At 38.7% G+C, this 57,671-nt stretch carries 43 protein-coding genes and 2 pseudogenes (1 of these 45 only partly in view); 38 read left to right on the top strand and 7 right to left on the bottom strand.

Translation table 11 applies throughout. The features are described 5' to 3' along the window. Positions 1-468 precede the first annotated feature (468 nt). A pseudogene (locus LGO15_RS24385) lies at positions 469-642 on the top strand (DapH/DapD/GlmU-related protein); the annotation flags it as partial. A gap of 104 nt (positions 643-746) precedes the next feature. Here LGO15_RS24385 and LGO15_RS22815 read toward each other — a convergent pair. Beyond that, on the bottom strand, positions 747-1,034 hold the full coding sequence (locus tag LGO15_RS22815) for a hypothetical protein (protein ID WP_226086152.1): 288 nt from the start codon (positions 1,032-1,034) through the stop codon (positions 747-749). 279 nt (positions 1,035-1,313) lie between these two features. Here LGO15_RS22815 and LGO15_RS22810 point away from each other — a divergent pair, with 279 nt between their 5' ends. From LGO15_RS22810 to LGO15_RS22710, 21 genes are all read left to right on the top strand, one after another. After that, on the top strand, positions 1,314-3,266 hold the full coding sequence (locus LGO15_RS22810; RefSeq protein ID WP_226086151.1) for a SpoIID/LytB domain-containing protein: 1,953 nt from the start codon (positions 1,314-1,316) through the stop codon (positions 3,264-3,266). Between the two features lie 224 nt (positions 3,267-3,490). Continuing rightward, positions 3,491-5,965: a SpoIID/LytB domain-containing protein gene (locus tag LGO15_RS22805; RefSeq protein WP_226086150.1), complete on the top strand. Its 2,475-nt coding sequence runs from the start codon at positions 3,491-3,493 to the stop codon at positions 5,963-5,965. 351 nt (positions 5,966-6,316) lie between these two features. Further along, positions 6,317-6,472: a YwzD family small protein gene (locus tag LGO15_RS22800; protein WP_226086149.1), complete on the top strand. Its 156-nt coding sequence runs from the start codon at positions 6,317-6,319 to the stop codon at positions 6,470-6,472. 247 nt (positions 6,473-6,719) lie between these two features. Further along, entirely contained in the window at positions 6,720-7,463 is a 744-nt protein-coding gene (locus tag LGO15_RS22795; RefSeq protein ID WP_226086148.1) for a YveK family protein, read from the top strand. Next, positions 7,456-8,154, top strand: a complete 699-nt coding sequence (locus tag LGO15_RS22790) for a CpsD/CapB family tyrosine-protein kinase (RefSeq protein WP_226086147.1) — start codon at positions 7,456-7,458, stop codon at positions 8,152-8,154. Before LGO15_RS22795 ends, LGO15_RS22790 begins: the two co-directional genes overlap by 8 nt. A 113-nt stretch (positions 8,155-8,267) precedes the next feature. Beyond that, positions 8,268-9,032, top strand: coding sequence for a tyrosine-protein phosphatase (locus LGO15_RS22785; protein ID WP_226086146.1), 765 nt, complete (start codon positions 8,268-8,270; stop codon positions 9,030-9,032). A gap of 298 nt (positions 9,033-9,330) precedes the next feature. Beyond that, positions 9,331-11,151, top strand: a complete 1,821-nt coding sequence (locus tag LGO15_RS22780; RefSeq protein ID WP_226086145.1) for a polysaccharide biosynthesis protein — start codon at positions 9,331-9,333, stop codon at positions 11,149-11,151. Between the two features lie 177 nt (positions 11,152-11,328). After that, positions 11,329-12,210, top strand: coding sequence for a UTP--glucose-1-phosphate uridylyltransferase GalU (galU, locus tag LGO15_RS22775; protein WP_226086144.1), 882 nt, complete (start codon positions 11,329-11,331; stop codon positions 12,208-12,210). 123 nt (positions 12,211-12,333) lie between these two features. Next, positions 12,334-12,690 (top strand): type IV pilin protein, encoded by a 357-nt coding sequence (locus LGO15_RS22770; protein WP_226086143.1) that lies wholly within the window; start codon positions 12,334-12,336, stop codon positions 12,688-12,690. 514 nt (positions 12,691-13,204) lie between these two features. After that, positions 13,205-13,741, top strand: coding sequence for a PglD-related sugar-binding protein (locus tag LGO15_RS22765; RefSeq protein ID WP_226086142.1), 537 nt, complete (start codon positions 13,205-13,207; stop codon positions 13,739-13,741). Positions 13,742-13,744: 3 nt separating this feature from the next. Then, positions 13,745-14,380, top strand: a complete 636-nt coding sequence (locus LGO15_RS22760; protein WP_226086141.1) for a sugar transferase — start codon at positions 13,745-13,747, stop codon at positions 14,378-14,380. A gap of 30 nt (positions 14,381-14,410) precedes the next feature. Continuing rightward, entirely contained in the window at positions 14,411-15,295 is an 885-nt protein-coding gene (locus tag LGO15_RS22755) for an NAD-dependent epimerase/dehydratase family protein (protein ID WP_226086140.1), read from the top strand. Positions 15,296-15,310: 15 nt separating this feature from the next. Further along, on the top strand, positions 15,311-16,414 hold the full coding sequence (locus LGO15_RS22750) for a glycosyltransferase family 4 protein (protein ID WP_226086139.1): 1,104 nt from the start codon (positions 15,311-15,313) through the stop codon (positions 16,412-16,414). 1 nt (position 16,415) lies between these two features. Continuing rightward, a complete protein-coding gene (locus LGO15_RS22745; protein ID WP_226086138.1) occupies positions 16,416-17,315 on the top strand; it encodes an ATP-grasp fold amidoligase family protein in 900 nt (299 codons plus the stop codon). Between the two features lie 306 nt (positions 17,316-17,621). Beyond that, complete coding sequence (locus tag LGO15_RS22740) at positions 17,622-18,707, top strand: EpsG family protein (RefSeq protein ID WP_226086137.1); 1,086 nt, start codon at positions 17,622-17,624, stop codon at positions 18,705-18,707. 141 nt (positions 18,708-18,848) lie between these two features. Then, complete coding sequence (locus LGO15_RS22735) at positions 18,849-19,871, top strand: glycosyltransferase family 2 protein (protein ID WP_226086136.1); 1,023 nt, start codon at positions 18,849-18,851, stop codon at positions 19,869-19,871. Between the two features lie 105 nt (positions 19,872-19,976). Then, positions 19,977-21,080 (top strand): polysaccharide pyruvyl transferase family protein, encoded by a 1,104-nt coding sequence (locus tag LGO15_RS22730; protein WP_226086135.1) that lies wholly within the window; start codon positions 19,977-19,979, stop codon positions 21,078-21,080. A 439-nt stretch (positions 21,081-21,519) separates the two neighbouring features. Next, positions 21,520-22,779 (top strand): flippase, encoded by a 1,260-nt coding sequence (locus tag LGO15_RS22725; RefSeq protein WP_226086134.1) that lies wholly within the window; start codon positions 21,520-21,522, stop codon positions 22,777-22,779. Between the two features lie 126 nt (positions 22,780-22,905). Further along, positions 22,906-24,276 (top strand): UDP-glucose dehydrogenase family protein, encoded by a 1,371-nt coding sequence (locus tag LGO15_RS22720; protein WP_226086133.1) that lies wholly within the window; start codon positions 22,906-22,908, stop codon positions 24,274-24,276. After that, positions 24,257-25,282 (top strand): SDR family NAD(P)-dependent oxidoreductase, encoded by a 1,026-nt coding sequence (locus LGO15_RS22715; RefSeq protein WP_226086132.1) that lies wholly within the window; start codon positions 24,257-24,259, stop codon positions 25,280-25,282. Before LGO15_RS22720 ends, LGO15_RS22715 begins: the two co-directional genes overlap by 20 nt. A 129-nt stretch (positions 25,283-25,411) precedes the next feature. Further along, positions 25,412-26,599 (top strand): hypothetical protein, encoded by a 1,188-nt coding sequence (locus tag LGO15_RS22710; RefSeq protein WP_226086131.1) that lies wholly within the window; start codon positions 25,412-25,414, stop codon positions 26,597-26,599. Between the two features lie 359 nt (positions 26,600-26,958). Here the strand turns inward: LGO15_RS22710 and LGO15_RS24305 are convergent, their stop codons facing one another. Both LGO15_RS24305 and LGO15_RS22700 read right to left on the bottom strand, forming a co-directional pair. Next, complete coding sequence (locus LGO15_RS24305) at positions 26,959-27,108, bottom strand: LbetaH domain-containing protein (protein ID WP_318999811.1); 150 nt, start codon at positions 27,106-27,108, stop codon at positions 26,959-26,961. Positions 27,109-27,184: 76 nt separating this feature from the next. Beyond that, positions 27,185-27,442 (bottom strand): PglD-related sugar-binding protein, encoded by a 258-nt coding sequence (locus LGO15_RS22700; protein ID WP_226086129.1) that lies wholly within the window; start codon positions 27,440-27,442, stop codon positions 27,185-27,187. A gap of 309 nt (positions 27,443-27,751) precedes the next feature. Here LGO15_RS22700 and LGO15_RS22695 point away from each other — a divergent pair, with 309 nt between their 5' ends. The 4 genes from LGO15_RS22695 to LGO15_RS22680 all read left to right on the top strand — a co-directional run bounded on the left by LGO15_RS22695 (position 27,752) and on the right by LGO15_RS22680 (position 30,162). After that, positions 27,752-28,105: a DUF4760 domain-containing protein gene (locus LGO15_RS22695; RefSeq protein ID WP_226086128.1), complete on the top strand. Its 354-nt coding sequence runs from the start codon at positions 27,752-27,754 to the stop codon at positions 28,103-28,105. 42 nt (positions 28,106-28,147) lie between these two features. Next, a complete protein-coding gene (locus LGO15_RS22690) occupies positions 28,148-29,017 on the top strand; it encodes a hypothetical protein (protein ID WP_226086127.1) in 870 nt (289 codons plus the stop codon). A 568-nt stretch (positions 29,018-29,585) separates the two neighbouring features. Beyond that, positions 29,586-29,750, top strand: coding sequence for a hypothetical protein (locus LGO15_RS22685; RefSeq protein ID WP_226086126.1), 165 nt, complete (start codon positions 29,586-29,588; stop codon positions 29,748-29,750). Positions 29,751-29,757: 7 nt separating this feature from the next. After that, positions 29,758-30,162 (top strand): type II toxin-antitoxin system PemK/MazF family toxin, encoded by a 405-nt coding sequence (locus tag LGO15_RS22680; RefSeq protein WP_226086125.1) that lies wholly within the window; start codon positions 29,758-29,760, stop codon positions 30,160-30,162. A 723-nt stretch (positions 30,163-30,885) separates the two neighbouring features. On the opposite strand, the gene LGO15_RS22675 is transcribed toward LGO15_RS22680, so the two are convergent. Continuing rightward, the gene (locus tag LGO15_RS22675) at positions 30,886-32,448 is read right to left on the bottom strand and encodes a DNA cytosine methyltransferase (protein ID WP_226086124.1); all 1,563 of its coding nucleotides are present in this window, start codon (positions 32,446-32,448) and stop codon (positions 30,886-30,888) included. A gap of 665 nt (positions 32,449-33,113) precedes the next feature. Here LGO15_RS22675 and LGO15_RS22670 point away from each other — a divergent pair. The 4 genes and pseudogenes from LGO15_RS22670 (at position 33,114) to LGO15_RS22650 (ending at position 41,764) form a co-directional block, all read left to right on the top strand. Then, positions 33,114-33,672: pseudogene (locus LGO15_RS22670) on the top strand (magnesium chelatase domain-containing protein). A 212-nt stretch (positions 33,673-33,884) separates the two neighbouring features. Next, the gene (locus LGO15_RS22665) at positions 33,885-38,123 is read left to right on the top strand and encodes a carbohydrate binding domain-containing protein (RefSeq protein ID WP_318999810.1); all 4,239 of its coding nucleotides are present in this window, start codon (positions 33,885-33,887) and stop codon (positions 38,121-38,123) included. Between the two features lie 316 nt (positions 38,124-38,439). After that, the gene (locus LGO15_RS22655; RefSeq protein WP_226086123.1) at positions 38,440-40,239 is read left to right on the top strand and encodes a sugar phosphate nucleotidyltransferase; all 1,800 of its coding nucleotides are present in this window, start codon (positions 38,440-38,442) and stop codon (positions 40,237-40,239) included. After that, positions 40,220-41,764, top strand: coding sequence for a BCCT family transporter (locus LGO15_RS22650; protein WP_226086122.1), 1,545 nt, complete (start codon positions 40,220-40,222; stop codon positions 41,762-41,764). Before LGO15_RS22655 ends, LGO15_RS22650 begins: the two co-directional genes overlap by 20 nt. 228 nt (positions 41,765-41,992) lie before the next feature. On the opposite strand, the gene LGO15_RS22645 is transcribed toward LGO15_RS22650, so the two are convergent. After that, positions 41,993-42,349 (bottom strand): hypothetical protein, encoded by a 357-nt coding sequence (locus LGO15_RS22645; RefSeq protein ID WP_167831210.1) that lies wholly within the window; start codon positions 42,347-42,349, stop codon positions 41,993-41,995. A gap of 20 nt (positions 42,350-42,369) precedes the next feature. Beyond that, positions 42,370-42,756, bottom strand: a complete 387-nt coding sequence (locus tag LGO15_RS22640) for a hypothetical protein (protein ID WP_226086121.1) — start codon at positions 42,754-42,756, stop codon at positions 42,370-42,372. Positions 42,757-42,886: 130 nt separating this feature from the next. Between LGO15_RS22640 and LGO15_RS22635 the strand changes: the two genes are divergently transcribed. The 5 genes from LGO15_RS22635 to LGO15_RS22610 all read left to right on the top strand — a co-directional run bounded on the left by LGO15_RS22635 (position 42,887) and on the right by LGO15_RS22610 (position 53,572). Further along, complete coding sequence (locus LGO15_RS22635) at positions 42,887-44,077, top strand: HIRAN domain-containing protein (RefSeq protein ID WP_226086120.1); 1,191 nt, start codon at positions 42,887-42,889, stop codon at positions 44,075-44,077. Between the two features lie 13 nt (positions 44,078-44,090). Next, on the top strand, positions 44,091-46,106 hold the full coding sequence (locus tag LGO15_RS22630) for an ATP-dependent helicase (RefSeq protein WP_226086119.1): 2,016 nt from the start codon (positions 44,091-44,093) through the stop codon (positions 46,104-46,106). A 229-nt stretch (positions 46,107-46,335) separates the two neighbouring features. Beyond that, positions 46,336-50,040 (top strand): immunoglobulin-like domain-containing protein, encoded by a 3,705-nt coding sequence (locus LGO15_RS22625; protein WP_318999809.1) that lies wholly within the window; start codon positions 46,336-46,338, stop codon positions 50,038-50,040. Positions 50,041-50,705: 665 nt separating this feature from the next. Further along, entirely contained in the window at positions 50,706-52,370 is a 1,665-nt protein-coding gene (locus LGO15_RS22615) for a hypothetical protein (RefSeq protein WP_226086118.1), read from the top strand. An 11-nt stretch (positions 52,371-52,381) separates the two neighbouring features. After that, positions 52,382-53,572, top strand: coding sequence for a hypothetical protein (locus LGO15_RS22610; RefSeq protein ID WP_167831215.1), 1,191 nt, complete (start codon positions 52,382-52,384; stop codon positions 53,570-53,572). A 221-nt stretch (positions 53,573-53,793) separates the two neighbouring features. Here LGO15_RS22610 and LGO15_RS22605 read toward each other — a convergent pair whose 3' ends face one another. Then, on the bottom strand, positions 53,794-54,456 hold the full coding sequence (locus LGO15_RS22605) for a sulfite oxidase-like oxidoreductase (RefSeq protein ID WP_226086117.1): 663 nt from the start codon (positions 54,454-54,456) through the stop codon (positions 53,794-53,796). A 432-nt stretch (positions 54,457-54,888) separates the two neighbouring features. Between LGO15_RS22605 and LGO15_RS22600 the strand changes: the two genes are divergently transcribed. The 3 genes from LGO15_RS22600 to LGO15_RS22590 form a co-directional block, all read left to right on the top strand. Next, entirely contained in the window at positions 54,889-56,004 is a 1,116-nt protein-coding gene (locus LGO15_RS22600) for a sugar ABC transporter substrate-binding protein (protein ID WP_226086116.1), read from the top strand. A 122-nt stretch (positions 56,005-56,126) separates the two neighbouring features. Beyond that, positions 56,127-57,611, top strand: a complete 1,485-nt coding sequence (locus LGO15_RS22595; RefSeq protein WP_226087965.1) for a sugar ABC transporter ATP-binding protein — start codon at positions 56,127-56,129, stop codon at positions 57,609-57,611. A 1-nt stretch (position 57,612) separates the two neighbouring features. Continuing rightward, positions 57,613-57,671 carry the beginning of an ABC transporter permease gene (locus tag LGO15_RS22590; RefSeq protein WP_226086115.1) on the top strand. The gene runs 943 nt beyond the window's last position, so only the first 59 of its 1,002 coding nucleotides appear in the window; it begins with the start codon at positions 57,613-57,615; its stop codon lies beyond the right edge, outside the window.

Here is a 57,671-nt window from a genome sequence, read left to right as displayed (position 1 = left end):
TGGATGTTAACGTACAAGAGTCATTATCTTCCGGATGTCATCAAGGGCATTCTGGTAAGTGCTAAATATTCTCTTAAAAATCCATTCAGTGTTCCGGTTTACTGTGGAAGGGGACATATATTCAAAAAAGATAAAACTGCCAAAGTCGTCATAAATGGCCGTCTTTCAATTGGCCGTCCGGTTTCGGAACTTAGCGAAGCAAAAGCGGTAATGAGGGTCAGAAAGAATGCGACTCTTGAGATCAACGGCAAAGTGAATCTTGGCCGTGGTGTCGTAGCCATTGTAAATGATGGTGCGAGACTGAAAATCGGCAACAATACCTATGTAGCAGCAGACAGCAAAATCTACGCCAGCCAAGAAATCGTGATTGGTGCAGACTGCGCTCTATCATGGGATTTAACCATCATAGACAGCGATTTCCATGAGCTTGAATATAACGATGTAACACCGCCAATGACCGCTCCGATCCATATAGGCAACCATGTCTGGATAGGATGCAAAGTAACCATCCTTAAAGGAGTAACCATCGGCGACGGAGCCATCATCGCAGCTGGCTCAGTCGTAACGAATGATATCCCCCCAGGTTGCCTGGCAGCAGGAAACCCCGCAAGAGTCATCAAAGAAAACGTCAGCTGGGATTAGACAGGTGCCTGTCACCACCCGAAATTTGTCGAAAATGAAAGGCCGGACGCTGTCCGGCCTTGTTTGCTTTTATTCGGTTTATAACAGATACATCCCTATTTCAGCTATCTGAATCCAAACACCATATACCCCATATACCCAACGAAAGAGATGGAGATAATCAGAATCGGGATGGAAATCATGATTTTCTTCCACATCTTTATAGAATCGAAGCGCTTATATAGCTTGGATTGAAGTAGTAAGATGAGGAAGACAACAGGTATACCAATAAGGATGGCAATCGTATCCACACTCGTAAATGGATCGCTGACATAATGATTAAAAATGATATTCAACATAAAAAACGAGCAAAACAGGATAAATTGGTAGAAAGAGTAACGGAAATATTCCATGATAGATTCCTCTCTTATAATTTCATACAGAAATTTTCGCCACTAACCAACAGATTTCCTCCTATTCTTCAGTACCCACCAAATAATCATTTTCTGGATATCCTTCCAATCATTCGGCCTATTTTCACTCTTCAACCCCCGACTTTCAAAAAGAGTACCCGAACGGTGTACATGGAATCTATCAGTCTGTATTTTTAGTAAAATTTACATGTAAACATTTTACAGACGAAACTGCTAATATAGTAGAATAAGAGGAAAAGAATGTAATAGGGGGAAATTATGAGGAAATTCGTCATATTGTTGGTAGCCTTAGTCATTGCATCGTCTTCCCTGGCTTTGCCAAACGCCAAAGCTTCGGGCACAGAGCCAATTCTAAACGTCAAGCTCAGCTATTATCTGGGTGAACATAAGGAGTTAACGCTGAAGGTCAAAGGGAAGTATTTACTGGATCAGGCAGCTGATACTGTCCTTTCCGAAGGCATAATCTATACATTGAAAGCATCAGGTACAACTGAGGTCCACCTTTATGAGGGATCCAAGAAGCTAGCTTCAGGCAGTGCGCTTGCGCTTGCACCTCTCAAAGCAGGCAGCTTCATCTATCTGAACAACATAGCCTATAACGGCAAATTCACGTTCAGCAATAATAATGGTGTGGTCAAGCCTGTTAACTCGATCTTCATGGAAGACTACATCAAAGGTGTTGTTCCTAAGGAAATGTATGCAAACTGGCATGTCGAAGCGTTGAAGTCACAGGCGGCAGCGGCACGTACATACGCAATCAGGAGGCAGAACTACGAGATTGTAGATGGAACCTCCAACCAGGCGTACGGCGGCTATTTTTGGGCTCAGGAACTTGATCCTACCGGCACAACCTATGCAAATGCAAGAACTGCAGGCCAAGCTACTGCAGGCGAATATATCACGTATAACGGCTCAGCGATCGATGCGGTGTACTCTTCTTCAAACGGAGGGCATACTGAATCAAACCTGGATTATTGGGGAACGTCCCAGTATCCTTACTTGATTGCGAAGCCTGACGAATTTGATGGTTTGGATGCAAAAATAAACCACACAATCCAGGTGCGAGATCAGCAAATCGATGCATCCAGATTGGACCTTTCGAACTCTGACACATGGTGGTCAAAAACAATAGAACTTGATAAAGAGTTCACGAACAAAGTGAAAAGCAAGTTCCTTTCTGCCACCAACCCGGAAAACTATAAAATCGTCGACATTGAAAAAATCGATTTCCACACACTCACTTCCGGCGGACGTGTGAAAGCAGGGGACCTGACATTCACTTACTTTGACAAAAATGCTGCAAAGGACGCTGAGGGTAAAATCGTCCTTAAGACTGCAGAAAAGAAAAACGTCACAGAAGCTGATTTCAGCTATCTATTTGGCTATAAAATGAAAAACATCTATATAAAAGAAGTTTCCAACCAAGATGGATTCTTCACGATCAAAGGTGCAGGCTTCGGTCACGGTGTTGGCATGAGCCAACATGGCGCACAGAACCGGGCAATGAATGGCCAAACATACAAAAATATTCTATCATTCTATTACCCTGGCACCGTGCTTTCAAAACGCTACACAACACTGGCAGACCGTAATTCGATGCTCGCATCCCTGAAAGGCTGGGTCATCGAAAATGGAGTCCGCTCCTATTACGATCCAGCAATAGGTACCAAGGTTCAATCCGGCTGGAAGCTGATCGACAGCAAATGGTACTACTTCAAGGAAGGCGCAGCCCAAACTGGCTGGGTTTACTATAAGTACAAGTGGTACTTCCTCGACAGCAACGGTAAAATGATGACTGGCTGGGCCTATGACGCTGGCAAATGGTACTACATGAACTCAGAAGGCATCATGCAGACAGGCTGGATCAAGGACAGCAACAAATGGTACTACATGCAAAAGAGCGGAGCCATGCACAAAGGCTGGCTGACTGATGGTGGAGTCAAGTACTTCATGAAGTCAGACGGCTCAATGGCAACGGGCTGGCTGAAAATCGGCACAAGCTGGTATTACTTCCACAGCTCAGGAGCAATGGACACAGGCTGGCTAAAATGGAACAACCAATGGTACTACATGAATACAGAAGGCATCATGCAGACCGGCTGGTTGAAAGTAGGAACCAAATGGTACTACATGTATTCCAGCGGCGTAATGGCAGCCAACACAACAATCGACGGCTACCGCCTCGGTAGTGATGGTGCGTGGATACAATAAAATAAAGCTTAAAATGAAGGACCGGCGAATTTACGTCGGTCCTTCTTCTTGTTCGACAAAATCCGGGTTGTGCCTGTCACCACCCGATTGCGCATTCTTTCATAAGATGCATTGATACAAAGCCATTCGACAAAATTCGGGTGGTGACAGGCACCTCAAAAAAGTCTGTAAGTTATTTACAATAATATAGTAGAATGATAGGTAGAGATTACTAGAGGAGGAAAATGATGAGGAAGTTAGTTGCGGTTGTTGTGTTGTTTATTGCGATATTTGCTCTTTCAGCACCCGGTGTGAAGGCTGAGGGGACAGAACCGATTGTTAAGGTTAAGTTATCGCATTTCATTGGCCAAAAAGATCAATTGCCTTTGAGTATTAAAGGAAAATATGTGATTGAGGGTATTGAAGTTAGAATTATTCTTTCCGAAGGAAGATCCTATACACTCTCTACCACTGCAGGGGGATCGGTTTGCGTGCATGAGGGAAGCGCGGAGCTGGCATGCGGGACATCATTAGACCTTAAGCCGGTCACATCGGGGAGTTTTATTTATCTGAACAAAAAAGCCTATAATGGCATTTTTAACTTCACTAGCGAAGCGGGGAAAATAAAGCCGGTCAATTCCATATACATGGAAGACTATGTAAAGGGTGTTGTACCAGAGGAAATGCTTTCATATTGGCACCCGGAAGCACTTAAAGCGCAGGCACTAGCCGCTAGAACATATGCAGTTGAGAAAAAGGAGAATATCTTAAGTGATACGACTTCCAAACAAGTATATGGCGGATATCTATGGGCAAAAGAAATCGATAGAGCCGGTTATTATGTGAATTCCAGCGCCGCCGTAGAGGCAACGGCTGGAGAGTATATTACTCACGGAGGAAAACCGATTGATGCAGTTTACTCTTCATCAAACGGCGGACTTACGGAATTGAATTCTAATTATTGGACTACATCAGATCCTTATCCGTATCTTACTGTAAAGCCAGACCCACACGACGGGCTGGCAAAGGATGAGTACGTGACGAACTGGAAAGTCCTGCTCCAGAAACAGCAAATAGCAAGCAGTGAATTGGAAGAACCACAGCCAGAAGAATGGTGGGAAACTGTCAAGGAAGCAGACGAGCAGTTTGCCAGCAGAGTGAAGGGAAATCTGCTTGCTCAGCAAGGTGAAAGCCCTGATAACTTTAAGGTAGTCAGCGTAGAACTATTCAACCTGCACACCTTCACATCAGGCGAACGCTTTACACAAGGCGACCTGCATGTAAAATTTATCCGTAAAAATTCGAAAGATACAGACGGAAGATACAATATTGATCTTTTCAAGGGAACAATCCCAGCGTGGGAAGTAGCCTATCTGCTTGGCGAGGATGCTGTCGGCATTCCTAAACTAAGAAGCCGCTATGTAAAAAATGTCATCGAAGCAGACGGCGTCTATACCATCACAGGATCAGGATTTGGCCACGGGGTCGGAATGAGTCAGTATGGTGCCCAGAACAGGGCGAGATATGATGGACAGACATACCGAGAGATTCTCTCATTCTATTATACTGGCACGGAAATAACCAAAAGCTACACAAAAATAGCAGACCGCAATTCATATCTTGCCAATGTCAATGGCTGGGTAATCGAAGACGGCATCCGCACTTACTACGACGGAGCCACAAGAGCAAAAGCAGCTGGCTGGAAGCAGATCGACAATAACTGGTACTACTTCGAGGAAGGACAGCAGTTCACTGGCTGGCTCTTATGGAACAATAAAAAGTACTATCTTAACAGTGAAGGAATCATGCAAATAGGCTGGCTGGAGCTCGACGGGAAGAAATATTACCTGAACCAGGATGGCTCAATGCATATCGGCTGGCTGACACTTGGCGATAAAAAATACTACTTCAACCAGGAAGGCATCATGCAAACCGGCGTGGTTACAATCGATGGCACCCAGTTTACTTTCGGTGAGGACGGTGCACTCGAAAAACTGGCAGGCTGGATTATTGAAAATGGCAAACGTTCATATTACGACCCTGCCACAGGCCAAAAAATCCAATCTGGCTGGAAGCTTATCGATAACGAATGGTATTACTTCGAAAACAGCGCAGCAAAAACGGGCTGGGTATATTGGAAATACAAATGGTATTACCTGGACGGTGACACAGGCGAAATGCTGACTGGCTGGATCAATGACGGGAGCAAACGCTATTACCTAAACAGCGATGGCATCATGCAGACAGGTTGGCTTAAATACAACAACAAATGGTACTTCCTTGCGAAGGGCGGAGCCATGCACAAGGGCTGGCTTACAGATGGCGGCAAGAAATATTACCTGAAAACAGACGGCATCATGGCAATAGGCTGGCTGAAAATCGGCACAAGCTGGTATTACTTCCACAGCTCTGGTGAGGTGGATACTGGCTGGCTGAAGTGGAATAACAAATGGTACTACATGAACAGTAATGGAGTCATGCAGACAGGGTGGGAAAAAGTCGGCACAAAGTGGTATTACCTTGCCTCTGGCGGCGAGATGAAAACAGGCTGGCTGAAAGACGGCACGAAATGGTACTACCTAGCTTCAAGCGGCATCATGCAGACAGGCTGGGTAAAGGTCGGTACGAAGTGGTATTACCTATACTCCAGCGGCGCCATGGCAGCCAATACAACAATCGGCGGCTACCGCCTCGGCAGTGACGGCGCGTGGATTCAATAACATAAACAAACGAAAGCTGGATCACAATTAATCGGTGATCCAGCTTTTTCTTTCGACAAAATTCGGGTGGTGCCTGTCACCACCCGAAAAAACGCCACCACACGAAAGGCACCACCGGACCAGCCCGAACTTTAATTGGGCGCAGTATTGTTTAACTCTAGAGATCATTTCGTCATAGGATATATAGAATTTCCAACCGGAGGATTAAAATTTGAGATTAGGGGTAAATAAAGATTCAAGTCATTAATAAACCTATAAAAACAATGAATATATATTTATATGGAAAAATATTTACAAATCTACCAATTTAGAATAAAATCGAAATTAGCGGAAAATATGGAGGTAACTAAGATGAACGTCGAATCACAAGGAAATCAGACAATTCAACAAGAGCAGATGTTCAATCTGATCAGAAAGACGTATGAAAATGGCAACATGGAGAAAATGACAATCAGCGAGCTGATGGAGCAGCTGAAAATAGATTTGCAGGGCGTCCTTGCAAAATAAAAATGGCGGCGGAACATCCGAAGCCATTTTTTATTTTGTCTTTCTCCAGTTGTCAAAATACAACTTCTAGTAATTTATGGTATATACAAAAAATACCTACAAAATTACATAAAATAGGTTTAAATTATAATAAGCAGGGAATATTGTAAAGTTTGTAAAAAAAATGACACATGGCCGCCAAAAATCGCCAATTTCTGTGCTATAATACTGTTTGGATTTTATTTTTCGAATATCGGAGGATTGTACGTTGGAAGAAACAATAAGTTTAAAAGAATTGCTGGATACACTAAAAAAACGTCTATGGCTAATCCTTTCAATCACGTTTGCGGCAGTGCTGGCTAGCGGGATTGTAAGCTACTTCTTTTTAACCCCGATCTATCAGGCTTCGACACAAATTCTAGTCAACCAAAAGCAGAGCGATCAAGCTGTCTATAATCCTAGTGTTGTTCAGACAAATCTGCAGTTGATCAATACATACAACGGAATTATTAAGAGCAATCGAATTCTCGACATTGTCATCAAGGATATGGATTTAAATATGACTGCTGAGCAGCTGAAAGGCAGCATCAATGTCGGAAGTGAATCAGAATCACAAATTGTCAATATTTCCGTCCAAAATGCCGACAAAGAGCTGGCAGTGGATATTGCCAACACGATTGCGAAAGTCTTCAAGAAAGAAGTTGTCGAAATCATGAATGTCGACAATGTCAGCGTCCTTGCTGAAGCAACCGATGTTCAGACACAATCACCAATCAAGCCGAAACCGCCGCTTAACATCGCAATCGCATTGGTTGTCGGATTGATGGCAGGAGTGGGACTGGCTTTCCTTCTGGAGTATATGGACAATACGGTAAAAAGCGCACAGGATATTGAAAAACAATTGGGGATGCCTGTTCTTGGCGTCATCTCTGTCATTGATGAAAACCAGATGGCAGCAAGGAAATTAAAACGGGATCAAAGGGAAATTGAAAGAGGTGAAAGCGGTGTTTAAGAAAAAAACAAAAGCTTTGGGCAACTCGCAGCGCAGCCTCGTCACACTGCATGATCCTAAATCACCGATTTCAGAACAATACCGGACAATCCGGACGAATATCCAGTTCTCTTCTGTCGATGAAGAAATCAAGACGCTGATGGTCACATCACCAGGACCAGCAGAAGGTAAATCAACAACTGTCGCAAACCTTGCTGTCGTGTTCGCGCAGCAGGAAAAAAAGGTGCTCCTCGTTGACACGGACTTAAGGAAGCCGACGGTGCACTATACATTCAATCTGAACAACACATACGGCCTGACTTCGATTCTATCAAAACAGCGGACACTGGCTGATGCTGTCAATAAAGCAGATCAAAATAATCTGTCCATCCTGACTAGTGGACCGATCCCGCCAAATCCGGCTGAGTTATTAGGTTCACATGCAATGGGACAATTCCTCGAGGATGCCAAACAGGAATACGATGTGATCCTGTTCGATACGCCACCAGTTCTTGCGGTAACAGATGCACAGATCCTTGCCAACAAATGTGACGGCGCCTTGCTAGTTGTCTACTCCGGTAAGACAGAGATGGAAGAAGCAGCTAAGTCAAAAGAGTTGCTGACAGCAGCAAAAGGTAAGCTACTGGGAACAGTGCTCAACCATAAAAAACTGCAAAGCTCAGACTATTATTATTACTATGGAAACAAATAACAGTCATTCGACAAGGATTCGACAAAATTCACCTGTTTACCCATATGGGGTATAAATGGTAATATTAGAAAAGAACTATAAATGTGGTAAAACTTTGGAAGTGAGGGTGCGCAATGATAGATTTACATTGTCATATACTAGCAGGAATAGACGATGGCGCACAAACGATGGCAGAAAGCATCGAAATGGCGCGGGCTGCGGTTAATGAAGGAATCGACACGATCATTGCGACCCCTCACCATAAAAATGGACGCTATGAAAATAGTAAACAAGACATCATCCAAAAGACGGATGAACTAAATAAAGTGTTGAAAGCGGAGAATATTCCTGTGACCATACTTCCTGGCCAGGAACCAGCGATACATGGAGAACTGCTGAAGGGAATCACTCTTGGTGAAGTCAGTACGCTGAACAACACACAATACATATTCATTGAGCTGCCGGCCGGCCATGTGCCGCGGTATACCGATAAGCTTCTGTATGATCTGCAGATGGAAGGCAAAATCCCGGTCATCGTTCATCCGGAACGAAACCAGGAAATCATCGAGCGTCCGGAGATTTTGTATCAACTGATCAAGAACGGCGCACTTTCGCAAGTAACTGCGTCAAGTGTTTGCGGAATATTCGGAAAAAAGATCAAGACTTTCTCAGAACAGCTGATTGAAGCCAATCTGACTCACTTTATCGCTTCAGATGCGCACAACACAAATAAGCGCACCTACCATATGGCGGACGCTTTTAACAAAATCGATACCCTTTATGGTGTGGACATGATCTATTTCTTCAAAGAAAATGCCGAGTTGCTGGTGCGGGATCAGAATGTATACAAAGAAGTGCCGCAACGCGTCAAAAAGAAAAAATTCCTTGGAATCTTCTAATCAACCAGAATCTAAATACATCATTAGTCAGGAAGACCTGACCGGCGATGCCTCCTACCCGTTACCCATGGAGGCACTCGATTATGCTGTGGGATGCTGGGATAGCAATCCTTAGACACGTGAGTTGTCGATAGTATGATGTGAGGGCGGGTTAGATGCCCATTTATTATTATTAATAAACCTTATATATATATCTAATGAAAATCCATGTCAAGACACGTGTGTTTTCATTAGATATTTATTTTGTGGTCAAAATTATTATTTAAAAATAGCAATCGAATTAAATAGGGGGATATGGATGAGCTACCACAAACGTTTATTATTACTAGCCGGCCTTGATTCACTGATTGTGTTTGCAGCAGTATACATCAGTTATATACCACTGCATCCATCAATTGAAACCTTAATTTTTGAAAATGTTTTTATGAGCGCACTCGTCCTCTTGCTTTGCCACCATGTATTTGCATCAATATTCTTGCTTTACAACAAAGCATGGGAGTACGCCAGTGTCGGTGAATTGATAGGAATCACAAAGTCAGTCACGCTTTCAATCCTGATGCTGACCTTATACCAATACATAATGGACTACCATGTGTACGGTCGTGTGCTATTCAGCGCATGGACACTGCTGATCCTGATGATCGGGGGCAGCCGCTTCTGGTGGCGCATTACCAGAGACCGGTTCCTGAAACCGGATAAAAACATGACACAGGTACTAATCGTCGGTGCCGGACAAGCAGGCACACTCGTAGCGCGACAATTAAAGAACAATCGCGAATTAGGATTGATGCCCGCAGCCTTCATTGATGACGATCCAAAAAAGTACAAGCTGCATATCCTTGGTATCCCGGTAGCAGGTACAAGCAAGGACATCTCAGCAGCCGTTGAAAAATACAAAATCGATAAAATTGTCATTGCGATCCCGTCATTGAAAAAAGAAGAACTGACGATGATATTTGAAGAGTGTACTAAGACAAAAATCAAGCCGCAGATCATGCCGAAGATCGAAGACGTCATGCTAGGCAAAGTAGCCGTCAACAGCTTCCGCGATGTAGAAGTAGAAGACCTGTTAGGACGTGAACCGATTAAGCTGGATATTGAGGGGATTTCGGAATATGTCACTGGTAAAACTGTTCTGGTAACCGGGGCTGGTGGATCGATTGGGTCGGAGATTTGCCGGCAGATTTGCTCATTTGAACCAGCCAAACTTGTGCTTGTTGGGCATGGTGAGAATAGCATTTATTTGATTGATATGGAACTAAGGAATAAATACGGACAGCAGATTGAGATTGTGCCTGTAATTGGGGATGTTCAGGACCGCGAGCGGATGTTCGAGGTTATGGAAGAGCATGTGCCGCATGTTGTGTATCATGCGGCGGCTCATAAGCACGTTCCACTTATGGAATATAATCCAAGGGAAGCTGTTAAGAATAATGTTTTTGGTACGAAGAATGTTGCTGAGGCGGCTGACACCTTCGGTGTTGGTACATTCGTTCTGGTTTCAACTGACAAAGCGGTAAATCCAACGAATGTTATGGGTTCTACTAAACGGATTGCGGAGATGATTATACAAAAACTAGATCAGGTGAGTCAGACCAAATTTGTTGCGGTTAGATTTGGGAATGTGCTTGGAAGCAGGGGTAGTGTTATTCCGCTCTTTAAAAAGCAGATCCAGGCTGGCGGGCCTGTTACCGTTACTCATCCTGATATGACGCGATATTTTATGACGATTCCGGAAGCCTCGAGGCTTGTGATTCAGGCTGGGTCTCTTGCTCGTGGTGGAGAGATTTTTGTATTGGATATGGGTGAGCCGGTTAAGATTGTTGATCTTGCTAGAAACTTAATTACTCTTTCGGGTTATTCTACTGATGATATTCCTATTCGTTTTTCGGGACTGCGTCCTGGGGAGAAGATGTTTGAGGAGCTGTTGAATGAGAAGGAGATTCATCCTGAGCCGATTTTCCCTAAGATTTTTATTGGGAAGGCTGTTTTGGAACAGGAGGAGGAGATTGAGTATCTTCTTGAACAGTTTGAACACTTTAATTCTGGACAGTTGAAGGAGTATGTGATCAACCTGGCAAATCGCAAAAAGAACAGAGTGTTTTTAGTGGCGAAGTAGGGATCCAATATAAATACTATATATAATAGTAGAAACTTGGTTTTCTTTTTGGATGAAGAGAGACTTTTTTGCGAAAACCTATCGGTTTTCAAAGGTGGATTATTATACTTTCAAGCTATACTTACTAGCAAAACCTTCGGTTTTGAGAGCTTTAAGTTCAAGAAAGGGGAGTTTTAATTGAAGAAGGTACGGAAGGCGATTATTCCTGCTGCTGGATTGGGTACTAGATTTTTGCCTGCTACTAAAGCGATGCCAAAGGAAATGCTGCCGATTGTTGATAAGCCGACTATCCAATACATAGTTGAAGAGGCGATTGCTTCTGGTATTGAAGATATTATCATTGTTACTGGTAAAGGTAAGCGTGCGATCGAGGATCATTTTGATTTTGCCCATGAGCTTGAGCAGAATCTGATGGAAAAGGGTAAGTTAGATATTCTTGAAAGGGTTCGGTATTCTACTAATCTTGCGGATATTCATTATATCAGGCAGAAGGAACCGAAGGGTTTGGGGCATGCGGTTTGGTGTGCGCGTAACTTTATTGGGGATGAGCCTTTTGCGGTGCTGCTTGGGGATGATATTGTTCAGAGTGAGACGCCTTGTCTGCGTCAGTTGATTGACCACTATGAGCAGACGCATTCTTCTGTGATTGGTGTGCAAACGGTGCCGGATGAAGAAACGCATCGTTATGGGATCGTTGAACCTTCGGTACAGAGTGGGAGAAGGTATCAGGTTGAGAATTTTGTAGAGAAGCCTGCTCCTGGGACTGCGCCCTCAAATCTTGCGATTATGGGGAGATATGTTCTTACTCCTGAGATCTTTATGTTCCTTGATCAGATGGAGACTGGTGCTGGTGGCGAGATTCAGTTGACGGATGCGATTCAGAAGTTGAATCAGATTCAGCGTGTGTTTGCTTATGACTTTGAGGGTAAGCGGTATGATGTTGGGGAGAAGATTGGATTTGTGAAGACCACTGTGGAGTTTGCGCTTCAGAATGATGAGTTGAGAGTTGACTTGCTTGCTTATCTTGATGAGGTTATGGCTAAGGAAAAAGTTAAATAACAAAACATTTTACCCGGGTTCATATTGAGTAAGTCATGGACCTGGGGTGTTTTTTTGAGGTTTGGGCTCCTGAGAATTTGCTTACAGAGGAAAAAGTGAAATTCAGTGTAGGAGTTGTTTAATTTGTGGGACTCAAAAGGCTACACATTGGTGGAGTTATTGGCTGTTATTGTAATTATGGGGATTTTGGCTGCGATTGCTGTTCCTGTTTATGTCCATTTTATTGACCGGTATAAAGAGGATTTGTGTGAGGTTAATCGGGTGGAGATGGCAAGGCTGTATGGGCAGTTTTTGAATATTGAGCAGATTGAGCATAGTTCGGCTGCTTTTACTCAGTTTTCTCACTCAATGCTTGATGGGGATGTTTGTGCGGTTGGTGGGGAGCTGACGTATGCGGATAGGACAGTTGAGTGTAGTGTGCATGGGAATCATGGAAGCGAGGATGAAGGTGATGATGGTGGTGGAGTTCCGTTTCTCTGAGAACAGATGGTAGTCTGGCTCAGTCTCTTGAGAAGATAGGAACTGGGCTAGAGCTGCTTTATAGACCTTGCGGCCTTCTTGGTAAGATTGAATGTTAGAGGGGAACTGAGTATCGTGGTTAGATTGAACGCTAGAAACTTTGCGGGATAAGGGTTTGAGACGTTTTTAGTGAGAATTATAGATTGATTGAATGGTTTATATAATAGGAAGAAACTCGGTTTAGGGTGACTCATAGGAGAATATCTATTTCGTATTTGCTTGGTAGATTGAATAGATATTACGAGGTGAGTATCGGAAATTGATAACAAAACACAATATGTAGTGTTAAAGTTGGTTTTTTAACAGTGAAACATACTATATGTTGATATTTTTATCTATTTCTCATATTGAATATTATTTACGAGGTGGCTATCGGTATTAGATAACATTTTAGTGGTTTAGTAGTTGGTTTGAACATTGTTTTATTCTAATTAAATACTAAGTTACTAAAGAAGTAAAGATGGAGCTGATTTTTTTGAGTGGAAACTTACTTATACTGGGTGCTGGTGGTCATGGAGGAGTAGCTAAAGAAACTGCCATTGCAATGGGAAAATTCCCAAAAATTGATTTCTTAGATGACAGATCTGATTTAGCGATAGGAAAGTGTAAAGATTATAAAAAGTTTGTTAACAGCTACAGATATGCTTTTGTTGCAATTGGGAGCAATGAAATAAGGATGAAGTGGTTAAAAGAGTTGATGGAGTCGGGATTTCAGATTCCAATTTTGGTGGATCCAACAGCTTATGTAAGTCCTTCCGCTAGTATTGCAATTGGCTCCATAGTATGTGCTAAAGCAGTTCTGAATACCAAAGTAATAATAGAGATGGGCTGTATCGTTAGTATAGGTGCAATGGTAGATCATGATAGCATTGTTGGAGAGTATTCTCACATTAATACAGGTGCAATAATTAAAGCGAACAGTAAGATAGAAAGACTAAAAAAGATAGATGCTGGAATGATTTATGCTGATGAAAAGCACAAAAAAGTAACTAGTTATGAAATTGAGGTGTAAGTAATGTATTTGAAAGTAAAAAGGTTGATAGATATTATTCTTTCCTTAATCGGACTTATTGTTTTATCCCCGATATTTGCAATTCTTATTATTGCTATAAAAATAGATTCAAGAGGCCCAGTACTTTTTAAACAAAAGCGTGTTGGAATCAATAAAACTTATTTTAATATCTTGAAGTTCCGTACTATGAGAATCGATACCCCTAAGGATACTCCAACTCATTTGTTAGAAAATCCAGAACAATATATTACTAAAATGGGTAGGTTTCTGAGAAAGACGTCACTTGATGAGCTACCGCAAATATGGAATATCTTTGTTGGACAGATGAGTATTATCGGACCTAGACCAGCACTGTGGAATCAGTATGACTTGATTGCTGAAAGAGAAAATTATGGCGCCAATGATGTTCCACCCGGGTTGACTGGTTGGGCTCAGATAAATGGTAGAGATGAACTGCCTATTGATGTTAAAGCTAAGTTGGATGGGGAGTATGTTGAGAGGATTAGTCTTTGGATGGATGTTAAATGTTTCTTTGGAACCATAATTAGTGTAATTAAGAGTGATGGTGTTGTTGAAGGTGGGACTGGAATCATTAGAAAAAAAGAGGTTGCTAGTAGTAAGGAAAAAGGTTCTTCATGAAATTTTATACAAAATAATAGAGGTGTAAAAATGTTATTAGTAACTGGGATTACAGGACATACAGGAAGATATTTTCTACATGAACTTATTAAAAATAACTATAGAGGTACTATTCGATGCATTGTTAGAGAAAATTCAGACACTTCACAATTAGATAATAGTGGTTTGAATATAGAAAAGGTAATTGGTGATATAAGAGATGAAGCATTTCTTGATAGATGTATGAAAGGTGTAGATACAATAGTCCATATTGTAAATATTAGACATACACTACGAATTATTAAGGCAGCTATTAACAATAAAGTTTCGAGAGCAATTTGTGTGCATACAACTGGAATTTATTCGAAATTTAAAATTGCATCAGAGGAATATAAGGTTATTGAAGCTGAACTACAAACTATACTTGCTGAATCTGAAATTAAAGTAACGATTTTACGTCCGACAATGATATATGGTGATTTATGTGACCTTAATATGAGTAAATTTATTAAAATGATAGATAGATTTAGAATCTTTCCAGTTATCGATCATGGTCAAGGTTTAATTCAACCTGTAAATGCACGTGATCTTGGTAAAGCATACTACGATGTGTTAATGCTACCTGTAGAGAGAACAAAATCAGAATATAATCTATCAGGTGAAAAACCAATAACAATGCTTAGAGCATTTAAGCTGATTAGTGAAAACCTTGGAAAGAAAAACACGTTTATAAGTTTTCCACTAGTCATTGGAGTGTTTTTAGCTAGATTTTTAAAGATGGGGTCGCTGGGAAGAGTAGATTATGTTGAAAAAGTCCAACGTATGAGTGAAGATAGATGTTTCTCGCATGAGGAAGCTAAAAAAGATTTTGGATATAACCCTGAACCATTTGAGCTAGGAATTGCTAGGGAAGTTAGGGAATATTTAAATAGATAGTAGGTGGAGTAATAGATGGGAAAGAGAATATTGATTTTATCAAATCATTTTATAACTCTATACAATTTCAGAAGAGAGCTTATTACAAAACTAATTAAGGAAAATCATGAAGTCTTTATATCAATGCCAAAATCTGAAGATAACCAATTCTTTAGTGATATTGGTTGCAAAATTATTGAGACCCCTGTAGATCGACGGGGAGTTAATCCAATAAGGGATTTTGAGCTTGTTAAAAATTATATCAAGATTATGAAAAAAGTAAAACCAGATATAGTTTTTTCATATACTATTAAACCAAATATTTATGGAGGTATAGCCTCTAATCTTTTGAAAATTAGACAAATAAGTAATATTACAGGAACTGGAGCAACTTTCTTGAAGAAAAATGTCATTAGTGAGATCGCAAAGATGTTATACAAAATCTCACTTAAAAGGTCATATAAAGTTTTTTTTCAAAATAGAGGAGATAAAGATTTCTTTATTAAAAATAATATGGTGAGAAATAACTTTTCTTTGCTTCCTGGTTCTGGAGTGAATTTAGAACAGTATTCATTATGTGATTTTCCATTAGATAATAATATCAATTTTATTTTTATAGGAAGAGTTATGGAACTAAAGGGTATTGATGAATATCTTGAAGCAGCCAGAAAAATTAAAAAAATTAACCCTAATACTAACTTCTATATTGCAGGTTTTATTGAGGAAGAGAGGTATAAGGGAATTATTGATAATTTCCACTCCAAAGGGATTGTAAAATACATCGGTTTTCAAAAAGATATAAAATCTTGGATACAAAAATGCCACTGTACAATACTTCCGTCTCATGGAGGAGAAGGAGTTCCAAATGTTCTTTTAGAATCTGCAGCAATGGGCAGAGTCTGCATCGCTTCTAAAATTAATGGTTCTATGGATGTTGTTGATGATGGTTTGTCTGGTTATTTATTTGAGGTAGGAGTTTCTGAAAGTTTAACTGAAAAGATTAAAAGTTTTTTAGAAAAGGACTATGAAGAAAAGAAACAAATGGGTCTAGCTGGAAGGATGAAAGTCGAAAGAGAATTTGATAGAACGATTGTCATAGATGAGTATTTAAAGGAAGTAAATAAGTTAGAGGTGACATAGAATGGATTATAAAAAATTAATTCCGAGCCGAAAATTCAGGCTGAAGCTTTTAAAAATTCTTGATTTTCTTCCGGATAAATTAATGATTAAACTTCAATATGGAATAAGCACTGGCAGATCATTAAACATCAAAAAGCCGGTAAGATTTACTGAAAAAATTCAATGGTATAAACTATATTATCGAAAGCAGTTAATGGTGAAATGTTCTGATAAATATGATGTAAGAGATTACGTAGCATCAAAAGGATATAGCGATATATTAGTTCCATTATACGGCGTTTATGATAGAGCAGAGGATATAGCATTTGATAAATTACCCGATCAATTTGTTTTAAAGACTACAAATGGAAGTCATACTAATATAATTTGTGAAGATAAATCAAAATTAGACATTGAAGCTACAAAGGAAAAATTGAATCAATGGTTGAATGCGTGGGAAGGTAAGGTTGGGAGAGAATGGGCGTATCATGAAATTAAACCAAAAATTATTTGCGAAAAGCTATTAGAGAAGGACCAAAATAATGATTTGGTCGATTATAAGTTTTTTTGCTTTAATGGAAAACCTTTTTCTTTATATGTAATTGTGGAAAGGTTCCTAAGTGGTGGGTTAAAGTTAGGTATATTCGATACTTCCTTTAGAAAACTCCCTTATAAAAGAGTAGACATTCCAGCATTAGAAAAAGATATAAAAAAACCTAAAAATTTTGATAGGATGTTAGAAATTGCAAAAGCCCTTTCATCTGATTTCCCACATGTCAGAGTTGACCTATATAATATAGACGGTGAAATTTACTTTGGAGAACTCACCTTTTATAACGGTAGTGGGTATAAAGGATATGTGCCTGATGATTTTGACTATATTTTAGGTAAGGAATTTCAGTTACCCAAGAAAATTAAGTAAGTATATGAAGTGATATCTAGTAATACTAACATTTAGTGTAGCTAAATATTTGGGAAGGACCATTACTATTAGTCAAAGAAAATATTCGCAAATAAGATATATATGCTTTGTCTGAAAAGTAACATGTGCCTTTAAATAAATTTTAGTTCTAATGAATTTGATTTTATAATGGCAGGACAAAAATCCTTATAATGGATATTTCTAAATATTACTGGAAATTACTTATAGATTTCAGAAACAGGAAAGTTAATACTTTGAGAATAATATTTGGTTTGTTAGCCAAAAACAAAATAAGGATTGATTAAATTGTTTTACTATTTTTTAATTGCTTTTTTAGTCATTATTAGTCAATTGAAGCTGAAAAATTCAAAAGCCAATAAATTTTTTTCCTGTTTTACGACATTTCTGATTGTTTGTCTCCTAGTAATAGTTGCTTTAGTTATGCCTTTAAGAATCGATATGGTTAGATATCTAGGTATATATGAAACAAATAAGCTATTATCATTGCCTGAAGCTTTTGCATACGTGAGATGGGAACCGGGATTTGTAACTTATCAATGGGTATTATCTCAAATCAGCACATCCAAATATTTTTTTATGACTATTACAGTTCTTATAATACTAGTAATTATTATTGTTGCTCTAAAGAAAATTATTTCACCTGAGTTTGTACCTTTGATCTTGTTTGGCTATTTAAGTTTATTTTACTTTTATAATTTTTTATCAAATGTACTGCGTCAGGGTTTTGCAATAACTTTGTTACTTCTTGTAATAGTTTACTTGGCGAAAAATCATTACAAAAAAGCTCTTGTATTTTTAGGCATTTCACTTTTGTTCCATGTATCAGCTATTATTGGTGTTCTTCTATTTGTCATTAAGAAGTTAAATATTTCATTGAAATTTTTATGCATTGTTTTTGGAATTAGTGCTTTATTAATGATTACAGGTATTAACCAGAAGATAATGACAAATGTAGCAGTTCTATTTGGTGGGGGATTGGAGGACGCAGTTGTAAAATATTCATCTGAATCTTTTATTTCTCTTTACGGTGCGGTTAATCGCATAGATTTTCTTATGTTCACAGCAGTATGGATTATTTGGGGATTATTGGTTTACAAACGTTACCTGAAAAATGATACTCTTTTTGAGTGGATATTAAAAGCTTATATATCATTTGCGACTATCTATGCACTATTTGGTTTTATTGGTTTTTCAGATAGATTGGCTGGATATGCCTGGTTTTTAATACCTATAATACTATTTTATCCTTCTATTAAAATGGACACCCGCTTTAAGTTCATATGGATAATGATTTGTATTGCTATAAGTATTATACTATTTTTAGTTTTTGGCACTTACTCGTTATACGAGCCTTTAAAATTATTATATTAAGTGTTACGAGAATCTTGCATTATGAGAATTAAAAATAATTATTTATTAACCTATTACCTCTATTTTAATGGGGTATTTAACTGTTTTTAATGCATAGATGTACTTTTTCTTACGTGTCAAAGAGTTTAGAGGAGTGATACAATGCTGTTTAGCATAGTGGTTCCGATGTATAATTCGGAGAGATATATTGGGGATTGTATTGAATCAGTTTTAAATCAAACTGAAAGAGATTTTCAGTTAATCATTGTAAATGATGGTTCAACAGATGCTTGTGGCAATATTGCTGATAGGTACGCTTCTATGGATCCTAGAATTAGGGTAATTCATCAAAAAAATGCAGGTTCTTTTCACGCCAGGATCAATGGAGTGGATAATGCACTAGGAGAATATATCCTGTTTTTAGATGCAGATGATAAATTGAAAGAATTCGCATTAGAGAAAATAAAAGAACACACATATCAATATGAAGCAGATATTTTTATTTTTAGAGCAGATTACTTTAATTCAAGCGGGGTTGTTTCCACAAGTGAAAAGGTATTTGAAGATGGGACTATCTTCGAAGGAAGAAAAAAGAAAATATTATATGAAAAATTCACTCAAGATGCTAGCCTTAATCATTTGTGGATAAAAGCAATAAAAAAAGAATGCTTTAATAATGATATAGTCCGCCACTATCCTTCTATTTTAATGGGTGACGATGTTTTATATACACTAGAACCTTTAACAAATGCTAAAAGAATTAAGTACATTGATGAAGTTTTATACAATTATAGAATTTCAAGTACAAGTATGACTAAAAAATTTCAGCCAAATGTTTATCAAGGTTTTAAAACGATAGACAAAATAAGGCGTGAATATTTGTCTAAATGGGAATTGGATACTGAAAATTATATGAAATTATTAAACAGAAGAGTTTTAAAAAATATAAGTGGAATTATTATGTATTCTCCAACAGATATTACAGGGAAAGAAAAAGAATTTTTAGATACTTTAAAGGAAATACAAACCGATTCCTATTTTTACGAAATATATAAAACATCATATAGAGAGCTTTCTTTATTAAGAAAAATCCCTTTATTTTTATTAAAGAAAGGAAAGATTAATGTATTGTTTTATATAAAGCCTATTGTTACAAAACTTAACAGGTTTAAACCTTCACATTAACACTTCTAAAAGTCATAAATCCGACTAGTTTAATTATGATAAAAGGTCATCCTTTTAAGTGCAAGAGGTCAGTATAAAAATAGTTATAAGTTAAAGGAGTAGGGCATGAAAAAAATATACTTTAAAGGGTATTATGGATTCAAAAACCTTGGTGATGATATTTTTACAGTAACTGCTGAATGGATATGTAATAATATATGGAAAAATAGAAAACCAGTTTTTATTGGACATAGTTTACCTGATGTTTCAAATAAGACTATAAAGGTAGAAATAAAAAACGGATTACTAAGAAGAATTATAGAATTAATAGTTTGTATTTTTTCTAGAAGGATCATTTATTTTGGTGGGTCATTATTTACTGGCGGAGGAACGAGTTTTAAAGATTTAAAGTATTATCTAAGAAAAATCCCTTATTTATCAAATAAGACTGGTACAATTGGCACTTCACTAGGCCCGTTTAAAAATAGTAATGAATTTAATCAAACAAGGGACTTACTTAATAAATTTAAATTTGTTTCCGTGCGAGATTATAGTTCGGAAAAAATTGGGGAAGAAATGCAAATTGACGAAAGATTAAGCTTCTGTTTTGATAACGCAATCTTAATTAAGGAAGTTTATCCTGATTTGACAAAACATAGGAAACGTTCCGATACCGATAAAATTAAATTAGCTATAAGTTTATGTCGGTATGAAAGCATCAAAGGCGGAGATATAAAAGACGAACATAAAAGAGAGGAGTCTATAAAATCTTTCTTGGATAATGTTTTAGATAAACACAGAAACATAGAAGAACTAGTTTTTATAGTTTTTAATGGTAACCCCAAATATGGAGATTTAGAAATAACAAAGCAATTTAATGATTATTTTTGTGAAAAAGTTAAAACAAGAATTGTTAATTACACAAATAACACTAAACACATGATAGAAGAAATGAATAATTGTGATTTGGTATTTGGTGTTAGATTACACTCTGGAATCCTAGCATATGCATTAGAAAAACCATTTATGCTAGTTGAATACCATGCTAAGTGTACTGAATTCCTAAATACTATAAATCATGATTATAGATATAATGTAAATGATATAGATTATAACATTGAAAATTTTGAGGCTATTCTTAATGTAAATAAAGTTCCAAATATAGTTAGACCCGATAAATTCAAGAATATTATGATTAAAGAACTAAAGAAATTAGAAAAAAGTATTTAAACTAATATGTTAGTGCCTTATAATAAATTATTACTTTGGCATTAACTAAAAACGGTGAATTAGTTATTATATGAAAAAACAGCTTTAATAATAAGGTTGATTACTATAGTATCAAAACATTCTGATTTTGGCAAAATTACATTATCTTACTTTTATGGTGCGTCGCATACAAGCGACGCCTATTTAATATTCTAGGAATTATCGGATCAGGTTTGCTAAGTTGGCTGCAAATAATTATTTCAATGGTTTTAAAAAAGGCTTTCTAAATCTGTCATAAGAGTTGAGCTTACTAATAAATAGTAGAAATGTATTCGTCTATAGAAAAGAAAGCATTGTATCTGAAACAAACCATAAACACGTAGGATATATATTTAGATTTGTATAAAAAAATGTAGTCTAATTAATTTTCCTTTTACACTAAGAAGGTAGTGAAAACAGAATGTTACTAAAGCATATTAAAACAGTATTTTATTTATTTTCATCAAAGGGTTTATCATCATTTTTTGCCTTTATAGCACAAGTATTACTTGCTAGATTACTAACTCAAGAAAATTATGGAACAATCTCCTTTTATATCATTCTAATTAATATTACCTCGTCAATTATTGGGTTTGGTTTGGGTAATTTTTGGTTGAGAAGGTTTGCAGTAGAGAAGCGTAATGCAAGTAGATGGATAAGACCTACATTGCTAAGTATTCTTTTATTGACGGGGATATCTTTACCATTCTATTTTCTGATACCCTACTTTTCTTTAGGAGCACATTCACTAAGTATATCAATTGCCCTTCTCCCACTTTTATTCTTTCAAGGGTTAGGGTCAATAGTAATTGCTAGTTTCCAACTTTCTAACAAATACAAAAAACTTTCATATTATATAATGATAAAGAATTCTATCCTTATGATTTCTACATTAACGCTACTTATTTTAGATTCTAGTTTTGATTTATTTGTAGTGTCATACGGAATGCTGGCATTCTTTGTACTATTGTATAGTTTAACTGCTATTAAAAAATTTAATGTAGATGTAAATGATGTATCTTATAAAGGTTCTGATCCAGAATTACCGAAAATAAAAACAGTCTTAAAGTTTGCATGGCCATATGGAATACAAGGTACTTTATATATGCTGTATTATCAGGTAGATATTATTATGATTACCATTTTCTTAGGTGCAATTTCTACAGGCATATATAATGCGGCATTTACAATAATTTCATTGATTTTTGTCTTTCCGAGCGTTTTATTCCAAATATATCTATTGCCAAAAGTAAACATATGGATAGCAAATAAAGATTTTAAAAAGATAAATTTTTTAAGAAATCGGCTAACGCTATATGTCTTGTTACTAGGTATAGTTATAATGGTAGCACTGTATTATATTAGTGAATTTTTGATAATTTTATTATATGGTATGGAATTTACTAACTCTATAATGTTGCTAAATGTACTTATACTATCTATCCCATTTAGGCTTGTTTCGAATTCATTAGGTGTAATATTTGCTAGTGAAAAAATGGTATCTTATAAAGTATATATACAAGGTGGAGGAGCACTTGTAAATATCGCTCTGAATATTATTTTACTAAATGTAATTGGAGTAGTAGGGGCTGCTGTGAGCACAGTTATTACAGAGATGATAGTATGTTTACTAATGTATTTACTGTCTTATAAAATCAAGAAAGAGATGAAAGAGGTTTAAAGATACAGGTGTCATACTTTCAGCGTTAATACGCTAAACCGAGCAAGTTTATGGCAGGCACATTTTGCTATTTATAACAGACTTTTAATGATATTAATATAAATACAAGGTAAAGGAAGTGTATCTATGTACAAAATAGTAGTAGCAGGAACTGGTTACGTCGGCTTAGTCGCAGGTGTGTGTTTTGCTGAAGTGGGTCATCAAGTAACCTGTGTCGATATAGATGAACAAAAAGTAGAATTAATGAAATCTGGAGTTTCTCCAATTTATGAAACAGGCTTAGAAGAGTTGATGAAAAAAAATTATTCTGCTGGAAGAATTGAATATACAACGGATTTCAAATCAGCATACAAAGATGCTGATGCAATTTTTATTGGTGTTGGGACCCCTGAGCAACCTGATGGTTCTGCAAATTTATCATACATTGCTACAGTTGCTAGACAAATTGCTGAATCTGTAGAAAAAGATTGTCTAGTAGTAGTTAAATCGACAGTTCCAGTTGGAACGAATGATAAAGTGGAACAGTTTATTCAGGACTTTTTAGTCAAAGATGTGAAAGTTGAAGTAGCATCAAACCCTGAATTCCTAGCGCAAGGATCTGCAGTTCATGATACTCTTCATGCTGAACGAATCATTATTGGGACAGAAAGTAAGTGGGCTGAGGAATTATTAACGAAAATCTATGAACCGTTTCATTTACCGATTGTTTCAGTAAATAGAAGATCGGCAGAAATGATAAAATATGCATCCAATGACTTCCTTGCATTAAAAATCTCGTATATGAACGACATAGCTAATCTTTGTGAATTGGTTGGAGCGGATATTCAGGATGTAGCTAAGGGAATGAGCTTTGATGAGCGTATTGGAAGTAAGTTCTTAAATGCCGGGATTGGCTTTGGTGGATCATGCTTCCCTAAGGATACAAAAGCACTTGAGTATATTGCTAAACAGAACGGTTATGAACTCAAAACGGTTAAAGCGGCTATAGATGTAAACAAAGAACAAAAAACAATTCTTTATAAGAAAGCTAGTAAAAGACTCATTACATTTAACGGTCTTAAGGTTGCGGTATTAGGATTAACTTTTAAGCCTGGAACGGATGATTTAAGAGAGGCAGCATCTCTTGAGAATGTGCCTTTATTATTAGAACAAGGTGCAGATATCTATGCTTATGATCCTGTGGGAGCAGAGAATTTTGCTAAAGTTCATCCAGAAGGTAAAAGCGGAAAAGGTAGTATCACGTATGTTGCAAATATTGAGCATGCATTAGAAGATGCGAATGTCTGCTTTATCTTTACTGAATGGGGAGAAGTGAAAGCATTAACACCTGAAACTTATAAGAAGTTAATGAGAACGCCATTAGTATATGATGGTAGAAACATTTATCGTGTAGAGGAAATGCAAGAAGCAGGAGTAGAGTATCACTCAATAGGAAGAAAACCTGCAATTAGAACAGCTGTCAAGGAGTCGAAGAATCTTGAATTACAAAACTCTTGATCCTAGTAAAACATATTTAATTACCGGAGCAGCAGGTTTTATTGGATACTACTTATCTAGAAAACTACTAGAACAGGGCTGCCAAGTGGTTGGTATTGATAACGTCAATGACTACTATGATGTAAACCTCAAACATACTCGTTTAGGGAATTTGGAACCTTATGAGAATTTTACTTTTATTAAAGGTGACATTTCTGACAAGGATATGATAATGAAGACCTTTGAAGAGTACAAGCCTAATGTTGTAGTAAACCTAGCTGCTCAAGCCGGAGTAAGGTATTCGATTGAAAATCCAGATGTGTATATCCAGAGTAATGTTATTGGTTTTTACAACATCCTTGAGGCATGCAGACACAATCCAGTTGATCATTTAGTCTATGCTTCCTCCAGCTCTGTATATGGTGCAAATAAGAAGGTTCCTTTTGAAGAGACTGACTTTGTGGACAATCCCGTTTCGCTTTATGCGTCAACTAAAAAGTCTAATGAATTGATGGCACATACTTATAGCCATCTATATAAGATCCCAGCAACGGGTTTGCGTTTCTTCACTGTATACGGACCAATGGGAAGACCTGATATGGCTTACTTTGGCTTTACAGATAAATACTTTGCTGGAGAGCCAATAAAGATTTTCAATAACGGTGATTTTGAAAACGACCTTTACCGTGACTTTACCTATATTGATGATATTGTGGTGGGAATTGAGAGGTTGATCACCAATCCTCCAACGGATACTGTGCCACATAAGGTTTATAACATCGGTAATAACAGTCCGGAGAAGTTGATGACCTTTATTGAAACATTGGAGAAGGCATTAAGCAATTCACTGGGAAGAGAAGTTCAGTTTGAGAAAGTCTTTGAACCAATCAAACTAGGAGATGTACCAGCAACTTATGCATCAACAGATCGACTGCAGCAGGCGGTTGGGTTTAAGCCTGAGACTTCAATTGAAGAAGGATTGCAGAAGTTTGCGGATTGGTATGTGGAGTATTATAAGAAGAAATAGTAATTTACAAAGGAGAACTTGCATTATGCAGTTCTCCTTTTTTGTTGTACATAAATATCAAGAGAGAGATGGAAGTATGCTAGGGGGAGAGCTATTAGTAACTTCCTCTTATTTATCAGGAGGCTTGTTTTGGGAGTTTTAACGTACATAAAAGATTATTTGGGGCCAATTTGGGATCTATTGTTAATCGGAGTTGGAGCAGTTTTTAACAAGTTATATATATACATAAAAGAGTTTAGAAGAAGAAAATTGGTTCAAAGAAGACTTAAGCAGACGACTGAATTAGAGGAACTTAATATCCTTACATTAAGTAGCGCAAACCCTTGTTTTGAAAAATCAGCAATTGAGACTAAACTAACGGATAAAGAATTATATATTAGTTTCCCTTCAGAACTTCTTTCAAAAGTGAAAGAAAATGATCCGGGTTTTGAAGTGTATACAAATCATTCTTTTAATGGCAAGGACGATTTTCAAGACTTGGCACAACGAACAGAAATTTCTGATTTAGTTGAGTTGATCGAGAAACACCGATATATAGTAGCCAGCCATTTCGTTACCATGTCTGAAGGATGTAAGTTTAATCGTTCCAAGCTAGGCGTCTATAACTTTGTTTCACGTAAAAGTTCAGATGAACACGAGAATCCATGCGTAAAATTAGATCTATTTAAAACCGATTATTTTACCCATAGAGTATTTCGTTCGATTTATAATGAATTGAAAGAGAGAAACCATCCTATTTCCAAGGTTAAGACCGTCGATGAATTGAGAAAGTATAATGCTTTCACTACTTCACTGGGAATCAATGCATTCATTTTCATGGAATCGGCACAAGGAGAAAGTATCATTTTCAGCAGAAGGTCAGTAAATGCAGCCTACTCTGAGAATTATCTCAAGTATAATTCTTCAATCATGGAAGGTGTATCCTTAACTGACTATGATCGTAATGATAATGTCGTTTCACTGCGACTTGGCCTGGAAAAAGGATTAATGGAAGAGTTAGGCGTATCAACAGCTTATTTGACTACGTTGAATATTCGTGACATAGAATTCTGTGATTTCTTCTTAGAAAGAAATTATTTTGAAATTGGCGTAACAGCATCGATTGAGATATCCGGAGTATTTGAAGAAACTATAAAAGATTTACCGGCAAAAGACAAAGAACTCGAAGTCGATAAACTCATAGCCGTTCAAAGAAGAAAGAAAATTATAGAAGAATTCATAAAAAATGAAAATGTTTATGGCCAAGCGATGTATACATTGAAAATGCTGCTTGCTAGAAAAATGATTTTTATTAATTTGCCTAAGAAAGATGATTGAATTGGTGTGTTATGTTAAATGGGGACGGTTCTCACGTCTTATTAGGATGTCGAAGTGAGATATGTGCCGATCTGTGTTTTTTCTTGATTTTGCATGGGGATTTATTCCGTGTTTCTAAGAAACAAAGGGAGGGCTCTGGTGTTTAAAATTATCAGTAATGATATTTTTAACGAGAGGAACCTCCCTAAATCTCAGTGGAAACTTATAAGTAAATTCAATTTAAATGTAAACTAGCAGTGTAACTCTTAATTATTAAAGATATTTATCCCCAGGCACTCTTTTCCTAATTTCCTTTGTTGGTGAATCATATGCTACAGTGTAGGCATCTATATTCTTAAGAACCGTAGACCCAGCGCCTACTACACTATGTTCACCGATTGAAAGGTAGTAGCTCCCGGAGAAACGGTTACATAGTCACCAATCCGGCAATCATGATCAACTGATGATTTGGTATTTATGATACAGTGGCTGCCAACTATAGTGTCAGGATTAATTACGGCATTTGCCATTACTAAGGTACCATCACCTATAGTTACATTTTTGCCAATAACAGCTGACGGATGAATTGCATTAGTGAAATTAAAACTATCCCTCATATTCTTGATACTTTGAACAGTTTGGTATCTCCTCCAATTCCCCTACGGCCACTATTCCTCCATAAATGTCTTCATCAAAATCTTTTAAAACATTTAAGTCACCTATAACTTTATAGCCTAAGACCTCTGCACCCACCTCTTTAGAACCATCAATTAAACCGACTATCTTGTAAATGCCCATCTCTTCTACTATATCTATGATGACTTTACTATGGCCGCCCGAACCAAAAATTACAATATTCTTCATTTTTCTCCTCCTTTTTACATAAATCTATTAACTTTAATTTACCAGAGTTATACAATAGTAATAACTATTTTTTTGAGGTGAAGCATGAGAAAGAAAATTATAAGTTACACATTATTATCGTTAAGCATCTTACTGAGCATTTATTACTTTAGAACTGACATAGCGGCCATCCCAAAAAAGGTAGAGTTAATGGTAGGGCTGGCCGCCATAGCTTCAGGAATCTCCGGTATATTGATGAGCATATCAGCCTCAAAAGTAGCCAATTTTGAAGCAATAAGATAATACTTCCAGCAAGTCGATACACCAGAAATGACAGCAACCCGACAGAAAATCTACGAAGCCGAAAGAAATGGCGAGCCAGTTGATCCAAAAGCAGCAGCAGAAGTCTGCTCCTTCTTCCACTTCTGGGGCATGATGGTCAAAAAGAAATACCTGCCACTCTGGATCTTCAAAAGCGCATCAGGCCCAACAGTAGTCCGACTCTATTATCTAGTACATCCATACATAGAAGAAAGAAGAACAACCAATAACCCGCACTATGGGGAAGGGTTTATGTATTTGGTTAAGAGAATTGAGAGGGAGTATGGGTATCGGTATGTGCCGGTGGTTAGGGGTGAGGAGGAAGAGGATCAAGGGAGTAATGTTGTTGGGAGAGGGAAGTAGAAGCAGGTTAATAGTATAACATTGTGATGGGGGAGAGCAGAAATGTCGATGAATAAAGAAAGTAATGAAAATATCAAGGACGAATTGAGAATAATGGGTAAGGTCACTTTAAATACACTACCCGGAATAATAAACTCGATGATGGCAATGACAGGACTAAGCACACCAATGCAAGCAGTATTAAATTTTGGTGTAGCAGCTTTTTCTGGTTCTATTATGACTATTTCTAATTTAAATAATGAAGAACTATTAAATGCTAGACTTGCAAGTATAGGAGAGTATGTAAAGGAAATTGAAATAGAGATGCAAAGACAAGGGGTTACTCAACTTTCAAGATATACAGATTTAACAAATATATCATCAGAAGAGTTAAATTTGTTAGAGGATTTGATAGAATCTGGTATAAAAGAAAAGACTGCTTTGTTAAAGAAAATCATACAACTTTTAACAGTATATTATGGGCAGGACAAGGATAAGTCCAAAACTGATAGAGTTGCAGATACACTAAGGATAGTAAAAGAGTTAAATGAACATGATTGTAGATTATTACTCTATTATACATATATACCGATGAGAGACCAGGTTGTACTGCCAACGGATGAAGCCGAAATAGTATGGGAAGAGATTAGAAACAAGAGGCAGTTAATACATGATGAAATTCTTAATGATCCCTATATACTATCTCAAGATATTCAAATCTCGTCAGTTAAGCTAGAGTCTCTAGGTTTAATTAAACAGTCGTGCAGCCTTTACCCATCAGATGAGTTAATAGAATTGGATGAAGGAGTAGTTAATAATTCAAATAAAAAAGCAATGTTAAGCGAATTTAATGCAAAAAATAATGAAGGAGCTACAGAGAAATATATGAGATTTATTCATTCTTTAGGAAATATTCCTTTTGAGGTGAACTAGGATGGACTTTTAATCCTATTCTGTAGTTGAAGAAGTTGAGTTTAATCTGGACACAGGTACGGTTCTAGTATCGCATTCGGGAGGCAAAAAAAGTTTTTATTTATAAATGTTCGGAAATTAATGGTTAATAATCCAGTTGAATCGAGAAATAAATTTTGGTGCAGATGATTTGAATTCGAAAAACTTAAAACAGGAAGTTGACAATACTATACAACGAGATGGCTAGCATTAGAATTGTGATATTATTGGGGGTTATTCCGTGTTCAAAGCTTATATTTTTTATTGAATAATAATCTTATATCCACAAAAATGTGGTTTTCAATTCAGTGAAGTGGGTAAATACTTTTCAACAGGTTTAGTGAATTATAAAAAAAAAAAATAGGATTAGCGATCTTTTAGTCGAATTATTATAGTAGTTCTTCTAAATATGACATTAAATAGAAAAATATACCTATTTTCCTTGATAAATTGTATTTTATTGTTATAATTTTTGTATATACTACACAACTTAAACCTGTTTAACTATATGTTAAGAGGTGATTGCATGTGTAATGAGGAGGAAAAAGATATGGCACTTGCTCCTGATAAAGCTAAATCTAGACTTGATGAGTTAAAAAAACGAGCAGCCAAAAGAAAGAAACCACAAGGTAGTAAACCTAGTAAAAGATACTTAGAAGAATTAAGTGAAAATGCTAATCTTTTATATGCTGATCAAATCTCAACAATGGAGTAAAATGTGAATGCCTAGAGAAGTTCGAGAATTACATCGTGGAGAAATTTATAGAATAATGTTTCCTTACACATTTGATGGGAGATACCCTAATGGAAAGTTAAAATATGTTGTAGTTCTACAAAGTGGTGAATATTTCGATGAATATTCGACAACTGTTGTATTACTTATAACCTCAAATGATGAAGGAAGCGAACTTGACCATGTCGTGGAAATTGAACAGGGAACTACCGATCTTCCAGAGACCTCATACATAGAATGCTCTCAGCCATATACTATAAAAAAAGAAATCTTCTTTGATAGTAGAGTTAAACATATGGGAAGTTTATCTGCAAGTAAAATGAATGAGATTGATGAAGCAATCTACTTGGGTTTATGTATGGGACAACAAGAACAAGATGTTCCAGTTAGTTAAAAGATGTTTGGAACTTATTTGAAAAGTAGACAACTAGAAGATTTGCACGAAAAGGTAAGAGGGTTGTGTAAACATAACATCGGGAGACATAGAGACAGTTCTTGCGTCTCTTCGGAAGTCAAATTGTTGGCAAATGATCGGGTTATTCGGTAATAAATGGGTGTATTTGACCTGATACTTGGTACATCATGGGTATTATATTTATAATTTAAAACCAGGTCAACTAGGGTTCTGATCTGGTTTTTTTTATGTTATTAGAATTCTATTCTGAATACCTACTAATTTTGTTTTCGTTTATGGATGTGTGATGCGAATATTTATGTTGCTGGAAGTCTTTTATTGAAACTATGATAGGGAAATAAACAGGCACGGCAAGAAACCAAACAACTGCTCGGCGGGGATTTGCATTGCCCAGGTGAAAAGCCTGGCCGGGTTGCAGAGGGACCATTATCTCATAAAAGTCAAAGAGATAGATGGCATTACCCTCCAACAGACTGCGAGAATTTTGGGCATATCCTAGGATATAGTGCATAGGGCAGGGTGGAGTATAGGGAAGGTTCTCTTTTTAACTGGAAAGTAAAGACTATCTTAACATTTGTACAACAAGAACGGTTCTATGTCTCTCATTCCTCTTTGAGACGTCAGCACCGTCCCTATGTCCTGAAGGGTACTTTTTGTGGTTTAAACAATTTAAAGTGCACTGTAACATTTGAAGAAGCTAAATTAAGACATGACTGCTTCTGTGTACCACCCTTTTATGAATTCCTCTATATTTTTACTGTCTATAGCTTCTTTAATTTGATTACCATCAATCGGAATAATGACTAAATTCTCTTTTGAACTTCTTAATCCTTCATTAGTAAAAGTAGTAGAAAAGCCATTCCAAGAAATAAAGAAACCTACACCAACCCTACCTCTTCGATTTTCAATTTTATTTTTAAATATCACTAGCTCATTTTTCCCTGCCTTTTTACTCCAGTTCTTACACTCACCAATAAATAGGATTGTCTCCTTACGCCAAAATTCACTATTTGATTCATTTCTAATCTGTATATCTATTTCTTCAGTTAGAGTTCTTTTATTTGTATTTACTTTAAAGCCTTCAACTTGTTCAAAAAATTTTTTTATTAGTACTTCTAACGCTTTTCCCTTATCAATATTATTTCGTGCATTTTCCACATTTTGCATAAGATCTTTCAAACCGTCATTAAGTTTTTTCTTTTTTTCCTTACCATTAATGTTTTGTGCTTGATTATCAACAAAATTATCAGTTGTATTTTCTTTTAAAAATACTTCGGATTCTCCGTGGGTGTGGGAGTGAATAGGAGTAATTTCATCAGATATGCCATCATGGCTAAGCGCAAAACATATGTGATTAGCTATTCTTCTTATTAATGGAGTAATACTTGCATTGCTTACTAATCTATAGCCTTTCTGCTTTCCGATATAATTGGGTAACTTGAATTTCTTTAACCCAGTGATATCAATATATTCTTGGATAGTTAAATTTCTAATTCCATAATCATCAAGGATAAAATTATCTCTAAACCTATAGGTGAGTGAGGGACAAATATTCTTGTATGATATATAATTTTTATTTCTTTTATCAAAACCTCTTATCTGATAAATTGAATCTTCTTCTGTAATTATTTCATGGAGAAAATCATATTTATTACTATCTTTCCAATAATAATAGGAATCTTCCTTTTTTTCCCTAACGTTAATTGTATCAAATAAAGATTGTTCTAATGGTATACCCTTTGGAAACGTAAACTTATCAAAAGACAATTTTTCCCTAAAACCAACAATGTATAACCTTTCTTTGTTATAAGGTAAGTTTGCATAATCTTTTGCATTCATTATCTTATAGGTTATATAATAACCTTGATTTTTTAGTTCTTCTATTATCCAAGTTAAATATTGACCATTATTAATCGTTAGTAAATTTTTTACAGTTTCAAATAATACAACTGCAGGTTGTTTAGCCGTTAATACCTTGGTAATGATATAGTTATCTATACTGTTAAAGGGACGTTCTGTATTTTTATTATTAGAAAACGGTTGTACAGGTAATCCAGAAGTTAAAATATCACAATCAGGGATTATTGTGATTTCAGTGTTTCTTATGTCACCTTGATTCATAATAATATTAGGGTGATTATACTTAAATACTTCACATGCATCTTTATCAATGTCTATTGCCCAATTCACTCTACATCCCGCTTCTATAAAGCCTCTGCTCATGCCACCTATCCCAGCGAGTAGATCAACTACTGTATATGTCACGTTATATTAGCCTCCAACTAAAATATATCAATTCTTTTCTTTACTTATTGTACGCTCTTATTAATTACCTTTTCCACTCTTTCTTATCGTATATAGTCATAGAGCCAACTAATTTTAAATAAACTGTTTATAATTTTGCCATCTTGGACTCCTCAATCATTTCCTCTTCCGGCAGCAAGGTTAGCCAGTCTGCCTTCTCTTTCGAAAGCCTCTATCAGCTGCTTGCTCCGCTTCTCAATGATTTTTCCTCCATACCATCCATCATGCATCGGCCGTCTCGGTAGACACAGGGACTGTTCTCGCGTCTCACTCGGAAGTGGGAATAGTGTTTGTTGGTCTGGAGTTTCTTGCTTATTTTATTGATATTGATTCCTAAGTCTTGTGCTTATTTTTATTGTTTGGCTTATGATAGATTTGATGAATGTTATTCTACTTTTGTGAGTTATTCTTCTGCCTTTCATCTCACCTTTTTCTATGACTCTTTCTCCATAAATAAACTATTTCTCCCGTTTCATATTTATTGATTTCTGCGAGTTTTCTTCTTTCATTTTGCTTTTATCCCTACAAATGATTTGATATATGAGACGTCTGGAGGTATCTCTATGTCTGTATAGGGTGCAAGTATCGGTTTGGAAGGTCTTGAGGGTTATCGTGTTGATGTAGAGGTGCAGGTGAAGGCAGGGTTAGAGTCAATTGTGATTGTCAGGTTACCTGATGCTTCAGTGAAGGAGTTGAAGGAGAGGGTGACGGCGGCGTTGCACACTCTCGGTTTTCCACTGATTGATAAGAAGGTGATCATCGCCAGCTGAGCAGAAGAAGAATGGGCATTTGTTTGATCTTGAGATTGCGATTGGCATTCTTAAGAGTGGTGGTTTTATACAGGATTCCATTCCGATGGATGCTGGTTTTATCGGTGCGTTATCTCTTGATGGGACGGTTCATCCTGTAAAGGGGATGATTGCTGCTATTTTGGTGGCCAGGAAGCTGATGTTAAAGTGGCTAATCCTGCCTTTTGATTCAACGATACCGAGAATTGAAATCGATGACTTGGAACTTGTCTATGTTGAAAGCCTTCAGGATGTGACGAATATTTTAGCTGGACAGCAGTTGTTGAGACGTCAGAACCGTCCCTGCGTCTCAGAACCGCCCTCCGCGTTTTTTCCCCAAAATAGTGAAACCGTTTACAAAAATCAGAACCTAAAGAATCATATCGAAAAAGGATAAAATTAAGAGTGGTACTGATAAATAATCCCATAATGAGAAAATAAATGCGCTGACATCCTTAGATTAATTAAAACAACTTTCAACTAATTCACTTGATTAGTAGATATTGTTTTAGAACTCTTTTATTTTCTTGCTTGGGAAAAGGAGGAAGTCAGCATAGGGCCAAAAGGCACCGTACTAGCAAAAGGGTTAATAACGAAGGAGGAAAAAGTTTGAATAGGCCATTTATTACTCTATTAACGATTCTTTTAGCATTTCAAAGTTTAGGTCTTGCAATTACCCCTACGATCAAACCGGAAGCAGCGACAAATTCAACAAATGATTCAGATTGGACACTTTTTTGGTCGGATGAGTTTGATGGTACTGAGATTGATAAATCAAAGTGGTCATATGATATCGGAAACTGGATTGTCGATGGTGATGGAAATGGAGTGGCTCGAGGATGGGGAAATAACGAACTAGAGTATTATACCGACTCCCCTGAAAATTCCTATATTCAAGATGGGAATCTAGTAATTGAAGCCAAGAAAGAAGAAACTACGGATGAGTATGGCTCATATGATTATACTTCTGCTAAGCTCAAAACAAAGGGATTGTTCAGCAAAAAGTACGGGAAGTTCGAAGCCAGAATGAAGCTTCCAAGTGGCCAAGGATACTGGCCGGCATTTTGGATGTTACCTGAGAATGATGTGTATGGCGGCTGGGCAGCTTCAGGTGAAATTGACATCATGGAAGCAGCAGGCAAAAATGCAAAAGAAGTTGGAGGAGCCCTTCACTTCGGTCAAGTAGCTCCTAACAATGTTCATACAGCAGAAGCATACCAGTTCCCTGAGGGAGAATCTAATACAGATTTCCATACATATTCAATAGAATGGGAACCAGGCGAGATTCGCTGGTATGTTGACGGAAATCTCTATCAGACTTCGAATAACTGGTATAGCAAAGATAAAGACAATGCCGAAAAGTACTCTTTCCCTGCCCCATTTGATCAAGAATTCTATCTAGTTTTGAACCTTGCAGTTGGCGGCTGGTATGGTGGCGATCCAGATGCGACAACTACTTTTCCTGGAAAAATGGAAGTAGATTATGTGCGTGTTTACGAATTGACAGGAAGAGACTATAAAACACCGGTTGAACCATCTGTTGAGAAAGTAGAATTGCCAGCAGATGCAAAGATGCCGCAAGCAGATGGCAATCTTATTTATGACAATGATTATATTGAGGGTTTTACAGATATTTCAGCTGAAACACAATCTATGAATCCCCTATACTGGAACTTTTTGCATCTGCCAAGCTTTGGTGGCGACGGAGGGATAACAACTGACACCATTAATGGAGAGGCATTTGCCAAGGTAGAGGTTAAAAATCCAGGAAATGCGCTATGGTCGCTGCAAAAGATTCAACTAATGTCAATTGCAAGTGGCGGCAAGTACAAAGTTAGCTTTGATGCCAAGTCCACTGGTAACCGGAATATGATGGTGAAAGTATCAGGTGGTGCTGACCGAGGCTGGGCAAAGTATTCAAATGAAGAAATCATTGATTTAACAAGTGAAGTCCAATCATATGAATTCTCCTTTGATATGATTCAAGACACGGACTTGGCGGCAAGATTAGAGTTCAATATGGGAGCCAACGGGAACAATCCAATTTGGATTGGGAATGTTAGAGTGGAAGATATTACAGGAGTCCAACAGGATTATTCTGCTAAGGAACCTCTGTTAAATGGCAACCATGTTTATAATGGTACGTTCGACCAAGGAACATTGGACCGCATGACTTTTTGGAATTTTAATCAAAATGACGGTTCAGCCACAGGGAATGTTAGTGAAGCAACCAGGGAATTCAAGGCCGCCATTGCTGATGGAGGAAGCAGCTCAACTGCTATCCAGTTAACGCAAAAGGGTATGAATTTACTCGAAGGTAAACAGTACGAATTGACCTTCAATGCAAGAGCAGATCAACCAAGAGATATTCAAGTAGATTTCTTAAGCAAGGATGGAACAGTCGTTTACTCAACAAATAGTGTCAACTTATCTGAAGAAATGAACAAGAATACGATTGAGTTCACAATGCCTGGTGGAGTGACAGACACCCAAGGTCAGTTAGTATTCAACTTAGGTGGAAATAGTGCAGATGTCTATATTGATGATGTTAAGCTGCTGAATCTATCAGGGAATATGGTGATACCATCGTTAGTCAATGGTGATTTCAGCAATGGACTAGAACCTTGGTCACAATACATCCACTTTGATGCACAGGCACAAATAACAGAAGCAAACGGTGAAGCGAAAGCAGCGATTACAAATCCTGGTGGAGAAGAGTGGGGCGTTCTTCTTGAGCAAAAAGGCTTGAAATTTGGCCAGGGACAAAAATATACTGTCTCTTTTGATGCAAGATCAACAACGGACCGACCAATCGTTGTCTCCTTGGAAAATGCAGAGTACAAGAGATATCTCTCTGAAGTTACTGAATTAACGAATGAAATGAAAAGCTTTACCTATGACGTTGAAATGACAGCAAATGACACACTAAGCTTGAAGTTCCAAATGGGTAAATACGGTTCAGGTGCACATGATATTTTTATTGATAATGTTAAAATTATCACAGCAGGTGCATCACAACCAGAAGAACCTACAACTCCAGAACCTACACCAGAGCTAGACAACGGCACGTTTGATACAGCAATGGATCATTGGACATCTTGGTGGGGTGACCAATGGAGCGGTGTAGCTGAAGGATCGGCTGCAGTAGAAAATGGAGAATTAAAGGTGGACATTACGAAGGTAGGCGGCGCTTCGTACTCACCACAAATTTTTCAGAAGGGAATTACTTTTGAAAAAGGAAAAACCTATAACGTAACCTTTGATGCACGAGCTAATGACGCTCGTAAAGTCAATGTGAACATCGGAAAAGAACTGACAGAAGATCCTTGGTTCATTCCATATGCACCAACGCAAACATTTGATTTAACAAACGAAATGCAAACCTTTACCTATTCATTTGAAATGACCGAAGAAACCTTTAACGATGGAAAAATAGTCTTTGAGCTAGGCAACATTCAAGACGGAAATGCTGCCACAACTGTTTTTCTGGATAATGTATCAATCACACCACAACAGCCTGCGCCAACGCCAGAGCTAGACAACGGTACTTTTGATACAGCCATGGATGGCTGGTTCTCATGGTGGGGTGACCAATGGAGCGGAGTGGCAGAAGGCTCAGCTGATGTAGAAAACGGAGAATTAAAGGTCGATATTACGAAGGTAGGCGGCGCTTCGTACTCACCACAAATTTTTCAGAAGGGAATTACTTTTGAAAAAGGAAAAACCTATAACGTAACGTTTGATGCACGAGCAAACGACGCTCGTAAAGTCAATGTGAACATCGGAAAAGAACTGACAGAAGATCCTTGGTTCATTCCATATGCGCCAACACAAACATTTGATTTAACAAACGAAATGCAAACCTTTACCTATTCATTTGAAATGACCGAAGATACCTTCAACGATGGAAAAATAGTCTTTGAGCTCGGTAACATCCAAGACGGAAATGCTGCAACAACTGTTTTCTTGGATAATGTATCGATAACAGTGGATGGTTCCGGAAGTATTATTGACCAGGAGGCACCCGTGATTTCTGGAGCTGCGGACCAAACGGTAAAATTAGGGGATGCTTTCGATCCTCTATATGGTGTTAAAGCAACAGACAACGCTGATGGGGATATAACAAGTTCAATGATCGTTAACGGCACTGTAAATACATCCGTGGCAGGAAGCTATACGCTGACCTATATCAGTACAGATTCATCAGGCAACACAGCTAAGGTTGAGCGGGAAATCACTGTCATAAAATCAGGCTGGTTGAAAGAGAATGGATACTGGTTCTACTATGATCCTGGTACGGGAATCAAGAAAACAGGCTGGCTGCAGGATGGATCCAAATGGTACTATCTCGATGGCAATGGTGTCATGAAGACCGGTTGGATTTTATCAGGAGGCAAGTGGTACTTCCTTGTAGAAAGTGGAGCAATGAAGACCGGCTGGGTCAAGTTTGGAACAAAGTGGTACTACCTTGAGAGCAGTGGAGCGATGAAAACTGGCTGGCTGAAAGACGGAGGGAAATGGTACTACCTTGAAAGCAGCGGAGCGATGAAAACAGGCTGGCTCAAGTCAGGAGGCAAGTGGTACTCCCTTGAGGGCAGTGGTGTCATGAAGACCGGCTGGCTCAAGTCAGGAGGCAAGTGGTACTACCTTGAGAATAGTGGAGCCATGAAAACCGGCTGGGTAAAGTCTGGAACAAAGTGGTATTACCTCGAGAACAGTGGAGCCATGAAAACTGGCTGGATCAAAAGCGGCAGCAAATGGTACTACCTCTACAGCAGCGGAGCCATGGCCTACAACACAACCATAGGCGGATACAAACTAGGAGCAGATGGAGCATGGATTCAGTAGATTGATGGGACGTGGGCCCGTCCCGGGTCCCCCAAGCAAAAGGCACGATGAGCATTTAATACAGCTCATCGTGCCTTTTTTCGTGTAAAACTACTGATTGTCCGATTTAAGAACTGTCCCTTTTTCCCATGTCTCAAAAATGTAGAGTAATGGACAAGAGAACCATCCCCAAGTCCCATGTCCCTCTCATGAGACGTCAAAAATCGGCAAGGTGTCTCATTTTTTTTCTTCATTTGTTCATTTCTTCGGAAAAAAAGTAGAAAATGAACATAATAAAATGTAAAATGATAGATGTTGAATAGGAGATGGTGCAGAAATGAACAAAGATGCCTTAAAAATATTAAGAGAATATAAAAAAAATAATAGATTAACCCAAAGGGACATTTCGGAAATATTTGATTTATCTTTAGGGAAAACAAATAAATTGCTGAACTTATTAATTCAGGAAGGTCTATTGCTTAAATCCCCTAGTGGTTATTCACTGACAGATCAAGCAGATCATGTAATGGAGCTGTATCGAGTAGATAATGCCATTATTCTGGCTGCAGGATTTGGCTCGCGTTTTGTTCCTCTTACTTATGAAACGCCAAAAGGTTTGTTGGAAGTACGCGGTGAGAGAATGATCGAGCGTCAGATTGAACAATTGATTGAAATGTCCATTACTGATATTACGATTGTCGTTGGTTATCTTAAAGAGAAGTTTGAATATCTCATTGATAAATATGGTGTAAAGCTGATCTATAACCAGGAATATGACACTAAAAATAATTTATCCACTCTCCATCATGTACGTCACTTACTGAGGAACACCTACATTTTGTCTAGTGATAATTATATGACTAAAAATATCTTCAATACGTATGAGTTTGAAAGCTGGTACAGTGCCGTAAAGGCAGAAGGTGAAACAGCAGAGTGGTGCCTGACTGTTGATCGTAAAGACCGAATAAAACGGGTGGAAGTTGGAGGAGTAAACTCGTGGCATATGTATGGTCCGGTATTTTTCTCGAAAGAGTTCTCTGATCAAATAGTGCCTTTATTAGAAAAGACATATAATCAGCCAGGGACAGAGGATTTTTATTGGGAAGATGTTTTTAAGCGAAATCTTGATGTATTAAAAATGTATGTGAATCGACAGCCCGAAAACACTGTTTTTGAATTTGAAAGTTTTGAAGAACTAAGGGTTTTTGATTCGACCTACAGAGAACAGTCCAATAACAAAGTGCTGTCATTAATTAGTTCGATTTTTAAAGTTAGCGAAGATGAAATTAAAGATATTCAACCATTGAAACTGGGTATGACGAATAAGTCATTCTTATTTACTATTAATGAAAAAAAATATATTTGCCGGATCCCTGGAGAAGGTACCGAGAAGCTGATTAATAGAGACGAAGAATATTCAAGTATAAAAGCCGTTATCCCTTTGAACATCACTGAACACATTGTCTATATTGATTCAAAGAGCGGCATTAAAATATCAGAATTCGAATCAGGAGCCAGAAGCTTGAACATAAATAGTGATATGGAGCTATTTCAAAGCATGAAGACTCTTAATAGGCTTCACGATAGTAATATAACCGTACCTCATAGTTTTAATGTGGAGAAGAATATCTTATTTTATGAAGAATTGTGCACGAAAAGTGGAGCTATTCTATTTGAAGATTATTCATCAGTAAGAACAAAGATGAGTGAACTTCTTTCAATCCTAAAGAAAATGGATCTCCCATCCGTATTTTGTCATATTGATGCTCACTTTGATAATTTTTTAGTCTTGCCGAATGGAGATCTGAAATTGATTGATTGGGAATATGCAGGCATGTGTGACCCTGTCATCGATCTTTCTATGTTTGCGCTATATGGTAACCTGAATACAGATCAAATTGAAAAGCTGATGGACTATTATTTCGATAGAAAACCAACGCAGGAAGAACGCCTTAGAGTCTATATTTATATGGCGCTTGGCGGGTTTCTATGGGCAATGTGGGCTCAATATAAACAAGCACTGGGAGTGAAATTCGGAGATTATACCCTCATCATGTACCGTTATGCAAAAGATTACTATAAAAAAAGTATGGGAATTTTAATGGAGGAAACAGAGCATGAACTTGCAAAAAAGTAAAACCAAACAGGAAATAGATTGGACTTTAACTCTCGGGCCACTCATTCTAATCCTATTTTTGTCGGTCATTTTATTAGTCTATCCAAGTGCCAGCAGTAATGCTATTGATTTTTTGAGAAGTATTTTTGTTGGTGACTTTGGTTCGTTCTACATGGTATTTGGTCTTGGCGTGTTTTTAGTATCGATTTGGCTGGCTTTTTCCCGTTACGGCCACGTGAAACTAGGTAATTTAGAAAAACCAAGGTTTAACACATTCGCATGGGGTGCCATGATCTTTACTTCTACCATGGCTGCGGATATCTTATATTGGTCGCTAATCGAATGGGCTTATTATTTTGGTGCAACTCCATTTGGTATGGAAAATATGAGCCTGGCGCAGAAACAGGATTTTGCATCAACCTATCCATTATTCCACTGGGGACCTATTCCATGGAGTTTTTATATCCTGCCTGCGGTTGCATACGGATATATGATGTATGTGAAGAAACGCAAAAGGCAGACTCTTTCAGAAGCATGTCGTTCAACAATCGGGCATCATGCTGATGGAGCGTTAGGCAAATTCATTGATATCTTCTCTATCGTTGGATTGCTTGCAGGAACAGCTACTACGTTCTCTCTGGCAACACCATTATTATCATTAGTCGTGTCGACGATCTTTGGGATTCCGCAAAGTACAGCGTTGACGATCATCATCTTAGGGGTCATCGCATTGGTTTATACAATCGCTGTTACGTTAGGGTTAAAAGGGATTTCAAAGCTCGCGAATCTCTGCGTAATTATCTTTTTAGCACTTATAGCAATCTTTTTATTCTTTGGACCTACGAGGTTCATGATCGAAAGTGGAATTACCGGTATCGGAAAATTAGCAAATGATTTCTTTAGTATGTCAACCTGGATGGATCCACTTCGAGTATCTGGAGAAGGTGGTTCTGGGTTCCCTCAAGACTGGACGGTATTCTATTGGGCATATTGGATTGCGTGGTTTGTTGCAACACCGTTCTTCATTGGGAAAATCTCTGAAGGAAGAACAATCAAACAAACCATTCTTGGCGGGTTTACATGTGGGTTATTAGGAACATTTACTTCCTTTATAGTGTTTGGCAACTTTGGACTCTTCCACCAAACACAAGGTAATGTAGATGCAGCCGGAATGCTCGCAGATGGAGCTAGTCCATCTGAAGTCATCCTGCAGATTTTCCAACAGCTTCCTATTAGCGGTGTCGCACTTGTATTATTAGCAGTCGCAATGATCGCCTTTTACGCAAGCACATTCGATGCCATCACGCTTGTTGTAGCAGAATACTCATTGAAAAAATTAGAACCAGGCCAGGAGCCCCCTAAATCTATCAGAGTATTTTGGGCATTAATCTTTATCATTTTACCGATCGCCCTTATCTTTAATGAGACTACACTAACCATGCTTCAAACGATCTCAATCGTTGCGGCATTCCCGTTAGCCATCATAATGGGGATCATCATATATAGCTTTATAAAAGATTTGAAGAAAGATAGTGAAACAGTATAGGGGACATCGGGACGGTTCTTCCGTACCATTTCGGGAGAGGGAAGAATGAGTTGCTGATGCATGTATGTGTAGTTTTTTCTCCCTCTTTGATTGGTGATTGATGACCATCCTTATACTTATTGAAAAATAAAACCCGGATTAGGGATTCTCTAAGAGTCTCAAATCCGGGTATTTTTGTGAGTTTTTGTCTTCCATGTTTATGAGCCCTGAGTAAGCCGACCCTATCCGTCAGCCTCTTTTTACTGAACTTTCGAGGCAGGCGTGGGCAAATTGTACGATTGCTTCGTATTTTGTTCCTTGGATTTCGCTATTTGCACCGGCTTTGAAGCCTTCTCTTTGGTCTAATTGTGCTGTATACATTGGATACTGGGGGAGTTCCACAGGAGATCCTAGCATAAGCACACAATCTGATGCTTTGTAAAGGACAACCATTACAGTTCCATCATTCATGAATGAAGAGACTAGCGTATCAAGTTCATGTATTGTTTCGAATTTTTCAGACATATTAGTGTATGTCTCGCGCAAGCAATTCTTTAATGCATCTATAATGAGCTGCTCTTCGTTTTGAGTTAATGTATGATTCATTGTTTTCCCACCTTTTTATACTAGTTTGGTTGAAGTTTGAAGCTTCGGATCAGACCGGACATAAGCAATACTGCTTGAATATTCGTTTGATCCATCGTTTCCAAATGTTCTTCGTTCAGGTAGTCACGGAAATCTTCCATATTCAAATAATGGCGTTCTGCTGCGAACAATGGGGTTTCGTGTAATTCAATTGATTCATTGTTTACAATATTACATTGAGAGAATTGGTAAACAGAGCCTTGAATATACTCTCCGTTAATAGAGGCCACAAGAACTAAATCGTATTTTTCCATGACATCAAGTGCCTGGCCAGTTGATAATGCTCGATTAATCGTATTCGTCACAAAGCCCATGACTTCATTTATTTCGTATTGGGTTAGGGACCGGTCTTTTTTGGAGTTGAACATTTTTACACCTCAAATTTAGTAGAATTTAACTGGAAATCACTATACAATTCTATTATACAGAAATGTAATGGGAAAAGTCGGAAAGTAGGGACTTTTTTATAAAATTGCAGAATATTGTCGAGGTGAGAGAATGACACAGCTTGTAAGACTAGCCGGGGTGAAATTTGAGGGAAGACAAGAAGTGATAAACAGACTTTCCATTCATGATCACATCTATATGGAAAGGGATTACTTCAACCCGCATGACAGAAATGCGATTGGTGTTTTTAACGAATATGATGAAAGTATCGGTTGGATTCCTAGGGAAACTGCAGCCAAACTATCTCCGCTTATCGATAGTGGCCAAGAGTTCGAAGTGAGATTGAATCGGATTCTTGGGGGAGGCTTTGGTTTATTTTTTGGTGTGGAAATTGCCATTACCAAGGTAGACCGGAAGCAGCAGGAAAGAGTCCATCAAGAAATTATCGATATTCTTAATAATCAAACGGAAGAACAATCTAAACAAGCGATGGAGCAGTTTAATAAAAGCATGCGGGAAACCCATGAGAGACATATCCTTGAAGGAAATGTGGATGACCTGCTTGTGATCATCAATAATCACTGGTTGAGTCTTGAATCCATTCAGTCTTTTATAGAGTACAGCTTCCAAATGGGGAGATTTGAAGATTGCTTTAAAGCACTTCAGACCTTGGAGAGACTGGCAACTGTCTATCATAATCAAGACATATTGAACTATTGTAAAGAGAATATTGAGGTCTATTTATCCTATGGCTATGATCAACCATTACCCATCCCAAACCAGAAGAACTATCCGCAAAGCATTGAGCGCTCTGATGAAACGTATCCAGATTTGGACCGGATTCGCGAAGCTGATGTTCATGATAAGGTAGATGAATTCCTTAAAGAGATTATGGCTGATATGGAGAGCTATGATGCTGAAATAAGAGCAGAAGCATCTTTCTTACTCGGAGAACTGTATTTTTTAAGTGGGAAAGTTCAAGAAGCTTTAGAGTTATATATGCTGGCCATCAGGGATAATCCTAATAAAGCGTTGTACTGGGGATATACGGCTCAGGTGATGAATAGAAATCAGGTGGATGCTTTGATATGCAGCAGAGTGATAAGGCATGCTATTGATTTGGATCCAGCCAATCCCCGTTGGCATTTCTTGCAAGCTATTTTACTATTGCGGATCAGTCAGGCTGAAGAAATCGATCAGCTAATTGAAACATTCATTTATGAGATTACAACGGCGAGAGATTTATGCAGGGAAGATCAAGCAGGATTGAAGGAAGCGATCATGTCATTAATTATAGAATGAGGGGAGGTCAAGTATGGATACCAACTTAACATTCCAGCCGCCAACTACACCGATTGCCAAGATAGCTAGGAATGTAACGAGCCAAAGAATTGTGACTCCCCGTGACCCAGATGCTTATTATTTTCGAAGTTTAGAGAAAATCGGAATCTATTTAAATGAGAAACAAATTGAGGCGGTAAGAACGACAGATGGGCCGGTTTTGACTTTAGCAGGTGCTGGGAGCGGGAAGACAGCTGTGTTAACCGCCCGTGCTGGTTATCTTATGCTTGTGAAAAATGTTAAACCTCAGCAAATATTGATTGTCACGTTTACAAAAAAGGCAGCCACTGAAATGGCGGAGAGAATCTCGAAGATTCCGGGGATTACTTCCGAAATGATGGGGAACTTGCTTGTCGGGACCTTCCATTCAATTTTCCTTCGGCTGTTAAGAAGTGTTGGCTACACCCATAAAATTATCAATAATGAGAAACATAGGCAGTTTATCATTAAAAAGATATTAAAGGATATGAACATAAATGATGAGCCGGAGATCTTGCTGGCAAAATTCAACTATATGGCCAATCACCTCATTCTTCCTAAGACGGTGAAAGCAAACGCATTAGTCGATCAGGAAGTTCAAGAGGCGTTTCAGAGATTCATGGATTATAAGGAAGAAAATAATCTGATGGACTTTGATGATATTCTTTTTCACACTTATCAATTACTAGAGAAACAGCCGCCCATCTTAAAAAATTTACAACGCCGCTTTACTTATATTGAGATCGATGAATACCAGGACACATCTGTTCTTCAGCATGTCATTATGAAAAAATTAGCTCTGCCTCAAAATAACCTGTTTGTCGTTGGGGATGATAGTCAATCGATTTATCAATTTCGCGCAGCCACAAATGATATTATTTTAGGTTTTCCTCAAGAATATTCTGCTTGCCGGAAAATCGTACTGGATATAAATTATCGTTCAAATCCATACATCGTCGGCCTGGGAAATGAAATCATTAAGCATAATAAAAAAAGGTTCGAGAAAAACTTGTATGCGGTCAATGAAACGGGAAAAGAACCTGTTTACTCCACATATGAAACAGTGGAAGATGAGGCGAGACATATCATTCATTCCTTAAAAAGATCTGACCGGGAATGGCGCGACCATGCCATTCTTTTTCGTACCCATGCTGTTAGCAGAGAAATAACTGACAGACTTGTTTTAGAGGAAATTCCGTTTGTTACATATGGGAAGGATGAGCTATTTTATGATAATCCAATAGTAAAACCCATTTTGGATTATTTAAGGTTATCCTGTGATCCTGGTCATTGGCCGGCCTTCAGGGGTATACTCCCTTCCTTATATCTGTCGGCTGATAGAGTTATAGATTATATTGGAATGAATCAGAAACCGGGAGATCTTTTATTGGAAAAGATCACAGATTTACCGTGGATCAGTTCCAATCATAGAGAGATTTTGACTGAGAAAGTTGCGTTTATTAAGCAGTTGAGGGAACAACAGCCTGTCGCAGCCATTCAGGAAATAAGAAATGGAAAAGGACAATATACCAGGTATTTATTAGATCGAACGACACCGGCCTCAACACTTTATGAAGAAATAGTAGAAGAAACCCTGGATGAATTGGAAAACTCCGCGAGAAATTTTTCTAGTGTTAAGGAGTATTTACAATTTATTGACCAAGTGATGACCTATCATGAACAAATGGAAAAGCTAAGAAAGCAAAAGAATCCCAATGTTGTGAAGTTAATGACGATACACGGATCAAAAGGACTCGAATTCCCGGTTGTGTATTTGATAGGAGCCAGCGAATCGATTCTGCCACATCAATCATCCTTACATGAAACCGATGATCGAATATCCATTTTATCCGGTGAAGACAAAATCAACGAAGCCATCGAAGAAGAAAGACGCCTTATGTACGTTGCCGTAACCAGAGCAAAAGAGGAACTCCACATCTCCTCCCTCCAAACCTACCGTAATAAAACCATAGGGATATCCAGGTTTATTTTGGAGGTGTTTGAGGCATAGGGGCGGTTCTTGTGTCCCGTACGGGAGTCGTAATAATTTCAGTGGTGTGTAACTGATAGAAGGAGCAAGGGATATCCCTTTGTTCCTCTTTTGAATTGGTGGAAATTCCCTAAAGAAAATTTACCAAATTAGGCTAAATTACTTACTTGATTTGATAAAGTAGATTAGTATGGGCAGAATTTATAAAAGAGAGAGGCCTGAAAAATACATATAAAAAGGGGTGGGGAAGATGAGGAGTTTTTCAAAGATTATTAGTTTAACAGTCATCATAACTTTGCTGTTGAACTTTTTGCCTCGTCAACTTTTTCAAAACAACATAACTAGCATTCAGTCAGTAAATGCAGCTGTGCATTTGACACGGGAGGATGCGGAAAAATACGAAGGGATTGTTTCAGCAGAAACTTCAATGACAGTCTTAATGGTGGAGGATGGAACTGTAGTTGCAAGCTCCCCTCGAGGCAATAATGAAACAACACAATGGACGAATATTGTTTCTGTAGCTTCTGGCAACCAGCATACGCTCGGTCTCAAAAAAGATGGGACAGCAGTTGCAACAGGTAATGATGCACACGGAAGGCTAAATGTCAGTGAGTGGAGCAACCTTGTGGATATTGCTGCAGGTGCTGAGCATAGCGTCGGTTTAAAAGCAGATGGAACTGTGGTTGCAGTTGGGAATGATAGGAATGGCCAGTTAGGCTTGCACCATTGGGAAGGTATTGTCGATATTGCTGCCGGAGCCAGGCATACCGTCGGTGTGAAATCAGACGGAACCGTGGTTGCGGTGGGAGACACGCAGAATGGACAAACACAGGTAGGAGACTGGACGGATATTGTATCTGTCGCAGCTGGATTTGCACATACAGTTGGCCTCAAAATGGACGGCACCGTTGTGGCTACAGGTCTGAATGATCATGGGCAGACAAATGTATCATCCTGGTCTGATATTGTCTCGATCGTTACTGGTGAAAGCTATACGGTCGGTTTAAAAGCAGATGGGACGGTAGTGGCGACTGGCTTTAATGAGGATGGACAAATCGATGTTGGTGAGTGGAAAGATGTGGTTGCGATTGCTGCAAGCGTCTGGCATACCGTTGGGTTGAAGGCAGATGGCACGCTGGTTGCAACAGGGGACAATTGGAATGGCCAAACAGATGTACAAGGCTGGCAGGATATTGTAGATATCACTGGGAATGGACAGTTTACTGTAGGGCTGAAATACGATGGTACTATTGTCACTAAAGGTGTGAATTATAACGGACAGCTCGATCTTGCTGATTGGAAAGACATAACAAAAGTCGAAGCGGGAAGTGACTTTACGGTTGGGCTGAAAAAGGATGGGACCGTTATTGGAACTCGTCTTAAAAGTTATGACAAGGGTCAAACCGATGTGTCTGAATGGCGGGATATTATCGATATTTCCGCTGGAAGAAATTTTACCGTAGGCTTGAAGAGAGACGGGACAGTTGTAGCAACAGGCGATAACTATTATGGCCAGCTAAATGTTAGTGAATGGACCGATATTGTTGCTATTTCAGCTGGTTCTAACTACACCGTAGGGTTAAAAGCAGATGGCAGCGTTATTACCACTGGGTATCCAGGATTTGCAATGTGGGATGTTAATAATTGGAAAGATATCATTGCCATTTCAGCTGGTTTAAATCATACAGTTGGATTGAAAGCAGATGGAACCGTTCTGACGGTTAAAGGATATGACTACGAGCTTGGTGATGTATCTGACTGGACAGAGATTGTTGACATCTATGCAGGCGGCGGGAATACGCTCGGCATTAAGAAGGATGGCACTGTCGTTGGCACTGGGGAGTTCTGGGATGATGCAAGGACGACCTCCAATTGGAAAGATATCGTAGCTCTTACTGGACGCAATTCAATTGTCGGCCTTAAGAAGGATGGAACCGTTATTGCGATCGGGCCGAATTCTGCCGGAGAAATAAGTGTGGTCCCGCTAAGGCATACGTTAGAAGGAATCGTTTCATCTTATGATATTTCGAAATCAGTCGGAGCCTCTGGTGACACAATCACCGTTGCCGTCCATTTTACAAAGAGTGTAAAAGCAGGTGTTAAAATCGCTTTGCGTGGCGCAATGGCTTCCACTCCTAAAACGATGACAGAAGTGGCTGGAAGTGACGGCAAGACATATGAGTATACATTTACAGTTCCTGAAAATGCATCTGGTAAAGTTCATTTCCATCTATCCGATGTGATAGATAATGAATCAGGGTTTGAATATCAGGATCAATATGCCAATAACCTATTTACCATCGATGGAGAAGCACCTAGTTTTTATGGAATAGAAGATACGTCTATCAATGTTCATTCCGACTTTAATCCGTTGGATGGAGTGAATGCCTACGATTTTATTGAAGGAAATCTTACAGCTGAAATTGAGCTGGAAGGAGATGTGGATCCATCAAAAATGGGTGATTATGTAGTCATTTATAAAGTCACGGACACATCTGGAAACACCTCCGAGACATCAAGAACGATTACTGTAGCTGACAAAGGCGAGCCTGTCTTAACGGGAGTGGAAGACTTGACACTTGAAGCTGTTGATTCTTTTGATGTCCTTGAAGGCGTTGCTGCAACGGATAATGTAGACGGTGACCTTACGGAAAAAATTGAAGTAACGGGCACTGTTGAACCTTTGAAACCTGGCGTTTATGTCGTACATTATTCGGTTACTGATGCAGCCGGGAACACAGAGGAAGCTGAAAGGAAGATCACGGTTGTCGATACAGTGGGACCAGTGATTTCAGGAGCAGATGATAAAACGATCAATATGCACTCTGCTTTTGATCCAGCTGAAGGAGTCGAGGCAATTGATGTTGTAGATGGCGACATGACAAGTAATCTACTAATCTATGGTACGGTAAATCCTGATGTAAAAGGGAAGTACACCCTTACTTATATTGTTAACGACATAACCAGAAACGAGACGGAGCTGAATAGAACCATTACGGTTATAGATACTATCAAACCAGTCATTTCTGGAGTGGAGGATCTGACAATCAAAATGGGAGCAGACTTTGATCTGCTGGCAGGAGTCAGGGCAACAGACAATGCAGATGGTGATCTGACGGAAGCCATCCAGATTAATGGTGAAGTCGATACGAAGGTTAAGGGCACATACACGTTAACATACACTGTGACAGATACATCAGGGAATTCGGAATCTGTCACAAGGACGGTACACGTTATTGACCAGACAGCACCTGTGATTACTGGGACTGTGGACCAAACGATAAAAGCAGGCACGGCTTTCAATCCTCTGTATGGTGTGAAAGCAACAGACAATGCTGATGGCGATATAACCAGTTTGATAGTCGTTAACGGTACTGTGAATACATCTGTTGCAGGAAGCTATACGCTGACCTATACGAGTATAGATTCATCAGGCAACACAGCCAAGGTTGAGAGGGAAATCACTGTCATCAAATCAGGCTGGCTGAAAGAGAATGGATACTGGTTCTACTATGACACTAAAACCGGAATCAAGAAAACAGGCTGGCTGCTCGATGGGGCCAAATGGTATTACCTTGATGCTAGTGGCGTGATGAAGACCGGTTGGGTTTTGTCAGGAGGAAAGTGGTACTTCCTTGAAGTAAGTGGGGCCATGAAGACTGGCTGGTTGAAGTCAGGAACAAAGTGGTACTACCTTCAAAGCAGCGGCGCGATGAAAACAGGCTGGCTGAAAGACGGAGGGAAATGGTACTACCTCGAGAACAGTGGTGCGATGAAAACAGGCTGGCTCAAGTCAGGGGGTAAGTGGTACTACCTTGAGAGCAGTGGTGTCATGAAAACCGGCTGGGTCAAGAGCGGCAGCAAATGGTACTACCTCTACAGCAGCGGAGCCATGGCCTATAACACAACCATAGGCGGCTACAAACTCGGAGCAGACGGAGCGTGGATTCAGTAGATTGATAGGTGTCTTTCGACAGGTGCCGATTCATTCGACAGGTGCCTGTCACCACCCGAAATTTGTCGAATAAATTATTAATAGTAATAAGACATTTGAAGAGAGTAGAGGCTTGGTATGCGCAAAGTCTGGATTGTATATAACGCGCTTGTTTTATTACTTATATCCTTATTTGTATTGTTGGATGTAATAACAAATAATAATAGTTCTAACTATTCTATAAATATGGTTAATGCCCAAATAGCGATGAACATTATTGCGGTAGGTATTTTCCTAACCCCCATATGGATTATTTTGCTTATAGTATATAGGTCAAAGATGAATAAGAAGAGTTTTCTTATTGGTTTATTTTTATGGGGATTGACCTTATTAGTTAGTGTTTATCCTATAATGTCGACAGTCGGGAGGGCATTTTTTTAGGAGACATTTGATTAAATGAAGTAGGGTTTATAATTAGTAATTAACTATATAAATTGAACATAATACTTAACGCTCAGAGATAACCTCTGAGCGTTTTTGATTCGACAGGTGCCTGTCACCGCCCGAAATTTGTCGAATATACCGTCTAATTACTAAGAAATCAACTTCCTTTTTTTAGTATTCTTCACAAGATTTGTCTAGTATAATTGTACTATTATAATAGTTTTAATAAGGTAGGTAATTATATGACAACAACGATTGCATTGGATTTAGTAGATGAAATTCCTCCAAACGGGGATTTGCCTCCATCCCAATCACTGCTGCAACAGTATGAAAAGATGATTGTTACGACATTGCTCCGTTCATTCGCACTTGATTTAATGTTCAAGGACCAAGATGGCGGAAATATCGATACTCCGGTTACGGCGCGTGAATTTGGCTTGAAGGATGAGGCGGCTCAAACTCGCTATCAGAACCGTGGAGACTATCAAGATAAAAGAGTGAAGAATAAATATCATCAGCATGCGAACTACTCTAAACGAAATGCTGAGGCAAGCAGCCTTCGTAAAGATGGAAAACTGATAGATTCCTATACAGGTCAGAAGATGCCGAGGAATGAAGCTCAGGATATGGATCATACGATTGCGGCTAGTACAATACATAATGATCCTGCTGTATATTTAACGAATTTAAACGGTGTTGATTTAGCCAATGCTGACACCAATTTGAATCATACCAACTTTTCTATTAACCGTTCAAAAAAGCACAAGGACATGAAGCAGTTCATTAATGAACTGGAGAAGAATCAGGCAGCAAGCCAATCAAGGATAAATGAGCTGAAAAAGAAAGGCGATCTTTCTGACAAGGAACGCGGCGAGCTGAGAAAACTTGAAAATTTAAGCAAGGCCAATATCGAGATGATGGCGGAAGCAGATAAGAAAGCCAGAAAAGCATACGAAGGAACAATTCGCACAGCTTATCTAAAGGATAAAGAAACGTGGAAAAAACTCAAGACAGATGCGGCTTCGCAGGGCATGAGGATGGGACTTCGCCAAGTTGTTGGCATGCTGCTTGCTGAGGTGTGGATGATTGTGCGCAGAAAATTCCCGCAGATCGTTTCGGAAATGAAAGAAGAATTCTCGCTAAGCACTTTTCTAAAGCAGGTTGGTGAAACCTTTAAGGAAGCTTTTACGATGGTAAAGGAAAAATTCTCGTCGCTGATTAAATCATTTGGCAATGGCGTGCTTGCCGGAATTATGGCTTCGCTTTCTACGTTCATTGTCAACCTCTTTGCAGGTACAGCAAAAAATGTCGTCAAGCTCATTCGCGAGTTTTGGGGCAGCATCACGGAAATCTTTAGTTTGCTTGTATTCAACCGAGATCAGTTGGCACCGGGTGACTTGATGAAAGCTATATCAAAGATAATTGTCATGGCAGCATCGGTTGCTGCCGGGACATTTATTGGCGAGGCCTTCAGTAAACTTCCGATTGCTCAAATGCCAGTCATTGGCGAGCCGTTGACCATTTTTATCGGGGGAATGACGACAGGCATCCTGAGTGTTTCGCTTCTGTATTTCATCGATCATTCAAAAGAGGTAGCAGAGTTAGTTACTTTCTTAAACAAATTCGAGGATCAGCTGGTGCGTAAAATCGAATTTTACCAACAGCTGAATGTTGATCTGCAGGCGAAGGTAAGCGAACTTGCTGCTCTCTCATTGGATGAGTTGCATGCTCAAATCGAATTGGTCAATAAAATGTCTTCAGGTCTGTCGCTGGCAACGAGCCCGGATGAAGCAAATGAAGTAGTCACGCGCACTATACAGGAAATGCGCCTGGATTTGCCATATGAAGACCGTGATCAGCTCAAGGGACTGCTGCGTGATAAGTCTGTAACGTTACATTTCGGTTAGGGAGTGAGAGGATGGGTTTCTTTTATAAGCTGCGTGACATGAAAGATACAATCAGCTATAAAATGGATGATGTGAAGGACTTTGTCGTCGAAAAGGCAGAGGATGCCAGGGACCTTGTCAGTGATAAGGCATTCGATGCGAAATATGCAATTGGAGATAAGGTTAGTGATTTAAAGGAATTTGTGGAGGATACAGCCTATTTCGTCTCGGAAAAAGCAGAGGATACAAAAGATTTTATTTTAGACAAGGCTTCGGACACGAAGGATTTCGTGAGTGACAAGACGTTTGATGCAAAATACTATATTTCCGAAAAGATCCAGAGTAAATCAAGAGCGGATCTAGTGGAAATAGGTTCGTACGTGCTTTTCCCTGCCCAAATTCCGCTTAAAGCAGTGATGTCAGCTGTAGGGAAGAACGCGGCAAATGGTATCCAGGAGAAGAGCGATTATTTAAATGTGCGAATCGATATCCTTGAGAAGAAACAGGACCAGGGAAAAAATTTGAATGAAAAACTAACTTCGCAATTTGGGGATATCCGAAAAGTCAAAGAGCAATTACATACACAGCTAGAGTACTTTGCAGAGGTATTCGAGAAGATTCATAACCGCCCGACGTATAATATCAAATTTGATGGGCGTGTGAGGACCTTTGATGATCTATTCCGCCATGCTAATATTGAATCCGATTTTGCCATGTTCGACTCGTATTTGCTGAAAATTTATGATGAAGATGCAGGGATTATCGATGGACTCATGCGTTCGCCGGTATTTGCAGCCATTTTAAAATTTCGCGAGAGGGCACTGAAAAATAAAATCGATCATGCGGTGTCAGAGGTCAACCAATGTATTGAAAATATGAAGGTGGTCAATGACTATCTTGCCAGCCTATCGTCCACCGCAGCTTTGTTGGCAAAGGAACTGCATGCAGTAGAAGAGGTCTTCTGGGATTTCCTGTATGAGCTGTCAGAGACAGTTGATAATAAACCTGATTTCGAGAAATTCACCGAGGACGAAATGACTCTGCTCGATACAAATATCAAGCTTGTCCGTGTGATTGTCGCGCTCTTAAATACCCATCTATTCGAGGAAACAGCACCTGACGCAAATGGATTGAAAACGATCAATCAACAAGGTGTTGAGAGAGTTGCGAAAGAAATTGAAGGGACATTGGGCGACATGGGGACGGTTCTTGTATCCCAGTGAGTCAAAACCAACAGATTTTAAGTTGTGATAAAAGTCAAATTATTAAACAAAACTGTCTTTGATGCCTTATGCCAAAAAGGTATTCTTCAAACATAAAGAATTAGTTGATCAGTCCTATTCTCGAAAAATGGCTGATCTCTTCTTAGGCATGAAGTAAGAATGTTTAATAAATAGAAAAGAGAGAAAAACAAGTGATGTTTTTTCTCTCTTTTCTACTTCATTCAATCAAAATCTTTCTTCTCCCACTCATCCTCTGGCAGATACATATCATCATTGGAGAATCTTTCTTCTTTAAAAGGGTCGGCGTCATTATGAAATCCGTTGCTTTCCCAGAATCCACTTTTATCTTCTTTCATAAATTCGAAACCTCGAACCCATTTTGAGCTTTTCCAGAAGTATAGTTTCGGAACGACAAGTCTCAGCGGCCAGCCATGCTTTTTTGAAAGAGGCTTTCCAGCATAGGAGTGGGCGAGCAGTACATCGTCGTCCAGCATCATTTCAAGAGGAAGGTTCGTTTCATAATCGTGGTCGCCGTGAACCATAACAAACTTTCCGTTCGGTTTAATCCCATAATGCTTGAATAAGTCTTTTACCTTCACACCGGTAAATTCGTTGTCGAATTTAGACCACCTTGTTACGCAATGGATATCGCATTTAACCGTTGTCTGAGGCATTTTTAAAAGATCAGTATACGTCAGTACAATCTGTTCTTCTACCTCTCCGAAGATTTTAAAGTCCCATGTGTCCATTTCGTATTCAGGAACTTCTCCCTCATGCAATATTGGAAACCTCTCTGTCAGAACCTGGCCTGCTGGTAGTCTTCCCTTCAACTTCGGATCCACTTCTTTTACTTTCATCTTTTTTATGCGCTCTGCTTTTAACATTTCTACCCCACCTTGATTCAATATTCTGTTAAATTATGTTCGATTCTACCATTCTCATTCTTCTTATACAAATGTTATTTTGCTTTTGTTTGTTTCGTGTTTGTTTTTGAATAATAGAATTTTTTATAGAAAACAAAGATTTACTAGATTTAAAGGGGGAAAATCTATTGTTCCACTGTAAATACATATGGAACTATAGTTTCGAAAAAACCTGAAAACAACATAAAACAATAAAATTGTGTGGGTTTTGCGTCTGAAAACCAAATAAATTATAAACAATTCAAAAAAAACATTGTAGAAAGGTAGAATGTCATGATAAAATTTAACCAAACATGAAAGCGCTTCACAATAGATTCCTCTATCTATTAGGAATGACAGAGATACATATGGCTCGATAGACTGGAATCCAACAAAAATTTAGGGGGAAAAAAGATGAAGAAAAGAAATTTCTTTAAAACTGTTGCCGTTTCAGCTATGGCTATGAGCTTATTGTTGACGGGCTGCTCTTCAGGCGGATCGGAGCCTGCGAAAGGGAGCGAAAAAGTAAGCTTTGAAAACGTCCCTGAAGTGTTCAAAGATGGAAATGACATGAAGATCAAGGTAATCAGGAAGATCGGCGGCGACGACCATACTGCTCAATTCCTTGCTGGTGCTAAATCTGAAGGTGAAGCATTAGGCTTTAAAGTAGATGTGTTTACTGCAAATGGCGACACGGCGAAGTTCCATGATGCCATTGCACAAGGGCTTCAAGAAGACTATGACGGTTTCATCATTTCCCATGGTGATGATGCTGCTACTGTAGATGATGTAAAAAAATTGACTGAAGCTGGAAAGAGTGTCGTTACTTTCGACTCAAACGGCGATTTGATGAATGTTGACGGAGTTACGTTAACTTCTCAAGATGACGAAGCGCTTGCAAAGTTAGCTTTGGATCAGTTAGTTAAAGAAACAAATGGTGAAGGAAATATCGTGTACCTTTGGGTTGATGGATTTCCGCCAATGGTAAGACGTAACAATGTATATAAAGATGTTCTTGAAAAGAATCCTGGCCTAAAAGAAGTAGAACGCTTCGGTGTTGCTGCTGCTGATACATCTGTTCAGACACAGAATGCTGTTGCTGCCATGCTTAACAAGCATAAGAAAGGCGAAATTGACGCAATTTTCGCTACTTGGGATGCTTTCGCGATTGGTGCAGCTCGTGCGATCAAGGAAGCTGGCAGAGATGAAATCAAGATTTACGGTATCGACGTTTCTAACGCTGACCTTCAATTGATGCAGGAAGAAGGAAGCCCATGGGCCTATACAGCGGCTGTTGACCCTAAGCTGATTGGTGAAGTGAACATGAGAATCCTTGCAAAGAAGCTTGCTGATGAAGAAACTCCGCAAACATATGACCTAGAAGCTTCTCTAATTGACCAAAAGACGCTTCAATCTTCTGATTCTCCGGTAAACATGCAGACTCTTGCTGACATCATCGATGGATGGGGCAAATCTGATGCTTTCGAAGAAGATTGGATGAAGACTTTAAAGGATCACTATAAGAAATAAGTATCTTGTTTCATTGAAGGTACATGGGAAGCGCACTCTCTTATGGACTTTAAGAGAGTGTTTGCTTTAGAAGTGCAATTGCCGGAAGGTGGGAAAGAACTGTGACTAGAACGTTGCTGGAAATGAAGAATATCACAATTGAATTTCCAGGAGTGAAGGCCCTGGATGATGTTAGCTTCTCAACGGAAACTGGTACGACACATGCGCTGATCGGTGCGAATGGCGCTGGTAAATCAACTTTGATGAAGGTGCTTTCTGGTGCCTATAACCATTACACCGGTGAGATCTACCTGAATGGTGAGAAAATTGATATTCGCACTCCGAAGGATTCTCAGGATTATGGAATCCAAATCGTCTATCAGGAAGTGGATACGGCATTGGTTCCGTATTTGACCGTTGGTGAGAATATCATGCTGAACGAAACCGTGAATGATATGGGCAAAAAGCAAATCATCAGCTGGAAGGAAATTCACCGAAAAGCTGCTGAGATTCTTGCCAGTATGAATGTTAAGGTGCTTACGAAAAAACTTGTCAGCGAATTGACTCTAGCTGAGAAGCAGATGGTCCTGATTGCCAGGTCTATTTTAAAAGATTGTAAGTTTCTGATTCTTGATGAGCCGACAGCTCCGTTAAGCCACTCTGAAACAAATGAGTTGTTCCGGATCGTCCGCGATCTCAAGCAGCGTAATGTGGGGGTCATCTTCATTTCCCACCGCTTGCCTGAGCTGTTTGAAATCTGTGATGAGATAACGGTTATGAGGAATGGGCAATTTGTCATCAAGGAAAGAATTGCTGAAACAACACCAAACCGCGTAATCGAATATATGCTTGGGCAGAAACTTGATGATCAGTTTCCGAAAAAACAGGTGACGATTGGCGATACGCTCCTTGAAGTGAAAAACCTTCATGATGAAGGTGTGATCAAGGGGATTTCCATGCATGTAAGGGCAGGGGAAGTGCTCGGAGTCGCCGGGCTTGTCGGAGCCGGGAAAACGGAATTATGCAAAACGCTGTTCGGCGCAACCAGGAAAACAGCCGGGGATATCATCCTTAAAGGGAAAACATTGAGAATCAAGAACCCTCACCAAGCGGTTAAACAGGGGATCGCGCTTGTCCCGGAAGAAAGAAGAAAAGAAGGAATCCTTGTTGCAGAGCCGGTGTCGAGCAATTTGAGTTCTGCCAACCTGAAACGTTTCTCTAAGTTCCTTGGCTTCCTTGACTTTAAAGGGGAGAAAATCAAGGCGCGTGAAATGATCGGCAGCCTGGGCATCAAAACTCCTTCTGAAGACACGAAGGTGCAGAATTTATCAGGCGGAAACCAGCAAAAAGTCGCAATCGGCAAATGGCTTCTCACGGATGCGGAAGTGTATATCTTCGATGAGCCGACCAAAGGAGTCGATGTCGGGGCGAAGAAAGATATATTCGAATTGATTTCCGGACTTGCTCAGCGCGGGAAAGCGGTCATTTATGCTTCGTGTGAACTATCCGAAATTGTCGGGATCACTGACCGCGTCTATGTCGTTTATGATGGGCAGATTTCCAAAGAGCTCGAAACGGCAAAGACCAACGAAGAAGAACTATTATTCTATTCAACAGGAGGCAAGTGAGATGAGCGTTCCTAATCCTGCTCCGTCCAAACAGCCAGTAAGAAAGACGTTCGACTTTTT

This window comes from Mesobacillus sp. S13 (assembly GCF_020422885.1).
GTDB classification, from domain to species: domain Bacteria; phylum Bacillota; class Bacilli; order Bacillales; family Cytobacillaceae; genus Mesobacillus; species Mesobacillus selenatarsenatis_A.
The sequence above is the reverse complement of the archived record's forward strand: the minus strand, read 5'-3'. Positions and strand labels throughout refer to the sequence as shown.

Coding starts and splice junctions, on each gene's coding strand:
- LGO15_RS22815 (WP_226086152.1), bottom strand. CDS start 1,034: ATGGAATATTTCCGTTACTCTTTCTACCAATTTATCCTGTTTTGCTCG.
- LGO15_RS22810 (WP_226086151.1), top strand. CDS start 1,314: ATGAGGAAATTCGTCATATTGTTGGTAGCCTTAGTCATTGCATCGTCT.
- LGO15_RS22805 (WP_226086150.1), top strand. CDS start 3,491: ATGATGAGGAAGTTAGTTGCGGTTGTTGTGTTGTTTATTGCGATATTT.
- LGO15_RS22800 (WP_226086149.1), top strand. CDS start 6,317: ATGAACGTCGAATCACAAGGAAATCAGACAATTCAACAAGAGCAGATG.
- LGO15_RS22785 (WP_226086146.1), top strand. CDS start 8,268: ATGATAGATTTACATTGTCATATACTAGCAGGAATAGACGATGGCGCA.
- LGO15_RS22780 (WP_226086145.1), top strand. CDS start 9,331: ATGAGCTACCACAAACGTTTATTATTACTAGCCGGCCTTGATTCACTG.
- LGO15_RS22760 (WP_226086141.1), top strand. CDS start 13,745: ATGTATTTGAAAGTAAAAAGGTTGATAGATATTATTCTTTCCTTAATC.
- LGO15_RS22755 (WP_226086140.1), top strand. CDS start 14,411: ATGTTATTAGTAACTGGGATTACAGGACATACAGGAAGATATTTTCTA.
- LGO15_RS22750 (WP_226086139.1), top strand. CDS start 15,311: ATGGGAAAGAGAATATTGATTTTATCAAATCATTTTATAACTCTATAC.
- LGO15_RS22745 (WP_226086138.1), top strand. CDS start 16,416: ATGGATTATAAAAAATTAATTCCGAGCCGAAAATTCAGGCTGAAGCTT.
- LGO15_RS22735 (WP_226086136.1), top strand. CDS start 18,849: ATGCTGTTTAGCATAGTGGTTCCGATGTATAATTCGGAGAGATATATT.
- LGO15_RS22730 (WP_226086135.1), top strand. CDS start 19,977: ATGAAAAAAATATACTTTAAAGGGTATTATGGATTCAAAAACCTTGGT.
- LGO15_RS22725 (WP_226086134.1), top strand. CDS start 21,520: ATGTTACTAAAGCATATTAAAACAGTATTTTATTTATTTTCATCAAAG.
- LGO15_RS22720 (WP_226086133.1), top strand. CDS start 22,906: ATGTACAAAATAGTAGTAGCAGGAACTGGTTACGTCGGCTTAGTCGCA.
- LGO15_RS24305 (WP_318999811.1), bottom strand. CDS start 27,108: ATGGCAAATGCCGTAATTAATCCTGACACTATAGTTGGCAGCCACTGT.
- LGO15_RS22700 (WP_226086129.1), bottom strand. CDS start 27,442: ATGAAGAATATTGTAATTTTTGGTTCGGGCGGCCATAGTAAAGTCATC.
- LGO15_RS22695 (WP_226086128.1), top strand. CDS start 27,752: ATGACAGCAACCCGACAGAAAATCTACGAAGCCGAAAGAAATGGCGAG.
- LGO15_RS22690 (WP_226086127.1), top strand. CDS start 28,148: ATGTCGATGAATAAAGAAAGTAATGAAAATATCAAGGACGAATTGAGA.
- LGO15_RS22685 (WP_226086126.1), top strand. CDS start 29,586: ATGGCACTTGCTCCTGATAAAGCTAAATCTAGACTTGATGAGTTAAAA.
- LGO15_RS22680 (WP_226086125.1), top strand. CDS start 29,758: ATGCCTAGAGAAGTTCGAGAATTACATCGTGGAGAAATTTATAGAATA.
- LGO15_RS22655 (WP_226086123.1), top strand. CDS start 38,440: ATGAACAAAGATGCCTTAAAAATATTAAGAGAATATAAAAAAAATAAT.
- LGO15_RS22650 (WP_226086122.1), top strand. CDS start 40,220: ATGAACTTGCAAAAAAGTAAAACCAAACAGGAAATAGATTGGACTTTA.
- LGO15_RS22645 (WP_167831210.1), bottom strand. CDS start 42,349: ATGAATCATACATTAACTCAAAACGAAGAGCAGCTCATTATAGATGCA.
- LGO15_RS22640 (WP_226086121.1), bottom strand. CDS start 42,756: ATGTTCAACTCCAAAAAAGACCGGTCCCTAACCCAATACGAAATAAAT.
- LGO15_RS22635 (WP_226086120.1), top strand. CDS start 42,887: ATGACACAGCTTGTAAGACTAGCCGGGGTGAAATTTGAGGGAAGACAA.
- LGO15_RS22630 (WP_226086119.1), top strand. CDS start 44,091: ATGGATACCAACTTAACATTCCAGCCGCCAACTACACCGATTGCCAAG.
- LGO15_RS22625 (WP_318999809.1), top strand. CDS start 46,336: ATGAGGAGTTTTTCAAAGATTATTAGTTTAACAGTCATCATAACTTTG.
- LGO15_RS22615 (WP_226086118.1), top strand. CDS start 50,706: ATGACAACAACGATTGCATTGGATTTAGTAGATGAAATTCCTCCAAAC.
- LGO15_RS22610 (WP_167831215.1), top strand. CDS start 52,382: ATGGGTTTCTTTTATAAGCTGCGTGACATGAAAGATACAATCAGCTAT.
- LGO15_RS22605 (WP_226086117.1), bottom strand. CDS start 54,456: ATGTTAAAAGCAGAGCGCATAAAAAAGATGAAAGTAAAAGAAGTGGAT.
- LGO15_RS22600 (WP_226086116.1), top strand. CDS start 54,889: ATGAAGAAAAGAAATTTCTTTAAAACTGTTGCCGTTTCAGCTATGGCT.
- LGO15_RS22595 (WP_226087965.1), top strand. CDS start 56,127: ATGAAGAATATCACAATTGAATTTCCAGGAGTGAAGGCCCTGGATGAT.